55 protein-coding genes (1 of these 55 running past the window's edge) are annotated in these 57,671 nt (G+C 70.2%); 18 read left to right on the top strand and 37 right to left on the bottom strand.

Features of this window, described 5'->3' with window-relative positions:
- The 9 genes from nudC to E1181_RS06170 form a co-directional block, all read right to left on the bottom strand.
- Positions 1-161, bottom strand: the start of a protein-coding gene (gene nudC, locus E1181_RS06210) for an NAD(+) diphosphatase (RefSeq protein WP_132672939.1). The gene continues 766 nt to the left of window position 1, outside the view; only the first 161 of its 927 coding nucleotides appear in the window; it begins with the start codon at positions 159-161; the stop codon falls past the left edge of the window.
- A gap of 25 nt (positions 162-186) precedes the next feature.
- Positions 187-1,554 (bottom strand): M16 family metallopeptidase, encoded by a 1,368-nt coding sequence (locus E1181_RS06205; protein WP_132672938.1) that lies wholly within the window; start codon positions 1,552-1,554, stop codon positions 187-189.
- Positions 1,551-2,870 (bottom strand): M16 family metallopeptidase, encoded by a 1,320-nt coding sequence (locus tag E1181_RS06200; RefSeq protein WP_132672937.1) that lies wholly within the window; start codon positions 2,868-2,870, stop codon positions 1,551-1,553. The genes E1181_RS06205 and E1181_RS06200 overlap by 4 nt, the downstream gene beginning before the upstream one ends.
- 160 nt (positions 2,871-3,030) lie before the next feature.
- Complete coding sequence (locus E1181_RS06195) at positions 3,031-3,855, bottom strand: ESX secretion-associated protein EspG (RefSeq protein WP_132672936.1); 825 nt, start codon at positions 3,853-3,855, stop codon at positions 3,031-3,033.
- Between the two features lie 102 nt (positions 3,856-3,957).
- Entirely contained in the window at positions 3,958-5,328 is a 1,371-nt protein-coding gene (locus E1181_RS06190; protein WP_132672935.1) for a PPE domain-containing protein, read from the bottom strand.
- Positions 5,329-5,341: 13 nt separating this feature from the next.
- The gene (locus E1181_RS06185; RefSeq protein WP_132672934.1) at positions 5,342-5,872 is read right to left on the bottom strand and encodes a DUF3558 domain-containing protein; all 531 of its coding nucleotides are present in this window, start codon (positions 5,870-5,872) and stop codon (positions 5,342-5,344) included.
- The gene (locus E1181_RS06180; protein ID WP_132672933.1) at positions 5,869-6,279 is read right to left on the bottom strand and encodes a hypothetical protein; all 411 of its coding nucleotides are present in this window, start codon (positions 6,277-6,279) and stop codon (positions 5,869-5,871) included. The genes E1181_RS06185 and E1181_RS06180 overlap by 4 nt, the downstream gene beginning before the upstream one ends.
- A gap of 140 nt (positions 6,280-6,419) precedes the next feature.
- A complete protein-coding gene (locus E1181_RS06175; RefSeq protein WP_132672932.1) occupies positions 6,420-6,614 on the bottom strand; it encodes a DUF397 domain-containing protein in 195 nt (64 codons plus the stop codon).
- A complete protein-coding gene (locus E1181_RS06170; protein ID WP_165944532.1) occupies positions 6,607-7,533 on the bottom strand; it encodes a helix-turn-helix domain-containing protein in 927 nt (308 codons plus the stop codon). The genes E1181_RS06175 and E1181_RS06170 overlap by 8 nt, the downstream gene beginning before the upstream one ends.
- 794 nt (positions 7,534-8,327) lie before the next feature.
- Between E1181_RS06170 and E1181_RS06160 the strand changes: the two genes are divergently transcribed.
- Positions 8,328-9,320: a neutral zinc metallopeptidase gene (locus E1181_RS06160; RefSeq protein WP_235876487.1), complete on the top strand. Its 993-nt coding sequence runs from the start codon at positions 8,328-8,330 to the stop codon at positions 9,318-9,320.
- Here E1181_RS06160 and E1181_RS06155 read toward each other — a convergent pair.
- Positions 9,317-9,745, bottom strand: a complete 429-nt coding sequence (locus E1181_RS06155; protein ID WP_132672929.1) for a hypothetical protein — start codon at positions 9,743-9,745, stop codon at positions 9,317-9,319. The genes E1181_RS06160 and E1181_RS06155 overlap by 4 nt on opposite strands.
- A 58-nt stretch (positions 9,746-9,803) precedes the next feature.
- Positions 9,804-10,889 (bottom strand): potassium channel family protein, encoded by a 1,086-nt coding sequence (locus E1181_RS06150; protein ID WP_132672928.1) that lies wholly within the window; start codon positions 10,887-10,889, stop codon positions 9,804-9,806.
- Between the two features lie 144 nt (positions 10,890-11,033).
- On the opposite strand from E1181_RS06150, the gene E1181_RS06145 reads away from it, so the two are divergent.
- Entirely contained in the window at positions 11,034-11,561 is a 528-nt protein-coding gene (locus tag E1181_RS06145) for a hypothetical protein (RefSeq protein ID WP_132672927.1), read from the top strand.
- Between the two features lie 172 nt (positions 11,562-11,733).
- Here the strand turns inward: E1181_RS06145 and E1181_RS06140 are convergent, their stop codons facing one another.
- From E1181_RS06140 to E1181_RS06130, 3 genes are read right to left on the bottom strand one after another with little or no spacing between them, the layout of a single operon-like run.
- Entirely contained in the window at positions 11,734-12,342 is a 609-nt protein-coding gene (locus E1181_RS06140) for a hypothetical protein (protein ID WP_235876480.1), read from the bottom strand.
- 33 nt (positions 12,343-12,375) lie between these two features.
- Positions 12,376-15,651 (bottom strand): ATP-dependent helicase, encoded by a 3,276-nt coding sequence (locus E1181_RS06135; RefSeq protein ID WP_132672925.1) that lies wholly within the window; start codon positions 15,649-15,651, stop codon positions 12,376-12,378.
- Entirely contained in the window at positions 15,648-18,836 is a 3,189-nt protein-coding gene (locus E1181_RS06130) for an ATP-dependent helicase (protein WP_235876479.1), read from the bottom strand. The genes E1181_RS06135 and E1181_RS06130 overlap by 4 nt, the downstream gene beginning before the upstream one ends.
- Positions 18,837-19,067: 231 nt before the next feature.
- Here E1181_RS06130 and E1181_RS06125 point away from each other — a divergent pair, with 231 nt between their 5' ends.
- A complete protein-coding gene (locus E1181_RS06125; RefSeq protein WP_132672924.1) occupies positions 19,068-20,042 on the top strand; it encodes a chitinase in 975 nt (324 codons plus the stop codon).
- Positions 20,043-20,209: 167 nt separating this feature from the next.
- Positions 20,210-20,497, top strand: coding sequence for an MGMT family protein (locus tag E1181_RS06120; protein WP_132672923.1), 288 nt, complete (start codon positions 20,210-20,212; stop codon positions 20,495-20,497).
- Positions 20,498-20,632: 135 nt separating this feature from the next.
- Here E1181_RS06120 and E1181_RS06115 read toward each other — a convergent pair whose 3' ends face one another.
- From E1181_RS06115 to E1181_RS06095, 5 genes are all read right to left on the bottom strand, one after another.
- Positions 20,633-21,436 carry a uroporphyrinogen-III synthase gene (locus E1181_RS06115; protein WP_132672922.1) on the bottom strand — a complete coding sequence of 268 codons (804 nt, stop codon included), beginning with the start codon at positions 21,434-21,436 and terminating at the stop codon, positions 20,633-20,635.
- Positions 21,437-21,482: 46 nt separating this feature from the next.
- Complete coding sequence (locus tag E1181_RS06110) at positions 21,483-22,280, bottom strand: TIGR02569 family protein (RefSeq protein ID WP_132672921.1); 798 nt, start codon at positions 22,278-22,280, stop codon at positions 21,483-21,485.
- Between the two features lie 110 nt (positions 22,281-22,390).
- The gene (moeZ, locus tag E1181_RS06105) at positions 22,391-23,563 is read right to left on the bottom strand and encodes an adenylyltransferase/sulfurtransferase MoeZ (protein WP_132672920.1); all 1,173 of its coding nucleotides are present in this window, start codon (positions 23,561-23,563) and stop codon (positions 22,391-22,393) included.
- 179 nt (positions 23,564-23,742) lie between these two features.
- On the bottom strand, positions 23,743-24,786 hold the full coding sequence (locus E1181_RS06100; RefSeq protein ID WP_235876477.1) for a DUF3152 domain-containing protein: 1,044 nt from the start codon (positions 24,784-24,786) through the stop codon (positions 23,743-23,745).
- Between the two features lie 99 nt (positions 24,787-24,885).
- Positions 24,886-25,914: an alpha/beta fold hydrolase gene (locus tag E1181_RS06095; RefSeq protein WP_165944531.1), complete on the bottom strand. Its 1,029-nt coding sequence runs from the start codon at positions 25,912-25,914 to the stop codon at positions 24,886-24,888.
- Positions 25,915-26,031: 117 nt separating this feature from the next.
- Here E1181_RS06095 and E1181_RS06090 point away from each other — a divergent pair, with 117 nt between their 5' ends.
- Positions 26,032-26,652: a TetR/AcrR family transcriptional regulator gene (locus tag E1181_RS06090; RefSeq protein WP_132672919.1), complete on the top strand. Its 621-nt coding sequence runs from the start codon at positions 26,032-26,034 to the stop codon at positions 26,650-26,652.
- A 162-nt stretch (positions 26,653-26,814) separates the two neighbouring features.
- On the opposite strand, the gene E1181_RS06085 is transcribed toward E1181_RS06090, so the two are convergent.
- A complete protein-coding gene (locus E1181_RS06085; RefSeq protein WP_132672918.1) occupies positions 26,815-27,696 on the bottom strand; it encodes an alpha/beta fold hydrolase in 882 nt (293 codons plus the stop codon).
- 53 nt (positions 27,697-27,749) lie between these two features.
- Between E1181_RS06085 and E1181_RS06080 the strand changes: the two genes are divergently transcribed.
- A complete protein-coding gene (locus E1181_RS06080; RefSeq protein WP_132672917.1) occupies positions 27,750-28,493 on the top strand; it encodes a TetR/AcrR family transcriptional regulator in 744 nt (247 codons plus the stop codon).
- Between the two features lie 59 nt (positions 28,494-28,552).
- Here E1181_RS06080 and E1181_RS06075 read toward each other — a convergent pair whose 3' ends face one another.
- Both E1181_RS06075 and E1181_RS06070 read right to left on the bottom strand, forming a co-directional pair.
- Complete coding sequence (locus E1181_RS06075) at positions 28,553-28,780, bottom strand: DUF3107 domain-containing protein (RefSeq protein WP_132672916.1); 228 nt, start codon at positions 28,778-28,780, stop codon at positions 28,553-28,555.
- A gap of 111 nt (positions 28,781-28,891) precedes the next feature.
- Positions 28,892-29,578 carry a ferritin-like fold-containing protein gene (locus E1181_RS06070; RefSeq protein WP_132672915.1) on the bottom strand — a complete coding sequence of 229 codons (687 nt, stop codon included), beginning with the start codon at positions 29,576-29,578 and terminating at the stop codon, positions 28,892-28,894.
- Positions 29,579-30,076: 498 nt separating this feature from the next.
- On the opposite strand from E1181_RS06070, the gene E1181_RS06065 reads away from it, so the two are divergent.
- Positions 30,077-31,648, top strand: coding sequence for a DEAD/DEAH box helicase (locus E1181_RS06065; protein ID WP_207922034.1), 1,572 nt, complete (start codon positions 30,077-30,079; stop codon positions 31,646-31,648).
- Between the two features lie 122 nt (positions 31,649-31,770).
- A complete protein-coding gene (locus tag E1181_RS06060) occupies positions 31,771-32,973 on the top strand; it encodes an Rv3212 family protein (protein ID WP_132672914.1) in 1,203 nt (400 codons plus the stop codon).
- A gap of 60 nt (positions 32,974-33,033) precedes the next feature.
- Here E1181_RS06060 and E1181_RS06055 read toward each other — a convergent pair whose 3' ends face one another.
- From E1181_RS06055 to E1181_RS31305, 5 genes are all read right to left on the bottom strand, one after another.
- Complete coding sequence (locus E1181_RS06055; RefSeq protein ID WP_235876473.1) at positions 33,034-33,468, bottom strand: hypothetical protein; 435 nt, start codon at positions 33,466-33,468, stop codon at positions 33,034-33,036.
- Positions 33,469-33,491: 23 nt separating this feature from the next.
- Positions 33,492-34,343, bottom strand: coding sequence for a RecB family exonuclease (locus E1181_RS06050; RefSeq protein WP_132672913.1), 852 nt, complete (start codon positions 34,341-34,343; stop codon positions 33,492-33,494).
- Between the two features lie 35 nt (positions 34,344-34,378).
- A complete protein-coding gene (locus E1181_RS06045) occupies positions 34,379-35,251 on the bottom strand; it encodes a PHP domain-containing protein (protein WP_132672912.1) in 873 nt (290 codons plus the stop codon).
- Between the two features lie 285 nt (positions 35,252-35,536).
- Entirely contained in the window at positions 35,537-36,109 is a 573-nt protein-coding gene (locus E1181_RS06040) for a PH domain-containing protein (protein ID WP_132672911.1), read from the bottom strand.
- Positions 36,110-36,136: 27 nt separating this feature from the next.
- Positions 36,137-36,301: a cytochrome c family protein gene (locus tag E1181_RS31305; protein WP_165939939.1), complete on the bottom strand. Its 165-nt coding sequence runs from the start codon at positions 36,299-36,301 to the stop codon at positions 36,137-36,139.
- Between the two features lie 146 nt (positions 36,302-36,447).
- Here E1181_RS31305 and E1181_RS06035 point away from each other — a divergent pair, with 146 nt between their 5' ends.
- The 3 genes from E1181_RS06035 to E1181_RS31300 all read left to right on the top strand — a co-directional run bounded on the left by E1181_RS06035 (position 36,448) and on the right by E1181_RS31300 (position 38,688).
- Positions 36,448-36,876 carry an NUDIX domain-containing protein gene (locus E1181_RS06035; RefSeq protein ID WP_235876472.1) on the top strand — a complete coding sequence of 143 codons (429 nt, stop codon included), beginning with the start codon at positions 36,448-36,450 and terminating at the stop codon, positions 36,874-36,876.
- 511 nt (positions 36,877-37,387) lie between these two features.
- Positions 37,388-38,467 (top strand): magnesium/cobalt transporter CorA, encoded by a 1,080-nt coding sequence (gene corA / locus E1181_RS06030; RefSeq protein ID WP_132672910.1) that lies wholly within the window; start codon positions 37,388-37,390, stop codon positions 38,465-38,467.
- Positions 38,468-38,517: 50 nt separating this feature from the next.
- Complete coding sequence (locus E1181_RS31300) at positions 38,518-38,688, top strand: hypothetical protein (protein WP_165943976.1); 171 nt, start codon at positions 38,518-38,520, stop codon at positions 38,686-38,688.
- Between the two features lie 248 nt (positions 38,689-38,936).
- Here E1181_RS31300 and E1181_RS06025 read toward each other — a convergent pair whose 3' ends face one another.
- From E1181_RS06025 to E1181_RS05995, 7 genes are all read right to left on the bottom strand, one after another.
- Positions 38,937-40,109, bottom strand: coding sequence for an ABC transporter ATP-binding protein (locus E1181_RS06025; protein WP_132672909.1), 1,173 nt, complete (start codon positions 40,107-40,109; stop codon positions 38,937-38,939).
- A 4-nt stretch (positions 40,110-40,113) separates the two neighbouring features.
- Positions 40,114-40,959 (bottom strand): carbohydrate ABC transporter permease, encoded by an 846-nt coding sequence (locus tag E1181_RS06020; RefSeq protein ID WP_132627329.1) that lies wholly within the window; start codon positions 40,957-40,959, stop codon positions 40,114-40,116.
- On the bottom strand, positions 40,959-41,861 hold the full coding sequence (locus tag E1181_RS06015) for a carbohydrate ABC transporter permease (RefSeq protein WP_132672908.1): 903 nt from the start codon (positions 41,859-41,861) through the stop codon (positions 40,959-40,961). The genes E1181_RS06020 and E1181_RS06015 overlap by 1 nt, the downstream gene beginning before the upstream one ends.
- The gene (locus tag E1181_RS06010; protein WP_132672907.1) at positions 41,861-43,120 is read right to left on the bottom strand and encodes an ABC transporter substrate-binding protein; all 1,260 of its coding nucleotides are present in this window, start codon (positions 43,118-43,120) and stop codon (positions 41,861-41,863) included. The genes E1181_RS06015 and E1181_RS06010 overlap by 1 nt, the downstream gene beginning before the upstream one ends.
- Positions 43,121-43,647: 527 nt before the next feature.
- A complete protein-coding gene (locus E1181_RS06005) occupies positions 43,648-44,163 on the bottom strand; it encodes a general stress protein (protein WP_132672906.1) in 516 nt (171 codons plus the stop codon).
- A 176-nt stretch (positions 44,164-44,339) separates the two neighbouring features.
- Positions 44,340-47,675 carry a patatin-like protein gene (locus tag E1181_RS06000; protein WP_235876467.1) on the bottom strand — a complete coding sequence of 1,112 codons (3,336 nt, stop codon included), beginning with the start codon at positions 47,673-47,675 and terminating at the stop codon, positions 44,340-44,342.
- Between the two features lie 114 nt (positions 47,676-47,789).
- Complete coding sequence (locus E1181_RS05995; RefSeq protein WP_132672905.1) at positions 47,790-48,749, bottom strand: HpcH/HpaI aldolase/citrate lyase family protein; 960 nt, start codon at positions 48,747-48,749, stop codon at positions 47,790-47,792.
- 58 nt (positions 48,750-48,807) lie between these two features.
- Between E1181_RS05995 and E1181_RS05990 the strand changes: the two genes are divergently transcribed.
- Positions 48,808-50,091, top strand: coding sequence for a magnesium transporter MgtE N-terminal domain-containing protein (locus tag E1181_RS05990; protein ID WP_132672904.1), 1,284 nt, complete (start codon positions 48,808-48,810; stop codon positions 50,089-50,091).
- Positions 50,091-50,612, top strand: coding sequence for a DUF1003 domain-containing protein (locus E1181_RS05985; protein WP_132672903.1), 522 nt, complete (start codon positions 50,091-50,093; stop codon positions 50,610-50,612). The genes E1181_RS05990 and E1181_RS05985 overlap by 1 nt, the downstream gene beginning before the upstream one ends.
- On the opposite strand, the gene E1181_RS05980 is transcribed toward E1181_RS05985, so the two are convergent.
- Both E1181_RS05980 and E1181_RS05975 read right to left on the bottom strand, forming a co-directional pair.
- Complete coding sequence (locus E1181_RS05980; RefSeq protein WP_235876465.1) at positions 50,607-51,020, bottom strand: NUDIX hydrolase; 414 nt, start codon at positions 51,018-51,020, stop codon at positions 50,607-50,609. The genes E1181_RS05985 and E1181_RS05980 overlap by 6 nt on opposite strands.
- On the bottom strand, positions 51,007-51,495 hold the full coding sequence (locus E1181_RS05975; RefSeq protein ID WP_165944530.1) for a MarR family winged helix-turn-helix transcriptional regulator: 489 nt from the start codon (positions 51,493-51,495) through the stop codon (positions 51,007-51,009). The genes E1181_RS05980 and E1181_RS05975 overlap by 14 nt, the downstream gene beginning before the upstream one ends.
- A 211-nt stretch (positions 51,496-51,706) precedes the next feature.
- On the opposite strand from E1181_RS05975, the gene E1181_RS05970 reads away from it, so the two are divergent.
- A complete protein-coding gene (locus tag E1181_RS05970) occupies positions 51,707-52,846 on the top strand; it encodes an Mrp/NBP35 family ATP-binding protein (protein WP_132672902.1) in 1,140 nt (379 codons plus the stop codon).
- Between the two features lie 212 nt (positions 52,847-53,058).
- Here E1181_RS05970 and E1181_RS05965 read toward each other — a convergent pair whose 3' ends face one another.
- Positions 53,059-53,673, bottom strand: coding sequence for an O-methyltransferase (locus E1181_RS05965; protein WP_235876462.1), 615 nt, complete (start codon positions 53,671-53,673; stop codon positions 53,059-53,061).
- A gap of 312 nt (positions 53,674-53,985) precedes the next feature.
- Here E1181_RS05965 and sigE point away from each other — a divergent pair, with 312 nt between their 5' ends.
- From sigE to tatB, 4 genes are all read left to right on the top strand, one after another.
- Positions 53,986-54,609, top strand: a complete 624-nt coding sequence (sigE, locus tag E1181_RS05960; RefSeq protein ID WP_235875309.1) for an RNA polymerase sigma factor SigE — start codon at positions 53,986-53,988, stop codon at positions 54,607-54,609.
- The gene (locus E1181_RS05955) at positions 54,606-55,352 is read left to right on the top strand and encodes a zf-HC2 domain-containing protein (RefSeq protein WP_165944529.1); all 747 of its coding nucleotides are present in this window, start codon (positions 54,606-54,608) and stop codon (positions 55,350-55,352) included. Before sigE ends, E1181_RS05955 begins: the two co-directional genes overlap by 4 nt.
- A gap of 145 nt (positions 55,353-55,497) precedes the next feature.
- Positions 55,498-57,153 (top strand): trypsin-like peptidase domain-containing protein, encoded by a 1,656-nt coding sequence (locus E1181_RS05950; RefSeq protein WP_235876456.1) that lies wholly within the window; start codon positions 55,498-55,500, stop codon positions 57,151-57,153.
- A 156-nt stretch (positions 57,154-57,309) separates the two neighbouring features.
- Positions 57,310-57,671, top strand: a 362-nt coding sequence (tatB, locus tag E1181_RS05945) for a Sec-independent protein translocase protein TatB (protein ID WP_132672901.1), incomplete at its 3' end; no start/stop codon positions are given.

Below are 57,671 nucleotides of genomic sequence, written 5' to 3'. Positions count from 1 at the left end.
CGCCCCTTGGCGTCGACGAGCACGACCTTGCCCGTGTGCCACAGCTTCGCGCCGCCGTCGAGGGATTCCCGCAGCTCCTCCCTGCGGTCCACAGTGGACCGCGAGAGGAGCGGCGGGGAGTCGAGCTGGAAGCCCGCACCGGCGAACACTTCGCAGGTCATTCTTGCGCTCCATCCGGTAACCGGGTCATGGCAGCTCCACGCCGCCCAGCAGCCGCAGCTCGTCCGCCAGCTTGTCGGCGTCGCCGACGACGATGCCGGTGAACGACGACGGCGAGAACAGCTTCGCGGCCTCGGCGACCTGCTCGACGGTGACGTCGCGCAGCCGCTCGGCGTGCGCGGTCAGCCAGTTCTGGTCCAGGCCCGCCGCGGCCAGCGCGGACAGCGTCGAGGCCAGGCCGGACTGCGAGGCGGTCGAGGTCAGCAGCCCGCCGATCGCGTACTGCCGCGCGGACTCGACCTCGGACTCCGACGGCGGCACCAGCGCCATCCGGGCCAGCTCGTAGCGGGTCTCCAGCAGCGCGGCCGCGGTGACCTCGCTGGCGGTGTCGGCGTCGACGAGCAGCGTGCCGTTGCCCTTGGTGAACTCGAAGGACGAGTGCGCACCGTAGGTGTAGCCCTTGTCCTCGCGGATGTTCTCCACCAGTCGCGAGGAGAAGTAGCCGCCGAAGACCAGGTTCGCGATCTGCAGCGCCGGGTAGCGCTCGTCGGTGCGGGCCAGCGCTTGCGCGGAGAACCGCAGCTGCGACTGGACGGCGCCAGGCCGGTGCACCAGCCGCACGTCGCCGCCGGTGACCAGCGGCAGGGCGGGCATCTCGCGGGCGGAGTCCTCGGACTTCCAGCCGGCCAGGGCCCGCTCGACCTCGCCGATCACGGCGTCGGGGTCGATGTCGCCGACCAGCACCAGCACCGATCCGCGCGGCAGCACGGCGGCGCTGTGCAGCGCGCGGACCTGCTCGGGGGTCACCTCGGCGACGTCCTCGGCCTGCGGGACCTCGCGGACGTAGGGGTGGTCGCCGTAGCGGTGGCGCTGGAGCTCTTCGCGGGCGATCACCCGCGGCTGCGAGCGGGCCACGCCGATCCGCTCGACCAGCCGCGCGCGCTCGGCGTTGACCTCGTCGTCGGCGTAGGTGGCGCCGGTCAGCGCGTCGGCGAGCACGTCGAGCAGCGCGTCCAGGCCGCTGGCCAGCGCGTCCCCGGCGATGCTCAGCCGCTCGGGGTCGACCACCGCGTGCAGGTCACCACCGACGGCCGCCAGGTCGGTGTCCATCTTGACGCGGTCGCGGCGCGCGGTGCCGGTCAGCAGGGTTTCGGCCAGCACCTCGGCCTGCGCCGGGTGCTCCTTGGCCTCGCCGGCGAACGGGATGCGCAGGCGCATCTCCACCATCGGCACCTGGCCGTGGCGGACTGCGATGACGCGGAGCCCGTTGGGCAGCACGGTGTCGACACCGGCAGGCGGGGCGCCGACGCGGGGCTCGCCCAGCGGCGGCAGCGGGCGCGGGCCCGCCTCGGTGCGGCCGATCTCCTCGGCGCTGCGGTGCGTTGCGCGGGTCATGCCGCACCTCCGTTCTCGTCACCAGCGGGTTCGATCTCCAGCACGGCGCGCGCGTCGGAGCGCAGCGCCTTGGCGGCCGCCGCGACGTCCTGGGCGCGGACCTGGCCGATCTTGTCGGGCAGTTCCGAGATCAGTTCGGCGCGGCCGTGCAGAAGCTCGGTGCTGCCGAGGTCGAGCGTCCGCGAGATGACCCGGTCGTGCTCCCGGTAGAGGCTGGCCGCCCAGCGGGCCGTGACGCGGTGCAGTTCCTCTTCGCTGGGGCCGTCGGAGGCGATCTTGTCGAGCTCCTCGTCGATCGCTCCGATCACGCGCTCCACCCCGACGTCGGGGGTGTGGATGGCGGTGAAGGTGAAGGTGTCCGGATCGCGCGCGTCCAGCGGGGCGCCCATCAGGCCGGTGCCGGCGCTGACGTCGACGACCAGCGCTTCGGAGTGCACCAGGCGCTGCTGGAGCCGGGAGGCGTCGCCGTCGGACAGGATCGCCGAGAGCACGACGTTGGCCAGGTAGGCGTCGAGCTCGCCGACCGGGTCGGGCAGCCGGTAGCCGAGCGCGACGGCGGGCAGCGGCGCGTGCGGGTCGGTGTGCTTGCCGCGGACCTCGCTGGTCGGGAACGGCTCGCCGAACGAGGGCCGCTGCGGGACCGGGCGGGCGGGGACGTCGCCGAAGTGCTTCTCGATCAGCTTGATCGTGCGGTCGACGTCGAGGTCACCGGCGACGGTGAGCACGGCGTTGCCGGGCGAGTAGAAGGTGTCGAAGAAGGCCGCGCAGTCGTCGACGGTGGCCCGTTCGAGATCGGTGAAGTCGCCGTAGCCGTTGTGTGCGTTGGCGAAGGTCGAGTAGAGCACCGGCGGCAGCAGGATCCAGGGGAAACCGCCGTAGGGGCGGTTGAGGACGTTGAGCCGGATCTCCTCCTTGACCACGTCCACCTGGTTGGCCAGGTTCTCCTCGGTGATCTTCGGAGCGCGCATCCGGTCGGCTTCCAGGAACAGCGCGCGCTCCAGGGCCGCCGAGGGCAGCACCTGGTAGTAGTCGGTGTAGTCCTGGTGCGTCGAACCGTTGAACGTGCCGCCGGAGCCCTGCACGTGGCGGAAGTGGGCGAGTTTCTCGAGGCTCTCACTGCCCTGGAACATCAAGTGCTCGAACAGGTGCGCGAATCCTGTGCGCCCTTCGGGTTCGGAGCGGAAGCCCACGTCGTAGTGCACGCTGACACCGACCACAGGGGCCTGACCTGATGCTTGGCCCGCCGCCGAGTCCGGTGCCAACACCACGCGCAGCCCGTTGGGCAAGGTGACGCGATGCAGCTGGGGTTCGACCATGCCATGCAGCCTACGTGCGGGCTGTCAACCTGTGTGTGCCCCCTTCGACAACTTTCGGCGTGTCGCAACACTCCGGCCACCCCGCGAAACGGCAACCGGAGCAGCCCCGAATAGGCCATTGACCTGCTTCAATGCGACATACCGACCAGCCGGAACGGGCTCATCCCTGGCGGACCTGGTTGATCAACGAGTTGATCTCGTTCCCGATCAGACCGGCGTCCGCGGGCAGCAGCGCGTAGAGCGGTTCGCCGGTGCTCGCGCGTTCCACCCGGTTGAGGTATCGGCCGTCGGGTTCGGCGTTGTCGAACCACGACACCACCGGGGTCCGGCGGCGCCGACCGTGCTGGTCGCGCATGTTGGCGGCGATCTGGCCGATGCGCACGTGCTGCGCCTTGCCGATCTTCTCGTAGAGCTCGACCTGCTGGTCACCGCTGCTGCCGCGCTTGCGCGTGGCGGTCTCCATCATGCTCGACGGGTCGTAGTCCTCGACCTGATCTCCCTGCATCGAGCTGTGCGGGACGCGGATCGGGCCGTAGCTGCCGGGCTTGGCGGGCGGCAGGGTGCCGAGCACGACTCCGGGCAGCGGCGCGTTCTGGTGCACCTCGACGGTCAGCAGTCCGCCGCGCTGGGGATCTTCGCTGGGTGCCTGGACGCCGAGCACGATTCGGTTGCCCTCGGTGAACACCGCGACCGCGCGCCAGCAGTGGTCGCTCCCCGGCTCGGGGAACCACATCGAGTCGACCCAGAGGTAGGGCGTGGCGAGGGTTTTCAGCGCGTCGACCAGCGGCGGCACGACCTCGTCGTCGGCGACGACCCCGTTCGCCTCCATGATCGGCAGTTCCGCTTTGCCGATGGCCGAGAACTGATCGGCCGTGCGGCCGAAGGACCGGGTGCTGATCGGCAGCGTGAGACCGTCGATCCGCAGGTATTTGAGCACGATGTCCAGGTGCACCGGCGGCAGCTGCCACCGACCCAACACACTCACTTGAGCTTTCTCCCACTCGTGGAAGCAAAAAAGGAAGGCTCGAAGTGGTGACGCGATTTCGACGGAAATCGCGTCACCACTTCGATCAGCTGAAAAGCCCGCTCACTCGCCGAGAACCGGCGGTGCCGTCTTGGGCATGTCGTTCATCCACACGTCGTCCTGCTCTTCGAGCCAGGAAGGACGCTCGTGCTCGTCGTCCTCGGAACCCTGACCGCGCTGACCGGCTCCGGCACCCATGCCGCCCATGCCACCGCGACCAGCGGCACCACGACCACCGGCACCCGCGGCTCCAGCGCCCGCACCTGCACCCGCACCGAGACCACCGGCACCGGCCCGGCCACCGGCGCCCATGCCGGCTCCGGCACCACGAGCCCCAGCACCCGCACCACCGACGCCACCGGCGCGACCGCCCGCACCCGCGCCTGCTCCAGCACCCGCGCCGAGACCGGCCGCGAGCCCGAAACCTGCTCCGCCGCCGGGAGTTCCGCCACCAGGCGTGCCACCACCGGGCAGACCTCCGCCGGGGAGCCCGCCACCCGGCGGATTCGCCCAGGCAGCACCGGTTCCGGCAGGACTGCTCCCACCCGGGTAAGCACCGCCGGAGTAGCCACCACCGGGGATCCCACCGCCGGGCACGCCGCTACCGGAGTAGCCGCCGCCCGAGCCGGAGCCAGCTCCAGACCCGCCGGGGACGTTGCCACCGTTGCCCATGCCGCCACCCCAGTCGGTGCCGCCGGGCGGCGGAACCGGCGGCGGGTTCGTGGTCGAGCCGTCAGGAGCTGTGTACTGCGGCATCTTCGCGTCGACCTGGGTCAGCGTCGGGCTGTAGACACGGCCCATCGTCTCCTGAGCAGCCTTCTCAGCCTCTTGCTGCTCCTCCATCTGAGAAAGAGCGTTGACACCGCCCCCACCGAGACCGAACGGAACCGCGGACGCCGCGGCCTCACCCCAGCTGAACCCCTCCGGCTCCGGGACGAGCTTCCTCGACTGACCAGCAGCATCCCCAGCCGTGTTGAGGTTGTTGCCCGTCATCTCGACGGCATCGGCGCTGGCTTTCATCCACTCGGATGCAGGTTTGCCGACTTCAGCCGCAGCGTCAGCCGCCTCGCCCTGCCAACCATCGCGAACGATGTTGGACAGGTCCGGACCGAACCGCTCGCCACGCTCGCGAAGACCTTCAGCAAGCTTCGTCCAGGCTTGCGCCACCTCGGCGACAGCGGCCTGATCGATCGACTCCTGGTTGGTCTTGTAGATGTCCGCGTGGCTGCGCCCGCCCCAGTTGATGCACTGGGTGATGGCAGGCGAATCAAAAGAACCGACGTTCAAGCCCGAGTTCTGCCTCGCGAGCTCCGCCTGCTGCTGCTGAGCAATCCGCTTGGCCTCGGCACTTTGCTCGATGCGGTTCTCGTCAGCCTCGGTCTCCCAACCGAAAACGTGCCCGCCGGCATTGTCCAGTGCGCTGAAAAGCCCCATCACTCCCCCTGTGTCACTGAGGCAATCTCGAAGCAGTCTGGTTAACGACCTTCTCAAGCTCGCCGCACGGATCCGGAACGGAATCACGCATGAATCCGGAAAGCTGGTACATCACGAAACCGCCGCCAGCGGACACCGCGTAGTTGCACACGCCCTGGTCAGTCGCTCCACCGACGATGATCTCCGCGGCTTCACGACCTGCGATGTTCGTCGGCTCGAACTTGTCGAAGCCACCGCCCTGCCCAAGACTTTGCACGGTGTCCTTGGCGTTCTTCTGCAGACCGATCGACAGCTTCTCACCTTCCCATTCGCAACCCGGCTGGAAGCTGACCTGCGTGAAGTCTTGCGAGGTGGTCCCCACGCCGAACGAAGTCAGTTCCTCAGGCGTGAAGAACGTGCACGGATCGAAGCTCTGAAGAGCCGCGCCCGGAGCGGGTGGCTGCGTCGTGGGCTCACCACCGGTGCTCGTTCCGCCGCAAGCGCTCAGGCCGAAAAGAGCCAAGCCGGCTGCGGTCGCGAACAAGGACCTGGAAAACGTGCTCACTTCATCCCTCGCCTAAGGTCGTCAGCGTTCTGTTCGTCGACGGCACGGTAGTCCTTGGCAGCAGCGCGAAATGCTTCCGCCTGCTTCGTCAACTCGTCCTGCATGTCACGGATCAACTTGAGAATGCCCGAGTCGGGGTCGGTTGCCTTGTCCTGAAAGCGCTTGGCGAGCTGCTGACCATCCTCGTAGTCACCAAGGCCCTTGACGGTCCTCAACGCCGCCGCGTTCCTCAGGAGCTTGGCGAGCTCGCGAACTTCTTCTTCGCAGTGCTTAGCCGCCTTCTCTGCCGCCTCCGGGTTCAGTGCGAGCTTGCCCGCACCGACCTGCGAGTTGATCCACTGCGTCTGGCCGCTGACGGCCTTCAGCCCCTCTTTCGCTGCGGCGAACCCGCCCTCGGCGCTAGTCATCTCAGATCCTCCGGACCCTGTGATCCCCCATGAACCGTGGTTACTTTAGCTTGACGCGCCCGCGCGCGTAACGGTTCCGGGGAATCTGGACAAACTTGACCGGTGGAACGCTCCGCACCAGGTCACAGCGCCAAGATCATCTACTCGGCAGAGCGGAAACGGCCGTTCTTCAGGCCTTTCAAGAAGGCTTCCCACTGGGGCTCACCCACCCGGAGATGACCACCCTCCGGGTCTTTGGAGTCACGGAGCGCGATCAAGTCAGTGGCTTGCGCGACCTCCACGCAGTTCGTCGAGGACCCGCTCCGGCTGCTCTTCCGCCAGACCAGCTCAGTCATCGTTCAGCCCCTCTGCCAGCGCGTCGATCAGTTCGACCGACTCTTCCTCCCCGAGCGCTACGTCCCACAGCGCGTCGCGGGACTCAACATACTGTTGCGTGGCGTTGCCGTCAGTAACGAAGATCCCGCCTTTCCTGTTCTCCAGGTAGACGTAGGTCTCCAGCGCTGCGAACTCGCAGATGGCGAACGTCCCGTCCAATCCCGGATGAGCGCCCGCCGAAACCGGTAGCACCCGCACACGAACGTTCGGCCATTCGGACTCCGCCACGATCTTCCGAAGCTGGGTCCGCATCACCTTCGGTCCACCGATCAGACGCCGAAGCACGAACTCATCGATCAAGAACCGCAGCTCAGGGCCGTTCGGCCGAGACAGCACTGCCTGGCGTCCGATTCTGGTGGCGACCCGACGCTCGATCTCGCTCTGCGGCCGATCAACGGTCGAAATCATCTGGCGCGCGTATTCGGCCGTCTGCAACAGACCTGGCACCAGCGCGATTTCGCAGGCAGTCACCCGCCGCGCCTCGGTCTCCAGCAGCATGATGTTCGCGAGCTGGTCGGTGTACTTGTCGCCTGACGGCAGGTTGATCGTCGTGCCGTCGTTGGACTCGGCCTTGGCGACCAGCAGGTCTCGCATCTCCCCCGTCGCGCCGTAGAGCTCGCACAGCGCTGCGACCTCGTCCGGTGTCGGGAAGCGGGCGCCGGTTTCGGTTCTGCTCACCCACGCCGGGCTGGTGCTCAATCGCGTGGCCACCGTTCGGGTGGACATCTTCGTGCGCTCGCGAAGGGTTCGAAGCTCCGCGCCCAGGTTGACGCGAAACAGGCGGGACCTCGCCGACACCCTGACCTCCGGGTACTTCGTGACCGACTCCCCTGTTTCGAATTCCGCTTCACTGCTTCGGTTCTCGGGGAAACGTTTCACGGGTGGATGAACTGCTGAAGCGAACTTAACTTCCCATCCCATTCCGGTTCCACGGCTTTGGAAGCAAAGGACTCAAAGGGATGGTTTTCGACGTGTTCCGACGAGAGCGAACGGACGTGTTCTGGATCGTCGGCTCAGGATTCAAGATTCGCCACGCGATGACGACGCTCCCGGGCTCGGTATATACCGGCGCTTGGGTTCCCGCACTCTGCGAAACGTGGATTCTCATTCCCACGGCCACCCCGTGGCCCCGAGAACCCCTGAGCAAGACCATCACCGAACGCTGCCCCGAATGCACAACCATCGCGAACCGCCAAGACCACCACGAACACACGTGGGACTACTGAGAAAGGTCAGCAAACCGATGAACTACAACCACTACTTCCCAACCCACCCAGCGCCCCACCAGAGCTCATCGCACAGCGCTCTTCTGCGGTTCGGACCAGAACTGCCTGCTGGTGACCGTCGCCGACGTCGTGGTGCGGCCTCAGCGTTGGTTTGGGTGTTCTTGGGGTGGTGGGGTGTTCGTGGGGTTAGGGTTTGAGGCCGTTGTGGGTCTGGGTGGAAGTCGGTGGGATGAAGGCTTTGTGGTCGGGCGGGGTGGCTGACGGCTCTCGGCGGTGGTCGATGGGGTTCCGGACATGACGCCTCCCGTGCCTCCGCAGTGGCAGCCCCCTCAGTGGCAGCAGCCTTCCCGACCTGGGCAGGCTCCCGGTCCTGGGCAGGGTCCGCAGCCTGGGCAAGCGCCGCCGGTCTGGCAAGCACCACCGCCCGGCTACGGGCACGCACCGCGGGTGCCGTTCGAGGAGCAGACGACCGGGCCGATTCCTCGGGTTCCCCAGTTCGCTCAGCAGGCGCCGCAGCGGAACAACACCGGGCTCGTCGTCGGGCTCGTGCTGGCGGCTGTGGCGTTGTTCGGGATCGGGACCGTGGGGGCCGTGGCCGCTTCCGTGTCCGCCAACAAGGTCGACGAACCCGTGGACGCGCCCGTCGCGGCGACCACGACGACCACCAGCGAAACCACCGCGGAGACGAGCACTTCCGAGGAGACCTCGACCTCCGAGGACTTCGGGACCGAGCAGCCCGTGCCGAAGCTCGGGGACAACCCGATCAACATCGAGGGCAACGGGGCCGTCACCACGCCGTGCCCGCTCCCGGCGTTCTCCACCGACGTGGCCTCGCAGGACGCCTTCTACCAGGCCGCGCTGCCCTGCCTGATGCACGCGTGGGAACCGGCCCTGGAAGAGGCGAACCTGCCCACCGACGCGCCGAGGGTCGTCACCACCGGCAACGACGTCGACACGCCTTGCGGGTTGCGGACCTGGGACCAGACGGCGCTGTACTGCCCGCAGGACAACACCATCTACATGACCGCGCGCTACTACTCCGAGATCGAGGGCAGGAGCGAGGCCGGGGTGTTCCTCGGGCAGTTCGCGCACGAGTTCGGCCATGCGCTGCAGCGGCTTTCCGGCATCAACGCCGCCTACGGCAGCGCGTCGGCCAACGCCGGAGCCGACACCGAGGCCGGTCTCGAACTCACCCGGCGCTCCGAGCTGCAAGCCACCTGCTTCGAGGGGATGAGCCTCGCCGCGCTGCAGAACGGCGGCGTCAGCAACGACCTCATCTTCCCCGCGCTGCGCGACTCCGCCGCGCGCGGCGACGAGAACAGCGACGTCGACGACCACGGCAGCATCCAGACCAACTCCACCTGGGTCGATCAGGGGTTCAGCAAGAACGAGATCACCCAGTGCAACACGTGGCTCTCACCGCCGAGCGACGTGGATTAGCGCCTGCCCAGGAGGATTCCGTAGCCTCCGCCCGCGACCGCGGCCAGGGTGATCAGCACGATGTGGGTGCGCCAGGCGAGCGCCTCCAGTTCGGTCTGCTGGGTTTTCACCGGTGTGACCCGCAGGTCCCCCGATGCGCGGGCGGGGACCATCACGTCCAGGCGCTGACCGCGGGTGTGCCCGCAGCCGTCGAAGGTGGCGCGGCGGGTCTGGCCGTCGATCTGCACCTCGACCACGTCACCGGCCGCGCGCGCCCCGCACGGGCGCGGCTCGACGACGACCGCCTGCGCCCGGCGTTCGGCGACCTGCGGCTGCCCGGATGCCGCGACCAGCGGCCAGACCGTCACGCCGGCCACCACAACGCCGAGAACGCCCAGGACGAGCAGGATCGACGCCACCGAGGCCGAACCTCGCGTGCTTCCCACAACACCGATAGTCCCAGAAACCCAGAACCGGAAGTGCCCGAGACCTGTTGTGAGAAGGTCACGTTTGCGGCGGCGTCACTTTCCGCACGTAGAGCAGCCGGTCGCCGGCCTCGATCGCGTCCGCTTCCGGGGCGTCCACCCGGTAGAGCTCGCCGTCGCGGACGACGCCCAGCACTATGTCGGTCAGGTGCCGCGGCGAACCGCCGACCTCCTGGCGCTCCACCTCGCGCTCGGCGATCGCCAGACCCACCTCGGGGCTGAGCAGGTCCTCGAACATCTCCACCACCGACGGCGTCGACGTCGCCATGCCCAGCAGGCGACCCGCCGTCTCGCTGGAGACCACCACCGAATCCGCGCCCGACTGGCGCAGCAGGTGCACGTTCTCCGCTTCCCGGACGGCCGCGACGATCTGCGCCTTCGGGGCCAGCTCGCGGGCGGTCAGGGTCACCAGCACCGCCGTGTCGTCCCGGGCGGGGGCGATCACGATCGCGCGGGCGCGCGGCAGGCCCGCCACGCGCAGCACGTCGGAGCGGGTACCGGAACCGTTGACCGTCACCAGGCCCTGCGCGGACGCCGACTCCAGCGACGCGCGGTCGGTGTCGACCACCACGATGCGGCCCGGGTCGGCGCCCTCGCCGAGCAGTGCGGTGACCGCGGAACGGCCCTTGGTTCCGTATCCGATGACGACCACGTGGTCGCGCACCTTGGACCTCCAGCGTTGGATCTTGAAAGCTTGCCGCGAGCGCTCGGTGAGCACTTCCAGTGTCGTGCCGACCAGGACGATCAGGAACAGCACGCGGAGCGGAGTGATGACGAGCACGTTCACCAGCCGCGCCCGGTCGCTGACCGGGGTGATGTCGCCGTAACCGGTCGTCGACAGCGACACCGTGGCGTAGTAGACGACGTCGAGCACGCTGAGCTCGCCGCCCGCCGAATCCCGGTAGCCGTCCCGGCCGATGTAGACGATGGCGACCGTGGCGGCCAGCGCCACCATGGCGCCCAGGATGCGGCGGATGATCGAGCGCACAGGACTCGTCACGGTGCCCGGCATGCGGATGACACCCACGAGTGCGTGATCGGGCCTGGTGCTCAGCTCTTCCTCGGCGTTGTGCCTGCCGAACAGCTGGCTGGGACCTCGATTCATGAGTCGCGCTCCCCGACGTTGTGACCACTCACGGCGTTGAACAGTAACCGCTCCGCACAACTGGAGGATGACCGCCCGGAATTGTGTCGAATCAATGGGGAAACACCATCCCGAAATCGGGGTTCGGGCGTTTACCATGCGACCGTGCAGCAGCTTCAGCACGCGGCCCGCGCTCTCGGTTGGGACGGGAGATTAGTACCGGATGTGGATGTTCTCGACACCCGGTTCACCGCGGTCGCCCGCATCCGGCCGGACGTCCACGAATGGCGCCTGAACAACGGCTGGGAACCCGAGCTCAACCCGGCGTGGTTCAAGGCGTGGTCGGAACCCGAGCACCACGACCAGCTGCCGGTGGCCGCGGTCGACCTGATCGGAATTCTCGTTCCGGTGTCCAAGCCGTCCCGGGCGCTGCGCGCCTGCGGGATGCTGCTGTCGCTCGCGCCGTGCGCGGTGGTCCTGCCCGGTCAGCAGCGGTACGACGCGCTGTCCATGCTGGAGCTGGACTACTACGGCGCCGGTGTCGTCACGACCGGTCCCGACGATTCCGGCAAGCTCGTCATCCCGCCGGAGAACCGCGCCGCGGAATTCGGCTCGTCGATGTTCGGGCGCTGGCTGCTGGAAGTCCTCTACTCGCGACTCCTGGACCACCCGCAACTCACCGAGAACGCCTGAAACGAGGGGACGTTCCACCCGGCTCGCTCAGCGGTTCTCTGGGCGCCACTCCTTGAGCGCGCCAATGCGCGGCGTCCTCCCAGAGAACCGCTGAGAAATCCCCCGAAGGTGACAACACAGCGGTGCGGGCTGAGTCCCACACCTGAAACAGCGCGGTCGCGGCCTGAAAGCGTCAGGCGACGGCGTATTCGTGCCAGTTGAGGCCGTCGGGGTTCCAGCGCATTCCGCGGTTCTGCTGGAGAACTCGCATCGCCTGGACCGTGTGCGGCCAGCGGCGGATGACGTTGGCCAGCGCCACCGGGGTCATCAGGTCGACCGTGCGGCGGTGATCGCCGGGGCCGAGCATCGCGATGCCGCCCGGGGTGCTGATGATGTCGGTGAGCGGACGCTGGCCGGACAGCGCGACCTGCTCGACGCTGATGATCGTGTGCGGCTGGAGTTCCGATGGCCAGCTCTGGCGATCGATGTCGCCGGCCACCGGCTGCTCGCAGTTGCCGCATTCGCACTCGAACTCCGCGGCCCAGCCGTGCTGCCGCCAGGACCAGACGACGGCCGTCCCGGCGTCGAGTTCGGACAGCGCCGCCACGTGCGGCCAGGCGCCGACGACGGCCTGCAGCTTGGTCTGCTTGGACTCCCGACCCGTGGCGCTCGGGCCCTCGAAGGACCAGGTGCCCTCATCGTCGCGGTGGACCCGCACCAGAGGGGCGCGCATGGCGAGAACTTCGGCGTCCACGCGCACTGCGGATTCAGGCGGAGTGGTGAGCTTCCAGTCGGTGTTCATCGCGGGCATAGTCGACCGCCGCGCACTCCGAACTCAAGCTCCACCACCCGAACGTGTACTCATTTCCGGGTTCTTCGGGACCGCGGTGATGAGCTCGCGAAGACCTTCGGCGTCCCGGAGATCCGCAGGTCGCAGCGTGTAGTCGTGGCGGACGTAGTGGAAGGCGGCCCGGACCTTCTCCAGCGGGGTCTTCGACAGCTCCGCCCACGCCAGCCGGTACGCGGCCAGCTGCACCGACAGCGACGGGATCTGGTCGCCGTTGGGGACTCCACCGGTCTTCCAGTCCACGACCGTCCAGCCGCCGTCGGGATCGGCGAAGACCGCGTCCATCCGGCCGCGCAGGACGATGCCCTCCACCTGGGTCTCGAACGGCACCTCCACGCGGTGCGGGGTCCTGTCGGCCCAGGAGCCCTCGAGGAACGCCTTCTGCAGCTCGGCGAGGTCCTCGTGCATCGGAGCGGAATCGTCGGCGGCACCGGGCAGTTCGTCGACGTCCAGCAGCGCCGAGGAGGTGAACCGGTGCTCCAGCCAGGCGTGGAACGCGGTTCCCCGGCGGGTCATCGGGTTCGGCGGGTACGGCAGCGGCCGCCGCAACCTGCGGGCCAGCGCATCGGTGTCACCGGCGAGCTCGACGAGCTGGCTGACCGACAGGTGATCGGGCAGCCGGACCTCCTCGCGGCGCTGCGCGGCGGCGGCCCGCTCCGCCAGCAGGACGTCGACGTCGCGCGCCCAGCCGTCGGGGTCCTCGTCCACCTCGATCGAATCCACGGCGGACAGGGCCGCGCGGACCAGCTCCGCGCCTTCGGAGACGGCTTCGCGACGCTGTCCCAGCGGATCCACCGGCCACTCGGCGGAGCGGACCTCGTGGGCCAGAGGGTTCTCGGCGTCCTCGTCGGGAGTCGGGCACCACTCGTCGATGACGCCGACGCGGTCGCCGTGCACGACCTCCGCGGTCTCGGTGAGGAAGTCCGACGGGCCCTTGGGCCGGTCGCCGCTCTCGCCCCACCAGTGCCCGGACAGCAGCAGCGTGCGCTCCGAGCGGGTCACCGCGACGTAGAACAGGCGGCGTTCCTCGGCGAGCCGACGGGCTTCGAACTCCTCGTCGTGGATGCCCAGCGCCTCGCTGAGCTCCTTGCGGTCCAGGCCGTTCAGCCGGTCCACGTCGAGCTTGGGCAGGTCGGGTGCGTCGCCGCGCAGCTCGGCGGGCAGCGAGGTCACCGACCGCAGCCACGACGAGGACTTGCGCTTGCCGGGGAAGACGTCGTTGACCAGGTGCGGAACGGCCACGACCTGCCACTCCAGGCCCTTGGCGGCGTGCACGGTGAGGATCTGCACGCGGTCGTCGGCGACCTCGACCTCACCGGGTTCCAGACCGTCCTCGGCGCGCTCGGCGGCGGCGAAGTAGTCCAGCAGCGACGGCAGCGTCGCCGACGGGCTGGCCGTGGCGAACGAGGTGACCACGTCGGCGAAGGCGTCGAGGTGGATGCGCCCCACACCGCCCGGCCGCGCCAGGCTCTCGATGTCCAGCAGCAGCGTGCGCTCGGCGTCGGCGACCAGCTCCGGCAGCGGCTGGTCCAGGCGGCGTCGCAGAGCGGCCAGCTCGCCGCCGAGCCTGCGGATGCGGTCGTAGCCCTGCTCGGAGTAGCGCTCCGGCCGACCGGGGTCGTCGAGGGCGTCGGCCAGGCCCGCCTGCTCGGCGTTCTCGCCCGGCAGCGCGGCGTGGACGACAGCCGTGGCGTCGTCGGACTCGGGTTCGCCGAAGAACTGCGTGCCGAGCTCCCGCGCCCGCTCCCACAGCGCCGCCAGGTCGGCGGCTCCGATCCGCCAGCGCGAACCGGTCAGCAGCCGGGCCGCGGCCGTGCCCGCGAGCGGGTCGACGAGCAGCCGCAGCGCGCTGACCAGGTCGCGCACCTCCGGCTCGTCCAGCAGCCCGCCGAGACCGACGACCTCCACCGGGAGTCCGCGTTCCCGCAGGGCGACCGCGATGTCGGCCATGTCGGCGCGGCGGCGGACCAGCACGGCGGCGGTCGGCGGTCGGCCGGTCTCGTCGATCGAGGCCTGCCACTGGGCGTGGATCCGGTCGGCCACCCACTCGCGCTCGGCGCGGACGTGCTCGGCCAGCAGCACCCGGATGTCGCCGTCCTCAGCGCCTTCGCGAGCGCGGAGCTCGTCGACCTCCAGGCCGATCCTGCGCAGCGGTTCGGACACCGCGTTGGCGATCCGCAGCACCTCTTCGGGATTGCGGAAGCTGGTCAGCAGCCCGTAGCGGTGCGCGGGAGCCAGGTGGTCGGCCTCGGTGCGCGGGAAGTCGGTGGTGAACCGGGGCAGGTTCGCCGCGCTCGCGCCGCGCCAGCCGTAGATCGCCTGCGCCGGGTCGCCCACCGACGTCACCGGCAGGGACGCGGAATCGCCGCCGAACAGCGAGCGCAGCAGGACGCGCTGGGCGTGCCCGGTGTCCTGGTACTCGTCGAGCAGCACCGCGCCGTAGCGGGCGCGTTCGCCCTCGACGACCTCCGGGTGCCCGGCGGCGAGGTTGGCCGCCAGCGACATCTGGTCGGCGAAGTCCATCGCGCCTTCGCGGCGCTTGCGCTGCGCGTACTCCTCGACCAGCGGCAGCATCGCGGTCCGGAGCCGTTGCGCGGCGACGACTTTCACCAGGTCCTGCGGAAGGTTGGCGCGCTGGCCCTTGGCGCGCGGGGCGTTCTCCACCGCCTCGCAGAGCTTCTCGGCGTGCACCCGCAACTCGTCCGGGCTCACGAGGTGTTCGGCGAGCTCACCGGCCAGGGCCAGCAGGTAGCTGGTGACCGTGGTCGGCACCTTGTCGGTGTCGAGGTCTTCGGTCCAGCTCGCCACCACGCGGTGCGCGAGCTGCCACGAGGCGGTCGCGGTGAGCAGCCGCGCGCCCGGCTCCACCGGCACGCGCAGCCCGTGCTCGCCGACGATGCGCCCGGCGTAGGCGTGGTAGGTCAGCACGGTCGGTTCTTCGGTGAGCACCGCCGACCGCAGCTGCCCGCTCGGATCGACCTCGTCGAGCAGGCCGGACCCGGCGAGCCTGCGCAGCCGGGCGCGGACCCGGTCGGCGAGCTGGCGGGCGGCCTTGCGGGTGAACGTCAGGCCCAGCACGCGCTCGGGCGTGACCAGCTGGTTGGCGACCAGCCACACGACGCGCGCGGCCATCGTCTCGGTCTTGCCCGCCCCGGCACCGGCCACCACCAGCGCCGGTTCGGGTGGTGCGGCGATGACCTCGGCCTGTTCGGGCGTGGGCTGGTGCAGGCCGAGGGCCTGGGCGATCCGCTGTGGACTGATCACTGCGAAACCTGCCTACCTGCGGGGTGAACCGGGCAGCTGGTGCGCGCCGGGCAGCGCGGGCAGTCGGTGTTCTCGCTGGCCACGTAGGCCGGTCCGAGGCTGGACTCAGCAGCGCTGTGCACGACGTCGAGCCACACCTTGATCTTCTCCTGGTCGAGCGGTTCTTGCGCGCGTTCGGTCGCCGAGCCCTTGCGGTCGGACTTGGCGACGTAGAGCAGCCGGGCTCCCCCGGGCTCCTGCTCGTCGCCGAAGGCACCGAGCGCGGCGGCCAGCTGGTAGACCGCCAGCTGCGGGTGCTCCTCGGCATCACCCTTGCTGACCGGCGCTTTCGCCGTCTTGACGTCCACGACGACCGGTCGTCCCGAGGAGTCGGATTCGAGCCGGTCGACCCGGCCGCGCAGCCGCAGCCAGGGTCCGCCCTCGCGGCCCTGCACGGTGACGTCGAGGTCGCGCTCCACGCCGATCTGGGTGAGCTCGGCGCGGGACTGCACCAGCCAGACGACGAAGGCGTTGAGCATCCCCTCAACTCGCTTGCGCTCCTTGCGGGAGAACCACGGCGCCCCGGCGTCGATGGTCTGCCAGGCCTCGTCGAGCGCCTGGTGCAGCTGGTCGGTGTCGGCGCCGTCGGCGGCGGCCTGCACCAGCGCGTGCACGAGAGTTCCTGTGACGGCGGCGAGTTCGGCCGTGTCCTGGCCGCCGTTGCGCTCGACCAGCCAGCGCAGCGGGCACTTCGCGAGGATGTCCACTGTGGAGGGCGAGACCTTGACCGGGTCGTCGCCGGTGACCAGCGGCGCGTCGGTGGACGGCGCGGGCAGGCCGTACCAGGAGTCGGGGTCCGCGCCGGGCACGCCGTCGGCGGCGAGCCGGGCGAGCTGCCCGGCCGCGCGGCGCCTGCGCTCCTCGGGCTCCTCGGAGTCGCAGACCACCCGGCGCAGCTCGCCGACCAGGTCGGCCAGCGTGAGCCCCCGCTCCGGGCGGGCGATCGGGCGTTCCGCGGAATCCGGATCGCTCTCCACGCCGTCGAGCTCGTCGAGGAACCGGGAAGGCTGCTCGTCCTCGCCGCGCACCGCGCTGACCAGCAGGCTGCGCCGGGCACGGCTCGCGGCGACCAGCAGCAGCCGGCGCTCCTCGGCCAGCAGCGGCGCCGTCGCCGACACCCGTTCCGCCGTCACCCCCGACAGCACGTCGACCAGGTGCTCCACGCCCAGCAGCGATCCGCGGAGCCGCAGGTCGGGCCAGCTGCCCTCCTGAACACCGGGAACCGCCACCACGTCCCACTCCTGACCGGTCGCGGCGTGGGCGGTGAGGATCTGGACCGCGTTGTCGCGCGGCGCGGTCGGCGCCAGCGAGGACCCGGCGATCTGCTGGTCGGTGAGGTAGTCGGCGAACCCGGCCGCGTCGTTGCCCGGTGACCGGTCGACGAACTGGGCCGCGGCGTCGAACAGCGCCACGATCGCATCCAGGTCGCGGTCGGCCTGCGCGCCGGTGACGCCGTGGCGCTCGGACTGGGCGACCCAGCGCTTCTCCAGCCCGCAGGCCTTCCACACCCGCCACAGGGTTTCCTCGACGCTCTGGCCCTTGTCCGCCGACTCCTGCGCGGTGCGCAGCAGGGCCGCGACGCGGCGGGCGGATTCGGCGGCCGAGTCCTCCAGCGCGGCCAGCCGGTCGCCGTCGCGCAGCACCTCGACCAGCAGCTCACCGCTGGGACGGCTGCCGCCCGACGCCGACTCCAGGCGCAGCAGACCGCGCCGCAACCGGCGCAGCGCCAGCGGGTCCGCACCGCCGAGCTGCGAGGACAGCAGCACCGCCGCCGCGTCGGCGTCGAGCTCGTGCGGGCGGATCGCGCACCGCAGCAGCGTCAGCAGCGGGCGGACGGCGGCGCGCTGCGGCAGCGGCACGTCGTCCACCGGCAGCGCGATCGGCACCCCGGCGGCCAGCAGCGCGCGCCGCAGCACCGGCAGCGACCGGCCCGTCGAGCGCACCACAACACCCATCCGCGACCAGGGGATCTCGTCGAGCAGGTGGGCGCGGCGGAGCTGGTCGGCGACCCACGCCGCCTCCTGCGCCTCGGTCGCCAGCAACCGCACCTGCACCGCGCCGCTGGCCGTCTCGTCCTGCTCGGACTCCGGTTCGGGCTCGACCAGGCGGCGCTGCGGCCCGTGGCCGGGCAGCCGGGAAGCCAAGCGCTGCACGGCTTCTCGCACCGATTTCGACATGCGGTGATCGACCGTGAGCACGGTGGTGTCGGTGCCGCCGGGATCGGCGTCGAGCAGGCAGCGCGGGTCGGCGCCGCGGAAGGTGTAGACGGACTGGTCCGGGTCACCGGCGAGGATGAACTCGGTGGCGGTGTCGCCGAGCGTGCGGATCAGCCGGTACTGCTGCGGGTCCAGGTGCTGCGCGTCGTCGACCAGCACGTACCGGACCCGGTCCTGCTCGGCCATGAGCAGCCCGGAGTCGGTGGCGAATGCCAGGCGCGCGGAACCGACGAGCTCGGCGGCGTCCAGGGCAGGGGCCTGCGATCCTCCGGCACCGCGCAGCAGCGTGACCTGCTCGTACTGGCGGCCGAACCGGCCCGCGGCGACCCATTCCGGGCGTCCGTGCTCGCGCCCGAGGGCGATCAGCCGGTCCGGGTCGACGCCGCGTTCGGCCGCGCGCAGCAGCAGGTCCCGCAGCTCCTCGGCGAAGCCGGGGACGGTCAGGGCGGGTTGCAGCGGCTCCGGCCAGTCGGGGGCACCCTGCTCGACGTCGCCTTCCAGCAGTTCGCGGACCAGGGCGTCCTGGTCGGGGCCGTTGAGCAGCTGCGGCGGCGGGAGCTGGTCGCGCACCGCCTGCAGCCGCAGGACGGCGAAGGCGTAGGAGTGCACGGTGCGCACCAGCGGTTCCGGGGCGGTGCGCACGTCCTCGCCGGACCCGGTGAGCAACCGGGTGATCTCGGTGCGCATCCACGACGCCGCGCGGCGGCTGGAGGTGAGCACGAGGACGTTCTCCGGTGACACGCCCCGGTTTCGGATCCGGTCGGCCGCGATCTCGGCGATCAGCGTCGACTTCCCCGTTCCCGGACCGCCGAGCACGCGGAGGAATCCGAAGGAGTGCTCCAGCGCGCGGCGGCCCGCTTCGTCCCAGGTCGTGGCGCGGCGCGCGGTCTCGGCGCGGCGCACGAGCACGGGCGAATTCGCGGGAGGCACGCACCGAATGGAACCACGTCGAGGGGACAAGATCGGTTCCGGGCACGCCGGAATGTGCCCGAGTTCTCCGGGATTTCCAACTGTGAATGCTGGGATCGCGCTCCGACGTTTGGTGGTACAAACCAATTTTGCGGTCTGGCAGATTTCCTCCCATCGCGGGCCTCCCCCGCCCGTGACCTGCGAATTCGCGCAGCCCCGATCGCGCGACGCAACCCCGAAGAAGGAGGAAGCGTGAGCAAGATCCGCACGAGCCTGCTCGCCGGCGCCGCCGTTCTCGGCACGTTGGCCATCGGCGCGGCCCCGGCCCTCAGCGCCGAAGAGCCCAGCGCCGCCACGAGCCCGGTCGCCGCCTCGCCCTACCTGTACAACGGCTGGGGCAGCCCGCCCGCGCCCGCCGACGTCATGAACGCGACCGGCATCAAGGACTTCACCCTCGCCTTCATCAATTCAGACGGCGGCTGCAACCCCGCTTGGGACGGTCAGCGCCCGCTCGACGGCCAGGACAAGGCCACCATCGACGCGATCCGCGGCGCAGGCGGCGACGTGATCCCGTCCATCGGCGGCTACTCCGGCACCAAGCTCGGCGAGGTGTGCGCCGACGCCCAGCAGCTGGCCGCGGCCTACCAGAAGCTGATCGACGCCTACGGGCTCAAGGCCATCGACATCGACATCGAGGCCACCGAGTTCGAGGGCCAGGCGTCCCGCGACAAGGTCGTCGAGGCGCTGAAGATCGTCAAGGAGGCCAACCCCGGCCTGCTGACCGTGGTCACCTTCCCGACCACCACCGGCCCGAACGAGAACGGCAAGGCGATGTTCGCCAAGGCCGCCGAGATCGGCGCGAACATCGACGTGTGGACGCAGATGCCGTTCGACTTCAACGGCTCCGACATGGCCGCGGACACCATCTCCGCGACCGAGGGCCTCAAGGAAGCGCTGAAGGCCAGCTTCGGCTACAACGACGCGGACGCCTACGCGCACTCCGGCATCTCGTCGATGAACGGCAAGACCGACGTCGAGGGCGAGCTCGTCGACCAGGCCGCGTTCCAGAAGATGGCCGACTACGCCAAGGAGAAGGGCCTCGGCCGCTTCACCTTCTGGTCGGTCAACCGCGACCGCCCGTGCAACGGCGGCGCCGTGGACTCCTGCAGCGGCATCGACCAGCAGGACTGGGACTTCACCAAGATCGTCGCCAGCTTCCAGGGCTGACGCTCGGTCCCCCTCAACGACGGCCCGCCCTCTCCCACCCGGGGGCGGGCCGTTTCCGGTCCTGGCCCGAATCGACCCGGCAAGAGCGACATCGATCATGGACGGTTCGGACCAGAACCGTCCGCGAGGCGACCGGGACCGTCCAGCCGTGCGGTAGCTTTCGGTGCGTGGATGAGGAGACGTTCGAGCGGGTCCGGGCCGTGGTCGCGTCGATCCCCCCTGGCCGGGTGCTCTCCTACGGCGACGTCGCCGAGCTCGCCGGACTCCGGTCAGCGCGGCTCGTGGGGCGGATCATGTCCGAGGACACCGCCGACCTGCCCTGGCACCGCGTGCTCCGTTCCAACGGCACCGTCGCCGACCACCTCCGCCACCGCCAGCTCGAACTCCTCCGGGCCGAAGGCGTCCTCGCCCAAGACGGCAAGATCGCCATGCGCCACTACCGCTGGACGCGCTGACCCACCTCACCCGAAGGGCGACATCCTCGCGTGTCTGCCGAGGTCAGGGCCGCTTCGCGGGGCTAGCACACGAATTTCGCGCGAAATTCGAGGCGAAACTTCCGCAGTCGAATTTCGCGCGAAATTCGACCGGGGTCAGGCGTCCCGGTTGGGCAGCTCGTCGGTGACGAGGCGGACCAGGGCCGCGGTGCGGGCCCGGTCCGGGATCGCGTGGGGCAGATCGGCTTTGGCGATGGGCGCTGCGGTGACCGGGCCGACGCAGGCGATGAGGACGTTGTCGCGCAGCGCCTTCCGGAGCGCCTCGCCCCGGTCGGTGCGGTCGGCGCGGGCCAGGAAGTTGGTCGCGGCGGGAGCGCTGGTGAACGGCAGGGCGTCCACCTCGCCCGCGATGACCGCGTCGATGAGGCGGTCCAGCGGCTCCAGGTCGACCGGGTCCGTCCAGCGGTAGACCGTGACCGGGACGACCTCGGCTCCGGCTTCGGTGAGCGCGCGGCGGAATTCGAGCATCGGGTCGCCGTGGACCTGCAGCACGACCCGCTTGCCCGCCACGCCCTGCTCCAGCAGGTAGTCGAGGACCTCGGCGGATTCCTCGGTCGGCGAGGTCCACTCCTCGCGCAGCCCGGCCCCGCGCACCGCGCCCTTTGCCTTCGCGCCCCGCGCCACCACCCGGGCATCGCCGAGGTGCGCCGGCAGCGCCTCGCCCGAGGCCTCGAACCAGCCCCGGAAACCCATGCCGGTGATCGCCACGACGAAGTCCACTGGGCCCGAGAGCACCCGTTCGGTGGCGTCGGCGAGCTGGCCGTCCTCCGGCAGCGGAACCGTGTGCATCGCGGCGCCGAACAGCACGCGAGCACCCCGGCGGGCCAGCAAGTTGCCGATCTCCTCGGCCTTGCGCTCCGCCGTGATCCCGACCGTGAAACCGCTCAGAACGTCCTGCACGCGCCCATCGTCACACAACCACCCGCGCGAACCGAGGCGAAGCCCGTCACAGGACTTCCAGCACGACCTTCGACGCGCGCTCCAAGCCCGTCAGCGTCTTCGCGGAGGAGCGCGGGTGCAGCGCGTGCACCGCGAGCCGGAACAGCAAGGCGCGCAGCAACGCCTGCGGCCAGTCGGTCAGGTGCGACCAGCGCTCCACGATCGCCGGATCGGCTCCGCCCCAGGCCAGCGAGTCCACGACCACCACGGCCGCGGCCCACTCGGCAGGCCGCCAGTACGCGTTGAAGTCGATCACCCCGGGCGAGGCGTCGCCGGCGAAGAGCACGTTGCCGAACAGGTCGCCGTGCACGACCTGCGCCTGCAGCTGCACCGGGCGCCGCGAACCGGCCAGCACGTCGTAGAGCCTGCCGCCCTTCTCCTGCGGCAGCGCGTAGTCCTCTTCACCCCACGCCATCCGGTCGGACAGGGCGTAGATGTCCTGGCGCAGCTGCAGGAACCGCGGCCGGGACAGGAACCTGCTGGCCGCGTGCAGCCGCAGCGACATGGCCACGACCTCGTCGTGCCGCGGCTCGGGACGGCCCATGACGTCGCGGCTGGCGGACCAGCCCGACACCACCCAGCGGCCGTCGGTCGAGCGGACCGGACGCGAGATCCGGACGTCGTCGGGTTCCAGCACGTCGAGGGTCTGCGCGACCCACGCGGCTTCGGCGGTGTTGGCGGCCGGCTTGAGCACGATCTCGCCGCAACGCCACGCGACCGCGCCCTCCAGCGCCTCGGGCTCTTCGACACGCGCGCCGAACGCCGCGCACACGTGCGGCGGTGGCGGCTCCGGCGTAGCACTCACGCGCCAGACGCTACCTCGAAGATCGAGGAATGGGCAGCAGGCGCTCCGGAAAACGCAAGAGCGGTGCGCCAGTCTTCAGGAACCGGCACACCGCTCTGGCGCGACTTCGATCAGTAGGTCGGCAGGCTCTTGTCGACCTGGTTGGCCCAGCCCAGCACACCGCCGCCGACGTGCACGGCGTCGGCGAAGCCGGCCTTGTGCAGCGCCGCCAGCGCCTCGGCGGAACGGCCACCGGACTTGCAGTGCAGGACGATCTTGCGGTCCTGCGGCAGCTCGGACAGCGCCTCACCGGACAGGATGCGGTCCTTGGGGATCAGCTTCGAGCCGTCGATCTTGACGATCTCGTACTCGTGCGGCTCCCGGACGTCGATCAGCTCGAACTTCTCGCCCCGATCGAACATCTCCTTGAGCTCCTGCGGCGTGATGGTGCTGTTCGCCGCGGCCTGCTGCGCGTCGTCGGAGACCACGCCGCAGAACGCCTCGTAGTCGATCAGCTCGTTGATCGGGTCGGCGTTCGGGTCCTTGCGGATCTTGACGGTGCGGTAGCTCATCTCCAGCGCGTCGTAGATCATCAGCCGGCCCAGCAGCGTCTCACCGATTCCGGTGATCAGCTTGATGGCCTCGTTGACCATGATCGAACCGATGGAGGCGCACAGCACGCCCAGCACGCCGCCCTCGGCGCACGACGGCACCATGCCGGGCGGCGGCGGCTCGGGGTAGAGGTCGCGGTACTGCGGCCCGTGCTCGGCCCAGAACACGCTGGCCTGGCCCTCGAAGCGGAAGATCGAACCCCACACGTACGGCTTGCCCAGCAGCACGGCGGCATCGTTGACCAAGTACCGGGTGGCGAAGTTGTCCGTGCCGTCCAGGATCAGGTCGTAGTCGCGGAAGATGTCGAGGGCGTTGTCCGAGGTCAGGTGCGTCTGGTGCAGGTTGACCTGGACGTAGGGGTTGACCTCGGCGATGGAGTCCTTCGCCGACTCGGCCTTCGGGCGGCCCAGGTCGGACTGCCCGTGGATGACCTGGCGGTGCAGGTTCGACTCGTCGACCTCGTCGAACTCGACGATGCCGAGCGTGCCGACCCCGGCCGCGGCCAGGTACAGAAGCGCCGGGCTACCGAGCCCGCCGGCGCCGACCACCAGGACCTTGGCGTTCTTCAGCCGCTTCTGCCCGTCCATCCCGACGTCCGGGATGATCAGGTGGCGGCTGTAGCGCGCGACCTCTTCCTTGGTCAGCTCCGACGCCGGCTCGACCAGCGGCGGTAGCGACGTTGCGCCGGACATTCCCAGCTCCTCCTCTGGTGGCGGCACCGCTCGCTGCGAGAGCGGCCGGTGCCTCAAAAGCGTCCACGTGTTGCCCAACGGGTAACACGGAATCTGCAACGCAAGCCTGAACGATCCGATTCCCCAACCCAAACTACTCCCAGCATCCGGGACGGCGAGATGCTCGTGGGAAGGCGTGCTCAGAAGCCGGGCGCGACCGGGAACGGCCAGGCGTTCGGGCGGCAGACGAAACCGTTCGCGTCGATCTTCGTGCCCTGGTCGGCGACCTTGTTGAGGTCGTGAAGCTCGTTGTTGGAGACGCTGAAGGTCTGCTGCATCATCACCGGCGCCAGCGCTCCCTGACCGGGGCAACCGACGTGCTTGTTGGCGAAGACGTGGCCGACCTCATGGTTGATCGCGTAGCGGCGGTAGTTGCCGATGTCACCTTCGAACGACACGGCGCCGCGCACCCAGCGGGCCGCGTTGAGGTAGACCATGTCGCCCTTGCGGCACGAGCTGTCGTAGGGCACGCCGGCGGTGTAGTCGCAGGCTTCGCGGGCCGTCTGCTGGCTGACCAGGATCACCCGGAAGTCCGGGCGCGGACCGCTGGAGTCGACCCGCTGCAGCGAGATGCCGCCCGCCTGCGGGTTCGTCCAGCTGCGCGGGTCCGACAGGGTCGTCTGCACCAGGTTGCCGAACTCGGCGTTGGGGTCGGGCAGCTCCACGCCGACCTCCAGCTCCACGCTGTAGCGGTAGAGCTGCCCGGAGCCGACGACCGGCGACGTGCCGGGCAGCACCTGGAAGGTGCGGGCACCGGTCTCCGGGATCGGGCCGCCGGGAGGCAGGTCTGCGGAGAACATGTTGACCGGGAAGGTCTGGCTCGGCGGAGCCTCGCGGACGATCGGCTCGCCCGGCCCCTGCTCGGCGATCGGCGGCGGCCCGGTCAGCGCGGCGTCGACGTCGCCCGGGCGCGCGGTCTGCAGCACCGCCAGCGCGGTGATGACCACCAGCAGCGGCAGCGCGTAGACCCGCCAGCCGTAGCGGCCCAGGACGCTCTTGCGGTGCCTCGCCCGGTAGTGGCCCTTCGAGGGCTCAGGCGTCCAGGAGGCGGCCAGCGGCTCGCCCCTGGGGGCGTCGCCCCGCCGCCGCGTGCGGTCCGCCAGACCACGCGACTCACGCGCGGAACGGTCCGCCGGATGGCGGTCTTCCACGGAGTCGCTGGAGGGCTGCGGCGGGCGGTTCACCCCAATAGCGTGCCACAGCCCGACCAGCCAACTCCGTCACACCGACCACTGGGGGTGAGCACCGCCGAAAAGATCACCCTTGTTGCGTAAGAGCGCGTTTCACCAGGTGTCGGAGAGCGCGAGCCCCAGGACCGCGCGCGCCACCATCGCAGGGCGCTCCAACTGGGCGACGTGACCGGTGCGCGGCAGCACGAGCAGCCGTCCACGCGGGAGCAGCGTCGCCGTGCGTGGTGCCTTGCGGACTGAAACCACCCGATCGTTGTCACCCCAGATCACCAGGGCGGGCGCGTCGACACGGGGCAGCAACCGCCACAGCGAGCGCGCGGGTGGCGAGACCCAGGAGCGCATCAGCTCCACGGTCGTGCGAGCCAGCGCGGCGGTGGCCCAGGGCAGGCTCGCGCGCTCGGCGAACTCCTCCGCCGCCTCGTCCAGGCGGTGCGGCGGGATGCGGTCCGGCTCGGCGAAGCACACCCGGACCAGCTGCTCGGCGCGCTCCCGCGGAGTGACCTCCGCGAGCCTGCGGCGAGTGGGCGGGCCGACGACCGGCAGCAGCGCCAGGGCCAGCCGCGGATCGGAGATCCGGCTCGGGCTCGGGCGCAGGTCCGGCATCGCCGGGGAGATCACCGTCAGCGTGCTGACCAGGTCCGGCCGGCGCACGGCGACCTCGATGGCCACGGCCGCGCCGAAGGAGTTGCCGGTCAGGTGCACCGCTCCGGCGCCCAGCTCGGTCAGCAGCCGGATGATCAGGTCGGCGTTCTCCTGCCGCGTGTAGCCGAAGCCCGCCGGGGGCTGCGAGCGGCCGAATCCGGGCAGGTCCACCGCTACGCTGCGCAGGTGACCGGACATCTGGGCAGCCAGGTCGGTCCAGTTCGTCGACGACCCGGCGAGTCCGTGCAGGTGAACGGCGGTCTCCGCGCCGGGCGGCCCCTCCGTCTCGCGGACGTGCAACCAGGCGGGACCGGAGTCCTCGGCCGCGGGCAGGTCGATCCTGCGACCCTCGGGCGGACGCAGGTGGGGATCCAGCGCCGGGAGGCCGTCGACCAGCGGCACCCGCGTCAGGGCGTCGCGATCCAGCCGGTTCCGCCTCGCAGGCCGGTGCAGGTTCACGTCGGTCGCACGCGTCGTCATCAGTACAGGATGCAGTCCGAACCGGACGGATTGCGGTAAGCGGCTTTACTGGCGAGTAGAGTCGGGGAAGTTTGGGGGCTGCATGGCCACCGATCGCGGCGGAAGGAAGAGGCGAGGATGACCGGGACCGCGCAGCCGAACAAGGGAATCCGGTTGCCGCGCGACGCGCGCCGGGCGCAGCTGCTCGAAGCTGCGCAGTACGTGTTCGTGCACAACGGTTACCACGCTGCGGCGATGGACGACATCGCCGAGCGCGCGGGAGTCAGCAAACCGGTCCTCTACCAGCACTTCCCCGGCAAGCTGGAGCTGTACCTGGCGCTGCTGGAGACCCACGGCAACGAGCTCGTCCGCCGGGTCCGCACGGCGATAGAATCGACCACCGACAACAAGCTGCGCGTGCGCGCGGCCATCGGCGCGTTCTACGAGTTCGTCGCCAGCGAGGACCAGGCGTTCCGGCTCGTGTTCGAATCCGACCTGCGCGGTGAGCCCGCCGTGGAGAAGGCCGTCGAGAACTCGCTCTCCGGCTGCATCGACGCGATCACCGAGGCCGTCACCGCCGACGCCGGGCTGGACGCCGCCCGGGCCCGCCTCCTGGCGGTGGGACTCGTGGGCCTCGCCCAGGTCACCGCCCGGGACTGGCTCGACGAGCAGCAGAAGATCCCCCGCGACGAGGCCGTCAACCTGATGTCGACGCTCGCCTGGAAGGGCCTGGCGGGCTTCCCCCTCCAGACGCCCTGACCCGACGAGGATCCGCACGTCACGCAACACCCCAGCCTGACGCATCCGCGCAGGTCAGAGCCGCTCTCGAGGCGGGGATTCGAATTTCGCGCGAAATTCGAGCTCGAACTTCTCCACTCGAATTTCGCGCGAAATTCGAATCCTTCCCCCGGTCGGGTGACGTCAGAGCAGGGTGGCCAGGCGGGCGGTGAGTTCTTCCGTGCGCTCCAGCGGGAGCATGTGGCCCGCTCCCGGGTAGAGGTAGAACTCGGCGTTCGGCAGCTTCTCGGCGATCTTCTCCGCGTGGTCGGTCGGAGTGAGGCGGTCCGAGCCGCCCGCGAAGATCAGGGTCGGGATGCCGTCGAACCTCGACAGGGCCTCGGCGCGCTCGTGAGCGGCGAGCGACTCGCGATAGCCGGCCATGTTCACCGGGTGGCACCCGGCCAGCCAGGACGCCGTGGCCGCCACGTCGTCGGACTGCGGCCGCTTGCCGAACAGCAGCCACCGGACACCCGGGCGCAGCCAGCCCAAGGCGCCGCTGACCCGCTGCCCCTTGGCACCCGCCAGGTAGCGGCGCAGCGCCCGCTCACCGGCGTTGAAGACGTCCGCACCGGGCTTGGGCAAGCCGAAGCTGGGCGCGGCGAGGTTGCCCGAGGAGGTCGCCACGAGCGCCACCCCGCGCACGCGGTCGAACACCTGCGGGTGCTGCTCGGCGAGCGCCATGATCGTCATGCCGCCCATGGAGTGCCCGGCCAGCACGAGCTCGCCCTCGGGCACGCGGTCGGCGATGAGCTCGGCGAGGTCGTCCGCGCAGCGGCGGATGGTGGCATCACCGGGTTCGGCCGGGCGGCTGCCGCCGTGGCCGCGCAGGTCGTAGCGCAGCGTGCGCACGTTGCGCCCGGCCGCAGCGGGCAGTCCGGCGGCGACGCGGTCCCAGGTGTGCTTGCTCAGCGTCCAGCCGTGCACGAACACCGCGGTGATCGGGGCGTCCGCAGGACCCTCGTCGATCAGCCGCAGCCGGGCGCCGTCGCTGGTGGTGAACTCGGCGGGAGTAACCGTCTGCAATTCCGCTCCATCAAGATTGCGTGTTACCGGTGGTAACAGTAACCTCAGGTAGCGTGAGTCACAGTGCCCGGCATGTCAAGGCTGTCCGAAACGAGGAGCACAAGGGCGACGCCCGCAAGGAGCGGTGGCGCGAGCACCGGCTGGCCCGGCGCGCCGAACTCGTCCAAGCGGCGGTGCGCGCGATCGGCGAGCACGGCGCGGAAGTCGGCATGGACGACATCGCCGCCGAGGCCGGCGTCAGCAAACCCGTGCTCTACCGGCACTTCAGCGACAAGAGCGACCTCTACGTCGCCGTCGGCGAGTGGGGCACCGACCTGCTGATGCAGCGCCTCCGCCCGTTGTTCAAGGTCAACGGCTCCGCCAACGAGCTCATCCGGCGGCTGCTCGACGCCTACCTGGGCCTCATCGAGGAGTACCCGGACCTCTACCGGTTCGTCGTGCAACGCAACTTCACCGACCGGCCCGTCGCCAGCGACCCGGTGTCCAACGAGAAGACCGTCATCGCCAACTCGCTGGCCAGGCTGCTCGGCCGCTACATGCGCGCGCTGGGCCTGGACTCCGGCGGCGTCGAGGTGTGGAGCCACGGCCTGGTCGGCCTCGTGCAGGCCAGCGGCGACTGGTGGCTGGACCGGCAGACGATGAGCCGCGAGGACCTCACCACCTACCTGGCGCAGGTCATCTGGTCCGGCATCGACGGCGTGCTGCGCTCGGCCGGGCTGGTCCTCGACCCGGACGAGAACCTCGACCTGCTCGACGAGACCTACCTGGAGGTCGTCCCCGACGAAGAGCTGGGCTGAAACGCGACGAGGGGCGCCCCGGAAACCCGGGATGCCCCTCGATCAGCTCGAATCGGGTGTCAGCCGACCCCGAAGCCCACGCGCGGCACGTCCGCCGGTCCGATCTCGATGTAGGCGATCTTGGTCGACGGGATGATGATGCGCCGCCCCTTGCTGTCGTCCAGCGCCAGCACGCTCGCCTCGTTCTTCAGCGCGTCGGAGACCAGCGATTCGATCTCCTGCGGGGACTGCCCGCTGTCGACCGTCAGCTCGCGCGGACTGTCCACGACGCCGATCTTGACCTCCACGCCGAACCTCCGTAGGGCACTAGAAACGATGTGACCGGCCAAGGCTATCCCAGGCAACCCGCTAGGCATCGGATCTGCCCATTCGCTAAGAGCGAATCCTCGAACAGCCCGTCAGCCCAGGCCGAGCCGGCCCATGCGCTTGGTGTGGTTGCTCTGCAGGCGTCGGAACATCGCGCCGATGCCGGTGAGGTCCCCGGAGCCCTTGATGATCAGCTCGGCCAGCGCGTCGCGCTCGGCGACCACGAACTGGGCCTGGGTGATCGCCTCGCCCAGCAGGCGGCGTCCCCACAGCGTCAGCTTGTCGCGCAGCGAGCGGTCGTCGGCGCAGGCCGCCTGGACCTCGCGCTCGGCGAACGCGGAGTGTCCGGTGTCGGCCAGCACCGTCAGCACCAGCTCGCGCGTGTCGGCCTCCAGCCACTCCGCGACCTCGCGGTAGAAGTCCGCGGCCAGGCCGTCGCCGACGTAGGCCTTGACCAGCGACTCCAGCCAGGAGTGCGGTGCCGTGGAGGAGTTGAACGCCTCGAAGGGCTGGGCGAAGGGCTGCATGGCCTCGTCGACCGCGACCCCGCGGGCGGCCAGCGCCTGCTCCAGCATCCGGTAGTGGCCGATCTCAGCCGCCGCCATGCTCGACAGCGCCGCTCGGCCGGTCAGCGTCGGCGCGGTGCGCGCGTCCTCGGCGAGGCGGTCGAACGCCGAGAGCTCGCCGTAGGCCAGCGCCGCGAGCAGGTCCACGACGCCTTCCTGGTAACGTTCGTCACTTTCACCCGGCATGGTGGCCCGCTGGTCAGCCTCGTTCATGGCTGCGAGCGTAACCGTCGGCACGCCCGAGTTATACGCGCCACGTCAGTTTGGGCTGAAGAACAGGTATCCTCGGCCTCGGAGGAGCAATCGGCGTCCAGACGACGCGGTCGAACACCGTGGGGTCGGCTCCCCGAAACGTCACGGTCCGGGCGACGGGCGCCCGAGCGAGACGGCCCCGGACATGTCGGCGCGACGCGGCTCGAGCGAACGGCTCGACGGCCTTGGCGCGCATGCGATGCCGATGAGACAACGAACCAGCCAGCGGGGTATTCGCCGCTGTAGCGAAACGAAGGCGCGCACCATTACGTCGGTGACCACGAGCACTCCGAGCAGCCGCGAAACGGCGGCCGCCGTGTGCCGGGAGGACGTCGCCACGGGATCGGCCCGAACCGGGAGGAACGCGCGCAGGTACCGAGAGAGGCGATCATTCTGACGTTCACGAACACCCAGGCCCCTGGTGGCCTCGAAGATCAGACCGGGGGCGGCGCCCCCGACATCTCCAGCATTCCCGCAGACGAGGCCACCGAAGAGCACCTCCCCCCGACGTTCGCCGAGCTCGACGTCCACCCGGACATCGTCAAGGCGCTCAACGACGGCGGCATCGAGCGGACCTTCGCGATCCAGGAGCTGACGCTCCCGCTGGCGATGCGCGGCGAAGACCTCATCGGTCAGGCCCGCACCGGAACCGGCAAGACCCTGGGCTTCGGCGTCCCGCTGCTGCACCGCGTGGGCGGTGCCGGCGACGGCACCCCGCAGGCCCTGATCGTGGTCCCGACCCGCGAGCTGTGCCTGCAGGTCACCCGCGACCTCACCGACGCGAGCAAGCACCTGGGCGTGCGGACCCTCGCCGTCTACGGCGGCCGCCCGTACGAGGAGCAGATCTCCGCGCTGCGCAACGGCGTCGACGTGGTCATCGGCACCCCGGGCCGCCTGCTGGACCTGGCCGAGCAGCGCCACCTGGTGCTGGGCAAGGTCTCCACGCTCGTGCTCGACGAGGCCGACGAGATGCTCGACCTGGGCTTCCTGCCCGACATCGAGCGGATCCTGCGGATGGTTCCCGAGCAGCGGCAGACCATGCTGTTCTCGGCGACCATGCCCGGACCCATCCTGACCCTGGCCCGCACCTTCATGACCCGCCCGACGCACATCCGCGCCGAGCAGGCCGACGAGGGCGCGGTGCACGAGCGCACCCGGCAGTTCATCTACCGCGCGCACTCGATGGACAAGTCCGAGCTGATCGCCAAGGCCCTGCAAGCCGAGGACCGCGGTCTCGCGATGGTCTTCAGCCGCACCAAGCGGCAGGCCCAGAAGCTGGCCGACGAGCTCACCGAGCGCGGCTTCGCCGCCGGTGCCGTGCACGGCGACCTGGGCCAGGGCGCCCGGGAGAAGGCGCTGCGCGCGTTCCGCTCCGGCAAGGTCGACATCCTCGTCGCCACCGACGTCGCGGCTCGCGGCATCGACGTGGCCGGCGTGACGCACGTGATCAACCTGCAGTGCCCGGACGACGAGAAGACCTACGTGCACCGCATCGGCCGCACCGGCCGCGCGGGTCGCGAGGGCGTGGCGATCACGCTGGTCGACTGGGACGAGGAACCGCGCTGGAAGATGATCAGCGACACCCTCGGCCTGGGCAAGCCGGAGCCGGTGGAGACCTACTCCACCTCGGCGCACCTGTTCACCGACCTGAGCATCCCGACCGACGTCACCGGGCGGCTGCCGCTGGCCAAGCGCACGCGCGCCGGGCTGGACGCCGAGCCGGAGGGCGAGTCGGGCGAGGCCAAGCGGCCGCGCCGCAACCGGCGCCGCACCCGCGGCGGCAAGTCCGAGGGCGGTGGCGAGCCGACCAGCGGTGCCCGGCAGGACTCCGACGCCGAGACCCGCCCGACCCGGCGCCGCAACCGCCGTCGCACCCGCAGCGGTGACGACGTCAACGCCGAGGTCGGCGCGCAGCAGTCGGAGGCCCCGGCCGCCGCCGAGTCCGGTTCGGCCGACGCGGGCGACCGTCCGCGCCGCCGTCGTCGTCGTCGTGGCGGCGAGGGCTCCCCGGAGTCCACCGACAACGCCTGACCTGCGAACACCCGGAAATCTCGACCTCCTCAGGGGGTCGAGATTTCTTCGTGTCAGGGCCCTTTCCCGAGCGCGGGTAAGCTCCGGGCCGGGAGCCCGTCGAAGACTTTGGGGGAGTTGGTTTGGTCCGGCCGGAGCGGCGCACTCGGGGTGACCTGGTCGCGGTCGCGGTGATCGTGGTGGCCGTGCTCATCGGCTCGGGCGTGCTGTGGTTCAACAGCGACGCCCGGGCGACGATCTCGGAGACCGCGGCCGAACCCCTGCCGAAACCACCCGTGCCGACGTCGGTTCCGGCGGCCCTGCACGAGATCTGGCGGGCGCCGAGCGCGGCGACCCTGGTGCCGGTGATCGCATCGCCGGCCGTGGTCACTGGCAACGGCAACGAGGTCCTCGGCCACGACCCGCTGACCGGCCGGGTCGCCTGGCGCTACGCGCGCGACATCCCGCTGTGCACGATCGGCACCGAGTGGGACCGGGCCGTCGCCGTCTTCGCCAAGTCGCGGAACTGCAGCGAGGTGACCTCGCTGCGGGGACCGACCGGTGAGCGCGGCCCGCAGCGCAACACCGACGCCGAGTTCGGCACCCGGCTGCTCGGCGACGGCACCTACCTGACCGCCACCGGCCGCCGCTCCTTCGAGAGCTGGCGCTCCGACCTGGTGCGCACCCAGCAGTTCGGCATCCCGCCGCAGCTGAAGAACCCGGACAACAACATCAAGCGCCCGGACTGCACCTACTCCTCGATCGCGGTCGGGCACGAGCGCGCGGCCGCCATCGAGAACTGCCCCGGCGAGACGGGCCGGGTCACGACGATCAAGACGCACCCCGAGGACGACGAGAAGCCCGAGGAGGTCTTCAGCGTCTCCCTCGGCAGCCGCGACGCCTCGGTGGTGGCGGTGACCGACGAGCGCGTCGCCGTGGTCATGCGCGACGACCCGCAGCTGGTGCTGTTCGACAACACCGGCCGCGTGGTCGCCACCCACCCGGTCCGCACCGGTCCCCTCGCCAGCGACGACAACGTGCGGGTGGAGAGCACCGCCATCGGCCGCCGCATCTACTGGCACACCGGGGCGGACACGATCGCGCTGGACCCGAAGACCCTCGACCCGCTGTGGACCGTCCCGGACACGCTGGGAGCGGGGACCTCGCTGGCGAACCGGCTGGTGATGCCGGTGCAGGGCGGCATGGCCGTCCTCGACCCGGTGACCGGTGCCCGCGAGCGCGTCATCCCCGTCGACCGCGGCGACCACACCGGCCCGGTCCGGCTCAACTCGGTCGGACCGGTCGTGCTGGAACAGCGCGGCGACACCCTGGTCGCCCTGCGCTGACCGCGAAAAAGGGCCTCCCGCGCGGGAGGCCCTTCGGAGCGGGTGGCGGCCCTCAGACCGTCACCACCACCAGAACCAGAGCGATCCCAGCACCACGACCAGCACGCCGACCACGGCAAGACCGCCGTTGCGGTCGCGGTTGCGGTCGGCGTAGGTCTGCAGCGCGAGGGCGACGAGACCCGCGACGACCTGCGAGATCACCGCTGAGACACCCGGCCCCTGCTGCCCGTGCGAGGTGGCCCAGAACTGGACGCCGATCAGGACCAGCGCCAGCATCAACGAGCCCATCGCCAGCGCACCGGTGAAGCTGCGCAGGGTGGTTCCCGCGGTGCTCACCTGGCGGGACCGGGCGAGTTCGTGGCGGTGCGGGCGGGTGCGCGGGGCCTCGGGGGCCGCGCGGCGCGGACGGGGCGGCGGCATCCGGCGCGCACCGTCGCCCGGCGGCATGTGCCGCGTGCGGGGCGGTGTTCGTCGTTGCGGGGCTGGTGCGTGCATCGGCCCGTCCTCCGGTCGAAAGCTCATCCGTCCCCCAGCAGCGACCAGGGTCGCAGATCCGGTGCGGCCTGCTGTCCCTCGGTGCAGTGTGCCCGGAAATCGCACCAGGAGCAGTGCGGTCCGGTCCTGACCGGAAACGCCGTCTCCGCAACGGTGCTGGCGCCCGGGGACGCGGATTCCAGTGCGTCGGTTGCCTCCTGGAGCTCACCCGCCAGCCTTTCGGCGCGTTCCCGGAGTCCGTCGAGGGACTCGGCGGTGTGATCCCAGGCCGAGACCGTACCCGTCGGCAGGTGGTGCAGCTCAACCCGGTTGCACGGCCGATGCAGCGTTTTGCGCACCGCGAGCGCGTACAGGCCCAGTGCCAGCGAGTTCTTCGCGTCGTCGACCCGCAGCCCGTGCCTGCCGGTCTTGTAGTCGACGACGACGAGCTCGCCGCCCCGCTCGTCGACGCGGTCCACCCGGCCCTCGGCGATGATCTCGCCGACCGGCGCCGACACCCAGCGCTCGATGGCCACCGGCGTGAAGTCGGCGGGCAGCTCCGCCACGTAGTCGTGGACCCAGCGCTGCGCGCGTCGCCGGTGCTCGGCGGCCTGGTCGGCGTCGGCGAACCCGTCGGACTTCCAGTGCCGGTGCACCAGCACCTCCGCGCGTTGCGGGGTGCGCTTCTCCGGACGCAGCTCGAAGTAGGTCTTCAGCGCGTTGTGCACGACCGCTCCGAGCGTGGCGTTGGCCCACGCCCCTCCGCGCTTCGGCGCGGGTCTGTCGAGGTAGGTCATGCGGTACCGGCGTGGGCATCCCGCCCACGTCGACAGGCGGGCTGGGGTGACCCGCACGAGTTTCCCGGGAATGCCTTCCAGGCCGAGCTGCTGCTGCACGCCGACAACACTACGCAGAACGGCCGACCGGCAGATCAGCTGATGACCTTGCTCCCGGTGCAGCGGGCGATGATTCGCTCCAACGAGTCAGGGGCCGTGGTCTCCTGGCCGATCCGGATCGTCTTGTTGGTGCCGTGGTAGTCGCTGCTGCCGGTGGGGATCAGGTCCAGCTCGGCGGACAGCTCGCGCAGCTTCGCCCTGGTGGGCTCGTCGTGATCGGGGTGGTCGATCTCGACCCCGGCGAGCCCGTGATCGGCCAGTTCGGCGACGACCTCGGCGTTGACCACCGGTCCCCGCTTGTGGGCGAACGGGTGCGCCAGCACGGTCGCGCCGCCGGCCTCGGAGATCATGTCGATGGCCCGGTGCACGGGTGTGTCGGTGCGCGGCAGGTAGTAGCTGCCGCTGCTGCTGAGGTACTTCGCGAAGGCTTCGTCGACGCTGGCGACCGTTCCGGCCGCGACCAGCGCGCGCGCCAGGTGCGGGCGTCCGCCCGGCGAGTCCGGCGGCAGTCCGGCCATGATCGCCTCGGGGTCGATCGGGAAGCCGTCGGAGGCCATCTGGTGGGCCATCTGGTGCAGCCGCTCGCGGCGCTCGGCGCGCAGCCGCGACTGCTCGCGCACCAGCGCGGGGGACGAGGGGTTGAACAGGTAGGCCAGCAGGTGGACCGTGACCCTGCCACCACGACCGTCGGGGCTGGAGCAGGACAGCTCCGCTCCCGGGACCAACCGGAACGTTCCGGGACGACCGAGTTCGCGCACGGCGCGTTCGGCTTCCGCCCAACCGGCGGTGGTGTCGTGGTCGGTGATCGCGACCGCGTTTAGCCCGGCAGCGACCGCGGTCGCCACCAACTCGGCCGGCGTGTCGGTTCCGTCTGACTCGGTGGAATGCGCGTGCAGGTCGATGAGCACACCTCAGTGTGACCCATGACCGGCCGCGAGGATGCCTCGCGCCGGTGATCCCGGCCACGCCACGCGAACGCATGGGAGTTGGTCGGGACCGCCCGCAAGCGGCGCAGCCGCGAGACGACAGGAGCACCTGAGCAACTGGCACCGCCGCGGGTTCTGACACGTCGTCCGGGTGAGGACGGCACGACGCCGTGTATTGGCATACATCAGTCGTGGCGCCCGGAGGCCGGACGACGTGTCAGGTTCCGCTGCCCGCACCGCCAAGCAAGGCGATCACGGAGACAGTGGTTAGAGCTTGGCCGCTTTCCGCTTGCCCACCGCTGCGCGGCGGGCTTTGAGCATGGAGAAGCGGTCCTGCTGCTGGCCCTTCTTGTCACCGAACACCAGGCCCGAGATCGCGTCCTCGACCTCGGTCGGGTTGGGGACGTACTCGATCCGGTTGAGCGCCTGGATCTGGCCCGCTGACTCGACGATCAGCGTGCCGTACCCGAACATCCGGCCCATCAGCGAGCGGTGGAAGGTCAGGTCGGTGACCTTGGTGACCGGCATCATCGCCACGTTGGTGGTGAAGATCCCGGTGGTCATCAAGAACCTCTTGTCGGTCACCACGATGCGCTCCACGTACCAGTCGAGAACCTGGTAGGTGAAGCGGATCAGCACGACAAGACCGGCGTACCAGAGGATGTTCTGGAACAGCCAGGAGCTGCCGGCGGGCAGCAGGTACGACACCAGCACGAGTCCGACGAGCAACCCCGCCGCCTCGAACAGGTCCCACACCAAGCTGGCCCAGTGACGCCGAACCCGGATCACCCGGCGTTCGGAGTCCAGCAGGTACTCGTCGGGATCCCTAGGAGCGAACAACGCACCCGCCTCCCCGCGATTCTCGCCTTATCCCTGGAAGAGGTTCTGCATGAAGGTGATGACAGCTTCTGCAGCCCCACGAAGACTGGCCAGGATGCCGTTCACGACATTGCTGGCTTGGTCCGGCGCGGAAAACAAGAAGAACAGGAGGAAAGCAACCACTGCCCAGGTGAGGATTTTCTTCATGTTCACTGTGACGCACCCCGTCCGAAAAAGCCCTTGAGTAGCACAGGCGCCTGCTGATCCGTTGTACCGCACTCCGCCCCATTACGGCAGCTTTGTACCGCACTTGGGTCAGTCGTTTCCGGGCAGGCCCGGACCAACTACCCTCCGTGTTGATGATCGTATCTGAGAATCCCGTGATCCGCTGCGTCGGAGCTCTCATTTTCGACCCCCGAGGCAGGTTGTGCCTGGTCAAACGGGCCAATGACCCTGGTAGGGGCAAGTGGTCGATACCCGGGGGCCGGGTGGAGCACGGCGAAACCGATCATTCGGCGGTACGGCGCGAGGTTTTCGAGGAAACCGGACTCGTCGTCACGGTCGGTGATCTCATCGGCCGGGTCGAGCGACCCGCTCCGCGCGGTACCTTCGAGATCCTCGACTACTCCTGCCGGACCAATGAATGGGTGCTTTCCGCTGGTGACGACGCCGCGGACGCAATCTGGGCAGACGGTGCGACTTTCGCCACACTCGATCGAAATGGAGCGCTCACGGCCGGTTTGGCCGAGGCGCTGCGGTCCTGGGATTGTTTACCCCGCAACGAGTGAGCGGGAATGCCGCCGGGTTACGCGCCTCCGACGGAGTGCGTGACGATCGGTGGATCGACCCCCGAGTGGAGCCCTTTCCGAGTGCCCGAATTAGTCGACTGGTCCGCTTTCGCGTTCGTACCACCGCTGCGACCTGTGACGTGAGTTCGACGCAGTTGTCATCAGCCCACCCGGACGGAGTATGGTTCCCGGTTGGCTGATGCAGTGCCCACCCCTTGTGGTGGATGACCTTCGGGAGGTGAGGGATCGTGAGCAGTAGTACCGACAGCGCGCTTCCGTGCAGTACCAACCGCATCCCCGCCGAGAAGGCCCGTCGCTGATCTGAGCGAGTTGGTTCTCCGGCCCGTCAGGGGCCCGGCCGGGATGCGAGACCCCCGCAAGCGAGAGTGATCTCCGCCCGAGGGAACACCGCCGCGGTGCAGCGTCCGGACGATCGTCCGGATGACCGCTGACCGGAACACCGGTCTCGCGCCACGCACGTTCCTGGGCCCCGGAACCCCTGGAGGCCGTCGTGCCGAACCTGCCTTCGCTCGGCCTGCGCAACCGCAACGGTCGCGCGGCCCAGCCCATCGCGCGCAAGCCCGCGCCGGTGTCCGCCTACGTGGTGGACTGCGCCGTCTACGTCGACGGCCACCGGCTGGACGGGACCTGGAACCACGCCGACGCCATCGAAGAGGTCCGCCGGCGCGGCACCGGGTTCGTCTGGATCGGGCTGCACGAGCCGACCGAGGAGCAGATCAACGGCATCGCCGAGACCTTCGGGCTGCACGAGCTCGCGGTCGAGGACGCGGTGCACGCGCACCAGCGGCCCAAGCTGGAGCGCTACGACAACACGCTGTTCATGGTGCTCAAGACGGTCCGCTACGCCGACACCGCGCACCGCACCGCGACCAGCGAGATCGTTGACACCGGTGAGCTGATGGTCTTCCTCGGCCGGGACTTCGTGATCACCGTCCGGCACGGCAAGCACGCCGAGCTGGGCGACCTCCGCTGCCGTCTGGAGGACGACCCGGAGCAGCTGGCGCTGGGCCCGTCAGCGGTGCTGCACGGGGTGGCCGACACGGTGGTGGACAACTACCTGGACGTCACCGAGGCGATCCAGGACGACATCGACGAGATCGAGGCCGAGGTCTTCGAGCCCCGCACCAAGATCGACGCCGAGCAGATCTACCTGATGAAGCGCGAGGTCATGGAGCTGCGGCGGGCGGTGCAGCCGCTGTCGAAGCCGATGCAGCGGCTGGCCGAGGGCTACACGCCGATGATCGCCGAGGACGTGCGCTCCTACTTCCGCAACGTCGAGGACCACCTGGCGCGCGTGTCGGAAATGGTCGGCGCCTTCGACGAGCTGCTGACCACGCTGGTGGACGCCACGCTCGCCAAGATCACGCTCCAGCAGAACACCGACATGCGCAAGATCTCGGCCTGGGTCGCGATCATCTCCACGCCGACGATGATCGCCGGGATCTACGGCATGAACTTCGACTTCATGCCCGAAACCGGTTGGAAGTTCGGCTATCCGATGGTGATGGTCGTGATGCTCATCGCCTGCATGGTCTTGTTCAAGATCTTCCGGAAGAACAAGTGGCTGTAACGATTCCGGCGCTCGAACCGATGTCGTACGTGGAAGTGAGGAGGTCCGACATGCAAGCGCACACCACCGCGCCCACCCAGCTGCGACTCCTCACCGCGAGACGAAGTCCCGTGTCTCGCCGGGAGATCGCCGAGAAGTTGTTCCGGCACTCCGCTTGGGTGCAGCGAAAACCCGGCGCGATGTGGGACGTGGTCCCCGCGCCGAGCGCCTGCGCGCGCTGACGGCCCCTGCCCGGGTAGACCGCGGGCCACATCGTGAAAACGGATCTGCAGCAACCAGAATCTCGTTCTCACGTAGGGAGGCACCGCTATGACTCGCCTGCTCTCCAGCAAGCTCACCTTTCTCGTCGCGCTGATCGCGGGCTGGATCGCCATGGAGTTCGTGCTCATCGCGAACCAGCTCTGATCACCGCGCGGAGGGGACGGTTGCTCCAGGCCCAGCGGCCGGAGAACCGTCCCCCGCTCATGCGCTACCTGATCGTCGCGCCCGTCTTCGGGTTGAACAGGTGGATCTTGTCCGTGTCGAACCAGACCGAGAGCTGCTCGTTCTCCCGGGCCCGCGACTCCACCGACAGGCGGGTGACGACCTGGCCGTCGTCGGTGGGCACCTCGGAGCTGCCGCTGTCGGCGGCGAGCTCGTCGAGCTCCGCGCTGCTGGCCTTGGCGCCCTGCAGCGTGAAGTAGACGTACTTGTCCGAGCCCATCTCCTCGACCACGTCCACCTCGCCGGTGAACGTCGCTCCCCTGGTCTTGACCGCGTCGTCGACCAGCGAGGCGTCCTCGAAGTGCTCCGGGCGGATGCCCAGCACGAGGTCCCGAGGCGCGTCGGCGGCCTCCGCGGCCTTGCGCAGCCTCTCCGGCAGCGGCACGTCGCCGAGGGCGCTGCGCAGCTCGCCCTCCGCGAGCTCCACCGGCACGAAGTTCATGGCCGGTGAGCCGATGAAGCCGGCCACGAACAGGTTCGCCGGGTTCTCGTAGAGGTGCTGCGGCGGTCCCACCTGCTGCACCACGCCGCCGCGCAGCACCACGACCCGGTCGCCGAGGGTCATCGCCTCGGTCTGGTCGTGGGTGACGTAGACGGTGGTGGTGCCCAGCTGCTTCTGCAGCTTCGACACCGAGGTGCGCATCTGCACCCGCAGCTTGGCGTCCAAGTTGGACAGAGGCTCGTCCATGAGGAAGGCCTTGGGACTGCGCACGATCGCCCGGCCCATCGCGACCCGCTGCCGCTGGCCACCCGAGAGGTTCGCCGGCCTGCGGTCCAGGTGGTTTCTCAGGTCGAGGATCTTCGCGGCCTCGGTGACCTTGTCCTTCACCGTCGCGTTGTCCACTTTGGCCAGTCGCAGCGGGAAGGCCATGTTCTCGAACACGGTCATGTGCGGGTAGAGCGCGTAGGACTGGAACACCATCGCGATGTCGCGGTCCTTGGGCGCGCGCTCGTTCATCCGCTGCCCACCGATGCGCAGCTCGCCGCCGCTGATGTCCTCCAGCCCGGCGATCATGTTGAGCGTGGTCGACTTCCCGCAGCCCGACGGACCGACCAGGATCACGAACTCGCCGTCGGCGATCTCCAGGTTGACCTCGTTGACCGCCAGCGCCCCGTCCGGGTAGCGCTTGGTCACCTTGTCCAGCACGATGTCGGCCACTTGCTTACCCCTTCACTGCGCCGGAGGTCAGTCCGGACACGATGCGTCGCTGGAAGAACAGCACGAACAGGATGATCGGAATGGTGATCACCACGGCGGCGGCGGAGATCGTCCCGGTCGGGTCCTCGAACTGCGAGTCGCCGGTGAAGAACTGCAGCGCCACCGGGACCGTCCGCGAGTTCGCCGTCGACGTCAGCGAGATGGCGAACAGGAAGTCGTTCCAGCAGAAGATGAACACCAGGATCGCGGTGGTGAACACGCCCGGTGCGGCCAGCGGTGCGATCACCCGGCGGAACGCCTGCGCGGGTGTGGCGCCGTCCATCTTGGCCGCCTTCTCCAGCTCCCACGGGATCTCCCGGAAGAACGCCGACAGCGTGTAGATCGCCAGCGGCAGCGAGAAGGTGATGTAGGGCAGGATCAGTCCCGGCCAGGTGTCGAACAGGCCCACCGTCCGCTCGATGTCGAACAGCGGCGAGACCAGCGAGACCTGCGGGAACATCGCGATCAGCAGGGACGCCCCGACCAGCGCTCGCTTGCCGGGGAAGTCGAGCCGGGCGATGGCGTAGGCGGCCATGGTGCCCAGCACGACGGCGATCGCCGTGGCGATCAGCGCGATGCCGATGGAGTTCAGCAGCGCGCGGGTGAACTCGGTGGTGGAGAAGATCGCCGCGTAGTTCTCCAGCGTCCACTCGCGCGGGATCAGGTTCCCGTCCGAGAGGGTGTCGGAGGTCTTGAACGACAGCGACAGGATCCACAGCACCGGCAGCAGCGCGTAGGCCACCACGATGACGTTGAGCGCGGCCCACTTGGCTTTGCGCGCGGGTGTCGGTGTCCCGCCGAGGCCGGCCATCAGCCCCTCCCCTTCTCTTCGCTGCCCGGGGCCGCGGTGCCGAAGAGCTTCACGAAGATCCACGCGATGAGCGCGACCGCGATGAAGATCAGCACCGACATCGTCGATCCGATGCCCAGGTTGAGTCCCTTGATGAGGTTGTTGTAGGCGAGCACCGACACCGAGGAGGTGTCCTGCGCTCCCCCGGTGAGCACCACGATGTGGTCGAAGACGCGGAAGGCGTCGAGGGTCCGGAACAGCAGCGCGACGAGGATCGCCGGCTTCATCACCGGCAGCATGACCTTGACGAACCGCTGCCAGGCGCCCGCTCCGTCCATCGCCGCGGCTTTGAGGAGGTCGTCGGGCACCAGCGCGAGCCCGGACATCAGCAGCAGCGCCATGAACGGCGTGGTCTTCCAGATCTCCGCGACGATGACGATGGCCAGCGCGCTGCCGTACTCGGTCAGCGGAGCCCCGCTGGGGGCGATGGCGTTGGCCAGGTAGCCGGTGTCCGGAGTCCAGGCGTAGCGCCAGCTGAACGCGGCGACGACCGTGACGATGCCGTACGGGATGAGGCTGACCGTGCGCACCAGTCCCTTGCCGACCAGCGCCCGGTGCATGATCAGCGCCAGCGACATGCCCAGCACGAACTCGACCAGCACCGACACGGCGGTGACGAGGATGGTCACCCAGAACGCGCTCCACCAGTAGGTGTTGGTGAGCACGGTGATGTAGTTGTCGAACCAGATGAACTCGCGCTGGTCCGGGTACTTCAGGTCGAAGCGCTGGAAGGACAGCCAGAACGCGTAGAGGATCGGCCAGCCGGTGACGGCGATCATCACCAGCGCGGCCGGGGCCGCCAGCAGCATCCCCAGCCGGCGTTCGGCCCGCTTGCCGTCGCTGAGCGCGTCTGTGGTCGCCATCAGGGCATCACCCCCTTGGATTCCAGGGCGTTCTGCACCTCGCGGCGCATCCGCTCGGCGGTGGCCTGCGGATCGATCTCGGCGATCGGGCTGAGCATGTTGGACAGCACCGTCGAGACGTTCTGCGCGGCCGGGGTCACCGGTCGCATCCCCGGGTCCTTGAGGGCTTGCAGGATCGTCTCGTGCATCGGGTACTCGGCCTGCAGCTCAGGATCGGAGTAGAGCGACTCGCTGGTGGGCGGCACGCCGTCGTTGATGGCAGAGAACTTCTGGCTCTCCTTGTCGCGCAAGCACTTCGCGGCCTCGAAGGACAGCTCCGGCTTGGTGGAGTAGCTGCTGACGGCGTAGTTGGCGCCGCCGATGGTCGACTTGCTGGGCACGTTCGGGTCCAGGCCGGGCAGGCGCGCCCAGCCGACCTTCGCGGCCAGCTCGGGCTTCTCCTCCTGCATCGAGGCGTAGACGAACGGCCAGTTGAGCTCGAAGGCCGACTGGCCGGTCTCGAACTCCTGCCGCGCGTCGTCCTCCTCGGCGTTGTTCATGCCGGGGCTGGTGACCCCCGCGTTGCCGAGGTCGCGCAGGGCTTCCAGCCCGCGCACCGCGCCCTGGTCGACGACGGCGGTCTTGCCGTCCTCGCCGATCACGTGCCCGCCCGCCGACTCCAGCAGCGTGTTGTAGTGCACGTACAGGCCCTCGAACTGCGCACCGGTGAGGGTGATCCAGTGCGGCTTGCCCTCCTGCTTGAGGCGCTGGGCGGTCGAGATCATCTCGCCCCAGCTCCGGGGCGCTTCGGCGACGAGGTCCTTGCGGTACCAGAGCAGCTGCACGTTGGTGTTCTTCGGCGCCGCGTAGAGCTTGCCCTGCCAGGTCGCGGTCTCCAGCGGTCCGGGCAGCGTGTCCTGCTCGACCTCGGCCTTGTCGGCACCGGTCCACTCGCGGACCCAGTTGGCCTCGGCGAACTCGCCGGTCCAGGTGACGTCGAGGTAGAGCAGGTCCATGCCGGTGTCCCCGGCGGCGAGGCGGCGCACCATCTGCTCGCGCTGGCCGTCGGCGTCTCGGGGAAGCTTGTGGTAGACGATGTTGTACTTGCCCGCGGCTTTGGCGTTGCAGCGGTCGACGTTGTGCTGCAGGTTCTCCTCGGGTGCGCTGTAAAGGTTGATCGTGTTGGCACTTGCGGCTTGGCCGCATGCGGTCAACGCCGACGCGCACACCAGGGACGCGCCCAGCAATGCCGCCGTACGAGTGCGGCGAACTTTCACCATCAGTCCTTCCGGTGCCCTGGTCGCGTGCGCGACCGAGCTCCCGGATTTCGTCAACGCTCCGTCGCACCACGACCACCGGCGGTCAGCCGGTGGCTGGAAAGCTAAGGCCCGATGATCACGGAGGGCAAGGACTCCCGAGCCTTGTTGCCAACCCGTGAAGAACCGGTGAACGACCGACGCAACCGCTCCCCCATTAGCCCCGGATCACTTAGCCGTTTCGGCGGCCGGAGCAGGGGTTTCGTTGAAGGCGCGACAACCCGGAGGACCAAGAACAGGGGTCAAGAGGGGTTCCGATGAACCACAAGCGGCGAAGCCGCGGATGTCCCCGAGCCACCGTCAGGCAAGCACCGAAGGTGCTTTCTCACTCCCCCAAGCAAGCAACTCGCACCGCCGCGGGTTCTGAGACGTCGTCTGGCGAGGACGCCGCGACGCCGTGTATTGGCATACATCAGGAGTGGCGCCCGGAGTCCAGACGGCGTCTCAGGTTCCGCCACCCGCACCGCCAAGCAAAGCAACCACGAAACCACCTACGAAGGAGGGCGCATGGCGAGCTTGGCTAGCAGGTCACGCCCCTGCTCGGCGTGCTTCGGCTGGGCTAGGACGTCGTAGCGCCCCGCGACAAGCTGGCTGGCCGAGGAGAAGTCCCGGCGGCCGCGCGTGGAGGCGTAGCCGACGGCGGCGAAGACCAGGCCGAACACGATGCCCGCGCCGAGACCGGCCAACACCGGGGCGATCCAGCTGCCCTGCGGGGTGAACATGCCCATGATCAGGCCGACGAACAGGCCGAACCAGGCGCCCGAGGCGGCCCCACCGCCGAGCACGCGTCCCCACGTCAGCCTGCCGGTCACCCGCTCGACCAGCATCAGGTCGACGCCGACGATGGTGACCTCCTGGACGGGGAAGTCGCTGTCGGCCAGGTGGTCGACGGCCCGCTGCGCTTCTTCGTACTTGCCGTAGGAACCGATCGGCCAGCCGGTGGGTGGCGTGGGCAGGTTGGGTGTGCCCGGCGCCGGCCGGCTCGCGCCGGTAAAGGGGTTGGACACCGCTGACACCTCCGTTGAACTGCGAATCGCGGGACAAACCGCCCCTACGACCAGGCTACCTCGCAGTATCCCCCCGAGATCATGAACGTCTCCGCACTGATGCGCACCCGATACCCACCCCGCTCGGGTGAGCGGTGGTCAGCCCTGCCGGGTCGGGAGCGGGGCGCTGACCTGCGTCACGTGCGCGGTACGAGGTCGGCGCTGGGCTCTCGGCGGGAGCCCGCGGGTGTGGCCGGGCCTGCGGAGGCCGGTCTCGGGCGCGGGTTGAGGACGTCGACGGTGCTCGCGTAGAGGACGTGGACGTAGGCCAGGGCCAGCGCGGTGAGGATCAGCCAGGTGCCGACGTCCGCTCGGTCCTCGGCGACGAGCCAGAGCACGCCCAGCGAGAGCAGCGGAGTCAGGAGCGTCGCGCCGATCCTGGCGGGCACGCGGTAGGCGACCGCGGCGAACCAGGTCAGGGCGGTCGCGGCCAGCACGACCCCGAGCGGGCCGAGGCGCAGGCCGGTGCTGTGCGCGCCGAGTGCCGCGGCGAGCAGGAGAGCGCAGACCGCGAGCGCCGGTGCCCAGCGGGCGAGTCCGCTGCCGAAGGGTCTGGTGAAGCACCGGCCTGCCCAGATCGCGAGCACCAGCACCAGCAGCGCGGCCAGCGGAGCCCAGTCGCCGACGTTGGCACCGGAGAAGTCGATCAACGCCGACCCGCTGGTCTGCACCGCGCACATCGCCCTCGGCGGGCAGTCACCTGGGAGCAGCGTCGCAGGACCCTCACCGGAGCCGAACATCGCGCCACCCGCGGTGATCGTCAGGGCGAAGGCCGTGAGGAATCCGAGCAGCGCGGCTCGCCTCGGCGCGGCGACCGCGAACGCGGCGAGCATCAGCAGCGGCTTGACCAGCGCCATCGCGGCACGACCCAGGAACCGCAGGGCACCACGCCCGGACGGCTGCGCCGCGCGGTAGCCGAGCAGGCCGAAGCGGGTGGCCAGCGACAGCAGGCGCGTTTCGCCGAGGTCGCGGACCCGCTGGCGGCCGACGTCGAAGGTCTCCACCGAGCGGGACAGCTCGTCCGGTCGCGGCACGGGCGGTTCGGCACCGCCGTCCGGGGCCGCACCCGTCGGCACCGACTCGACGTGCGGGACCTCCACCGCCGCGATCGTCCACTGCAGACGCTCGGTGAGCAGCCTGCGGGTCTCGGTGAGCGGGTGCTGGTCGTCGGGCGCGGCGAACATCGCGTCGAGCTCGGCGCGGACCTCGCCCGCGTGGCGCGACCACACCTCCGCGAGGAACCCTCGCCACCGATCGGCCCGGGATTGGTCGAGCGCACCGAGTTCGGCCTCGGTCGGACTGCTGACGACGGCCCGCAGCGCCTCGCTCAGCCGCTCGGGATCGCCGTGCCGCACCAGGCGCTGCGGGTCGGCGAGCATGCCGACGAGCGTGGCGGCGGCGTCCATCCGGCCCCACATCCAGTCGTTGGCGCGCCACTTCGCCGACAGGAACGCGCCGAAGCTGCCTAGGTCGAGGCCGCGGATCTTGTCCTCGATGCGCAGCGCCCCGTCGCGGCGCAGCGCGGTGAACGGCAGCGGGGTGTGCTCGTCGCTGACCACGCGGAGCAGGTCGATGCGCGTGGTCGGAGCGCGGCCGACGTCCAGCGGCGCGGTCAGCACGACGAGCTGCCGCAGCACCTCGGGACGGCGTCCGGTGGTCTCCAGCAGCGCGTAGCCGACCTGCTCGGCCGCAACGGGCCCCGGCCTGGCCGGGGCCGCTTCGGCCAGGCGGTCGGCGATGCCGTGCAGCACCTCCCAGGCCCTCGCCACCGCGTCCACCCCGTCGGCGTCCGGGGCTGCGTCCGCGCCCGAGGACTCGACCATGGACTGGAGTTCCGCGGCGAACTCGGCCAGCGCCTGCTGGAACCCGTTGCCGTCGGAGACCGCGCGCAGCACCGCGCCCAGCAGCGGCTCGATCGGCGAGGGCAGCCGGTGCTGCAGGCGTTCGCGGCGGCGCTGCACCCTGCGGATCCAGTCGTCGAGCTCGGCGGTCTCCACGATCGGTTCCAGCCGCGCGCCGTTGATCCAGTAGCGGTCGGCGTGACCGGCCAGCACCCCGGCGAAGGCCCGCAGCCGGTACAGCTGCGCCTTGCACGCACCGACCTGCGCGGAGCGTTCGACGTCCCAGGCCCAGCCCAGGCACTCCTGCACAGCGGTGCGCAGCCCGCGCGCGTCGTCGAAGATCTCGGGCCCGGTCTGCCGGGCCAGCGCCGCGAGCCGGTCGGGAAGCAGGTCGCGGGCGCGCACCGACCACTCCGCTAGCGGCTCACCGATCACCGGCGGCAGCAGCGTGCCGTCCTCCGAACCCGAGGGGTCGGTCAGCAGCGCGTGCACCGCCCGCGCGTCGAGTTCCGCCCGCACCACCGCGTGATCGGCCGCCACGAACGCGACGTGCTCGGCCAGCCGCTCGGGACGTTCGCGCACGGGGGCGAACAAGGCCTTGCGGCGCAACGCGTTCCCGTCCACCGCGCGGTTGTGCTCGGCGAGCTCGTCGAGGTCCGACAGCAGCGATTCCTGGGTGAACCGGCCGCGCAGCGCCGCGGCCGTCACCGGCACCGCACGTCCGGAACCGCGCCGCTGCCCGTGCGAGACGACCGGATCGGGGTTGAGGTAGAGCAGGAAGCGCCGGGTGGGCCGGTCGGCCGGGGCCTGGGCGATCGCCTCGATCGCGGCGGTGACCGGGATGTTGTCCAGCACCCCGCCGTCGATCACCCGGAACGGCGTTGTGCCCGTGCTGGTTTCGGAGAACAGGCCCAGCATGTTCGGTTCGCCGGCCGGTGGTTCACCCGGCCCGGAGCGCACCTTCGCGGGTTCGAAGGCGAACGGGAACGACGACGTGGCGCGCGCGGCGTGCGCGAGGCGCAGCGCGGTGTCGTCGAGGTCGCCGAAGTCCGAGAGCGGGTCCCCCGCACGGCCTTCGTGGTGGAAGGTCAGCCGCGCGGCCCGCCGCTCCAGCGGCATCGGGCCGACGCGGGCGTCGTAGTGCGGCTCCACCAGCGGATCCAGCAGGGTCGCGGTGAGCAGCATGTCGGCGCGGCGGCCAGGCTGCTGCTCGGCGGGCGGGGCGTTGTCGCGGATGACGCGGGCGAGTTCGGCGCGGAAGTAGTCGTCGCCTTCCAGCAGCGAGGCGGGTCCGCCCTGCCAGAACTTCGGCACCGGCCGGGCCATCGCCTCCAGGTCGGCCAGCTGGATCCACGTCCGCCGCATCCGCTCGAACGGCATCCCGTAGACCAGCGTCGCCGACATCAGCGCGGCGTTGAGGCCACCGGCCGAGGCCCCGGCGAGCACGTCGACGATCACCGACCGGTACCCGGCCAGCCGCGCGAGAGCGGCCCACGGGTGCTCGGATTCCCCGGTGCCGTCCAACGATTCGCGCAGCGCGTTGATCTCGGCGACGGCTCCGCCGATCCACACCGCCATGCTCGCGCCCCCGCGCATGGCGAGCGCCAGGCGCAGCTCGTCCCCAGAATCCACGATCACGAACGTACCGCGACCGGGTCGGAGATTTGGCCGCAATTCGGGTGGAATCGCGGCCAAGGGAGACGGAATACCGCCGTAATCCGCGGACGGAATACGGCCGTAATCAGGTCATTCCTCCGGCGGAGTCCAGCGGTCGGTGCGCGACATCCCGGCCGCGCGGCCCTTGCCCGAGATGACCAGCGCCATCTTGCGGGAGGCCTCGTCGATCATCTCGTCGCCGAGCATCGCCGCACCGCGCTTGCCGCCCGCGGCGGAGGTGTGCCACTCGTAGGCGTCGAGGATGTTCTCGGCGTGGTCGTAGTCCTCCTGGCGCGGCGAGAAGAGCTCGTTGACCGCGTCGACCTGGGCCGGGTGCAGCACCCACTTGCCGTCGAAACCGAGCGCGGCGGACCGACCGCCGACCGCGCGCAACCCGTCGACGTCCTTGATCTGCAGGTACGGCCCGTCGATGGCCTGCACGTCGGCTGCGCGCGCCGCGGTGAGGATGCGGAACAGCGCGTAGTGGTAGGCGTCGCCGACGTCGTACCCGGGCGGCTGGTGCCCGACGACCAGCGAGCGCATGTTGATCGAGGCCATGAAGTCGGCGGGCCCGTAGATCAGCGCGGCCACCCGGGGCGACGCGGTGGCGATGGCGTCGATCTCGACCAGCCCGCGCGCGTCCTCGATCTGCGGCTCGATGCCGATGCGCCCTGGTGCCAGGCCCAGCGCGCGCTCGATCTGCGACAGCGTCAGATCCAGCCAGCGCACGTGATCGGGTGTGGAGACCTTCGGAAGGATGATCGAGTCCAGCTCGGCACCGGCGCCTTCGACGACGGTCACCACGTCGCGGTAGGTCCACTCGGTGTCCAGCGCGTTGACCCGCACCGACCGGATCTTGCCGTCCCAGCCGCCCTCGTTGAGCGCCCCGACGATCCGGTCCCGCGCCTCGGCCTTGGCCAGCGGGGCGACCGCGTCCTCCAGGTCGAGGAAGAACTGGTCGACCGCCAGCCCGCGAGCCTTGTCGATCATCTTCGCGCTCGACCCCGGCACCGCCAGGCAGCTGCGCCGCGCACCTTCCACCATGCTCATGCCAGGTGTCTATCACGCCGTCCGGCGAGGTGGGCGTGTTGTCCCTAGCCTGATCGACATGGTGGCCGTTACCAGGGTCTTCGCCGCCCGGATGGCAGGACTGTCCGTGTTCGGTCCGGACGGCGAACCCATCGGGCGGGTCCGCGACGTGGTCGCCGCGCTCAGCGTCCGGCGGCAACCCCCGCGCGTCCTCGGCCTGGTCGTGGAACTGCCCACCCGGCGGCGGATCTTCGTGCCGATGCTGCGGGTCACCCGCATCGAGGCCGCCGCGGTCACCCTCACCACCGGCTCGGTGAACCTGCGGGCCTTCACCAAGCGCCCCAACGAGATGCTGGTGCTCGGCGAGCTGCTCGACGCCCAGGTGCGCATCGAGTCGGCCTCGGCGGTGCTGGTCGACTCCGCGCTGGAGCAGACCCGCACCCGCGACTGGCAGCTGACCAAGCTCGCGGTCCGCGAGCGCACCGGCAGGCTGGGCCGGCGCGGGCCGACGAAGGTGCTGGACTGGGACCAGGTGGAGGGCCTGGAGTTCGCCGAGGTCACCGGCAGCCCGCAGGGCGTGCAGCAGCTGCTGTCGATGTTCGACACGATGCGCGCGGTCGACGTCGCGAGCACCCTGCACGAGCTGCCGAGCAAGCGGCGCTACGAGGTCGCCGAAGCGCTCGACGACGAGCGGCTGGCCGACATCGTCGAAGAGCTCCCCGAGGAGGACCAGAAGGACCTGCTCGCCTACCTCGACGACGACCGCGCCGCCGACGTCCTCGAAGCAATGAACCCCGACGACGCCGCCGACCTGCTCGCCGAACTGCCCGAGATCGACAAGGTCCGGCTGCTGGAGATGATGGCCCCGGAGGAGTCCGAGCCGGTCAAGCGCCTGCTGAAGTTCTCCGCCGACACGGCGGGCGGGCTGATGACGCCGGAACCGCTCGTGGTCACCCCGGACGCCACGATCGCCGAGGCGCTGGCGATGGCCCGCAACCCGGAACTGCCGATCGCGGTGGCCAGCATGGTCTTCGTCTGCCGCGCGCCCAGCGCCACCCCGACCGGCCGCTACCTGGGGTGCGTGCACCTGCAGCGGTTGCTGCGCGAACCGCCGTCCACGCTGGTCGCCGGCGCGCTGGACACCGACCTCGCGAGCCTGCCGCCGCTGGCGCCGCTGTCGGAGCTCACCCGCTACTTCGCCGCCTACAACCTGGTGTGCGGGCCGGTGCTCGACGACGAGGAGCACCTCATCGGGGCGGTCACCGTCGACGACCTGCTCGACCACCTGCTCCCCGGAGGATGGCGGCACAGCGGCCTGCCCGACCGGGAACCGGAGGAGCCGACGTCCCAGGAGGCCCGCTGATGCCCGAGCTGCTCACCCACCGCAGGCTGGACCAGCCCCGCGCCGAACGCCGGCTGAACGTCTCGTTCGACCCGGAGATGTTCGGGCGGTTCTCCGAGCGCATCGCCCGGTTCCTGGGGACCGGCAAGTTCCTGTTCTGGATGACGGTGCTGGTGATCAGCTGGATCGCCGTGAACCTGCTCGCGGTCGGATTCGCCTGGGATCCCTACCCGTTCATCCTGCTGAACCTGTGCTTCTCCACGCAGGCGTCGTACGCGGCACCGCTGATCCTGCTCGCCCAGAACCGGCAGGACGACCGCGACCGGGTCTCGCTGGAGGAGGACCGGGCGCGCGCGGCGCAGACCAAGGCCGACACCGACTACCTCGCGCGCGAACTCGCGGCGCTGCGGCTGGCCATCGGGGAGGTCGCCACCCGCGACTACATCCGCGGCGAGCTCGACCGCCTCCGCGAGGAGATTCCCGGCCTGGAGAGCCCGCAGGAGAAGCGCAGGGCCCGCACCGGCCGGGGGCACACGTCATAGCCCGGAGTCGAGGTCGGCGAAGAGCTCGACGATCGCCGGAGCCGTGACGCGATGCTCGGCGTACTCGGCGCGGGTGAACCAGCCGAGCTCGGCGATCTCCGCCGAGGCGACCGGTTCGCCGTCGACAGCGCCCGTGTAGCAGGCGAGATCGACCTGGACGCCGTCGCCGCGCCCGACCGCGTCGGTGCGGTAGCGGGCGAGGAACTCGGGTTCGCGCAGGACGACCCCGAGCTCCTCGGCGACCTCGCGGTGCAGCGCGTGCTGCTCGGTCTCGCCCGGTTCGATCGTGCCGCCGGGCAGGTAGAAGGCCTCCTGGTCCTGGGAGCGCACCAGCAACAACCGCTGGTCCACGTACCGCACCAGGCCGACCGCCTTGATCGGGGAGTTCACCCGCTCATGCTTGCGCACGCTGACCAGGGGGCGAGGGCACACCCCCGTCCGCCAGCCGTTCGCAGGCGCGCACCAGGGTCTCCAGCTCGCCGTCGGCGGCGTTGAGGAAGTAGCGCGCGACACCGTGGCGGTGGGTCGACGCGGCCATCCGCAGCCGTCCCTCACCCCGTTCGGTGATCACCGCCTGCACGCCGCGCCCGTCGGAGTCGACCCGCACGCGGCGCACCAGTCCGAGCCTTTCGAGCCGGTCCACCAGTCGGGTCACCCCCGAGCGGGAGAGCAGCACGACATCGGCGAGTTCGGTCATCCGGAGTCGTTGCTCCGGCGCTTCGGTCAGCGCTTCCAGCACGTCGTAGGCGGCCAGTGTCAGCCTTTGCTCGGCGATCAGATCGCCTTCCAGGCAGCGCGTGACCCGGGCGTGTGCGCGCAGAAAACTGCGGTACGCCAACAATTCGTTTCGAGTCGGTAATCGGTCCAGAGCCGTCTCGGCCACGTGACGGATATTACTGTCCGCATCCCCTTGACTCCTCAGCGCCCCCGGCTAAGCACACCGGGTCACGGCCCTACCGGCGGCGATGGCGTTTCCCCTCGTGGGCTACTCGTCCGTAACATGGGAACTGCCGGATAGGGGTGTGAGACCCTTTTCTGGTTCGGCGGGATTCGTCCCGTCCCCACCACGTTCACCAACGCTTGTCGAGGTAACCGTGACCAGTACGCAGTCCGCACCGACCGAGGAAGCCGTCCGCCAGGCCCTCACGAAGGTCGAGGACCCGGAGATCCGCAAGCCGATCACCGACCTGGGCATGGTCAAGGGCGTGTCCATCGGCGACGGCGGCGCGGTGGAGGTCGGGGTCTACCTGACGGTTCAGGGATGCCCGATGCGCGAGACGATCACGCAGCGGGTCACCGACGCCGTCTCCGCCGTCGACGGCGTGTCCTCGGTGCAGGTCGAGCTCGACGTGATGAGCGACGAGCAGCGCACCGAGCTGCGCCGCAGCCTGCGCGGCGACGCCGAGGAGCCGCGCATCCCCTTCGCCGAGCCGGGCTCGATGACCCGCGTGTACTGCGTGGCCTCCGGCAAGGGCGGCGTCGGCAAGTCCAGCGTCACGGTCAACCTGGCCGCCTCGATGGCCGCCCGCGGCCTGTCCGTCGGCGTCGTCGACGCCGACATCTACGGCCACTCGGTGCCGCGCATGCTGGGAGCCGGCGGCAAGCCCACCCAGGTCGAGAAGATGATCATGCCGCCGCAGTCGCACGGCGTGAAGGTCATCTCGATCGGCATGTTCACCCCGGGCAACACCCCGGTGGTCTGGCGCGGGCCGATGCTGCACCGCGCGCTGCAGCAGTTCCTCTCCGACGTCTTCTGGGGCGACCTGGACGTGCTGCTGCTCGACCTGCCGCCGGGCACCGGCGACGTCGCGCTGTCCACCGCCCAGCTGATCCCCAACGCCGAGATCCTGGTGGTCACCACCCCGCAGCAGGCCGCCGCCGAGGTCGCCGAGCGCGCCGGCGCGATCGCCATGCAGACCCGCCAGCGGCTGGCGGGCGTCGTGGAGAACATGTCCTGGATGGAGATGCCCGACGGCCAGCGCATGGAGGTCTTCGGCTCCGGCGGCGGCCAGATCGTGGCCGACTCGCTGAGCCGCGCGCTGGGCACCGAGGTGCCGCTGCTGGGCCAGATCCCGCTGGACCCGAGGCTGCGCGAGTGCGGCGACGCGGGCGAACCGCTGGTGCTGCAGGAGCCGGACTCCCCGGCGGGCGCGGCCCTCAGCGACATCGCCAAGCGCCTCGGCACCCGCGCCCGCGGCCTGGCGGGCAAGCTCCTGTCGGTGTCCCCGGCCTAGGCCTTCTCTCCTCCGATGACAGCGGCGGGAGCGGCCGTCTCAGGTGTGGGACTCAGCTCGCACCGCCGCGGGTTCTCACACGTCGTCTGGCGAGTACGCCGCGACGCCGTGTATTGGCATACAAGAGGAGTGGCGCACGGAGTCCAGACGGCGTGTGAGGTTCCGCTACCCGCGCCGCCAAGCAAACCAGCCCCTGGAACAACTCCTCAAAGTCAGCGCTTCGCGACGGCGAGGAGACCTGGTCCGGTCGGCAGTGTCACCGGGACCAGGTCCTCGTCGTCCTGCACGGCCTTGACCAGCGCGCGGATGGCCGCGGCCAGCGCGCTGCGCTGGTCGTGCTCGCCGAGTTGGACCCCGGCGAACACGATGACCCCGCCGGGCCGCAGCAGTCGCGCGCCCAGCTCCAGGTAGTCGGGGTAGTCGGTGCTGGCGACGCCGACCGACACCAGGTCGTAGCCGCCTTCGGTGAAGCGCGGCAGCATCTCCACCGCGCGCCCGTTGATCAGCCGCGTGCGCGCGGGCGCGATGCCCTCCTCGCGCAGCGCGGCCCGGGCCGTGCGGTGGTTGACCGGGTCGGCGTCGATCGAGGTCAGCACGCCGTCCGGCACCATCCCGCGGAGCAGCCAGCGGGCGCTCTCACCGGATCCCGTGCCGATCTCGACGACGGCCTTGGCCCGGAGCGCGGCAGCGAGGAACTGCAGCACGTGCAGCGACGACGCACCGACCGGCTGGCCCTGCGGACCATCACCGATCGGGCGGGCACGTGCCTGCTCACCCACCTCATAGCCGCTCATCGAGTAGCGGGCCACCGACCTCTCGGGTATCACAACGCGAAAGGTTATCGGCGTTCCGCCCGCAAATGATGTTTCCGGACGACATCGTTAGACGGCCGTTTCCATGCGCGACGTTCAGTCACGCTGAGTGATCAGCGGTGCAGGGCCGAGCGGGTGAGAGCAGCCTCACCCAGACTCTCAGGCCCTTCTCAGGCCGCTTTCATGCCGGTTTCACCAGGGAGGACGACAGTAGCCGTCATACACCGACACCCATCGGCGTCTCACCGGTGAACGGGGCGCGGGAACAACGCTCCCGCCCCAGTCGTTCTGGTAGATGCAAGCCCACAGGAGGTGGCTTTTCGCCCGATGGCAACACAGCCGATGAGCGTGGCCCCCGGCACCGACCGGTCCCACGAGAAGAGCGTTACGCCGAGCACCGTCTCGCCCGGCGCGGAGGAAGCCGCCTGGACCCCGCCCAGCTGGGACGAAGTGGTTCGGCAGCACGCGGACCGGGTCTACCGGCTCGCCTACCGCCTGTCCGGAAACCAGCACGACGCCGAGGACCTCACCCAGGAGACCTTCATCCGGGTGTTCCGCTCCCTGGCGTCCTACAAGCCGGGCACGTTCGAGGGCTGGCTGCACCGGATCACGACCAACCTGTTCCTGGACATGGCCCGCCGCAGGTCCCGCCTGCGCATGGAGGGCCTGCCGGAGGACACCGACCGGTTGCCCGGTGGCGGTCCGACGCCGGAGCAGGTCTTCCACGACACCCACCTCGATCCCGACCTGCAGGCGGCGCTGGACCAGCTGCCGCCGGAGTTCCGCGCGGCCATCGTGCTCTGCGACGTCGAAGGCCTCTCCTACGAGGAGATCGGTACCACCTTGGGCGTGAAGCTGGGTACCGTGCGCAGCAGGATCCACCGCGGACGCCAGATGCTGAAGTCCACGCTCGAAGCGCGTCGCGAACAAGCCGGGAGGATTGACGGATGACGGTTCTGCGGGGGTGGGGGCTGCCCGAGCAGCACCTCGCGCTGGACGCTCTCGTCGCTTTCGTCGACGGTGAGCTCAGCCCGAGCGCCCACGACCGCGCGGTGGCCCACCTGGCCGGATGCCCCGCGTGCACGGCGGACGCCGCCGCTCAGCGGCAGGCCCGCGCGGCGGTCCGCGCGGCCGACACCCCGTCGGTCTCGCCGGAGCTCCTGCAGGCGCTGCAGGCCATCCCGTCCAGCGCCGAACTCCCCGCACAGCCCGAGAACCTCGCTCTGACCGAGGACGGCCAGCTCGTCACCGTGTCCCGCCCGGAACGCCTGAAGCGCTTCGGCAGCGGACCGGTGCTGGGGTCGTCCACGCCGCTCGGCGGCTCGCAGCAGCCGCTGGGCACCAGCGTCACCTCCTACGACGACCCGCCGGAGGACTCCGCCGACCGGCGGGCCTCGCGGCGCACCAAGCAGGGCGCAGGCGTCGTGTTCTCCGGGCTGGTGCTCGGTGCTCTGGCGTTCATGAACCTTCCCATCACCGACGAGGACGGGCATCCGCTGCCGGGTGCTCCCGTGCCGCTTCCCGGTGGTGCCTTCACCAACGCCGTCATCCCGGCCGGGGGCAGCGCCGCGCTGCCGTCCGAAAGCGTCCCGGCGAGCTCAGCCGCGCCGAAACCGCAGGTCGCAGCCGTCCAGCCCGCGCCACCCGCGTCGGCCCCGCCGGCTGCCGCCTCCACCGCGCCGCCCGCCAAGTAGCGGGCTGGCGATTTCGCGCCCACTCCACGCGGACTTCACCGAGCTGCGGGCAAAATGGGGTCGTCGGCACCATGCCGGTGAGGCGGGCCGCGCGCCCGTGTGATCCACTCGAAGCGACGAGCCCGATCGGACAGCCCGGGGAGCGATGAGCGACCAGCCAGGAACGCCCGCGCAGGGTCCCGGCGCGCGCCGGGACGGCCCTGCACGAGGTCAGCAGGGGGCAGAGCCGGTGCACCCGTGGCAGGGCGGCGCCATGACGGGCCGCGGCGTGCCCGCGGACCGATTCTCTCCCGCTCCCGCCCGGTCCCACGACAGCAACGGGCACACGCCCGATCGGCTTCAGCCGCGCCCCCTGGACCGGCCCGAGGTCGACCCGTCGCAGCGCAACGCCTTCGCCCGCCCCCAGGGCGTGTCGGGCAGCTTCGATCCCGACGAGCACGGCCTGGCCGCGCGCGGGATCGAACAGGCCCCTCCCCCGCCGGACGCGCTGGTGCAGGCGTTCGGCCGCCCGCCCCAGAGCAGCGACCCGCTGCAACGCGCGCCGGGCGAGAAGCCCATGACCCCGGAGACCGAACCCGACCCGGCGCTGTGGAGCTCCGGAGACCGGGACCCGTGGCGCGACCCGGCGGCCGGCGCGATCCTCGGCCCGCCCGCGGTGTCCGAGGAGCAGCCCGACGACGACGGCGAACGCGAACGGGGACCGCTGCTCAGCGCCCGGGAAGTGATCTTCGGCCACCGCGTGCACCCGCGCGCGCTGGCGATCCTCGGCGTGGTCGCACTGCTCGTCGGCCTCGCGGGCGGTTTCCTCGGCCGGATCACCGCCGAGGAGGGGAACCCGCTGGTCAACCCGGACGTCACGCTCGCCGAGGTCGATCAGGGCTCGGGCGACCGGCCGCGCGGCGCGGTGTCCCAGGTGGCGCAGCGCGTGGTCCCCGCGGTGGTCTCCATCGAGGTCCGCATCGGCGGGCAGGGTGGTTCCGGTTCGGGCGTGGTCATCGACGGCAACGGCTACGTGGTCACCAACAACCACGTCGTCTCGATGGCCGCCGACACCCCGAACGCGCAGGTCTCGACGGTCTTCCACGACGGCACCCGGGCCCCGGCGCGGGTCGTGGGCCGGGACGTCAAGACCGACCTCGCGGTGCTCAAGGTCGAGGTCTCCAACCCGACCGTCGCCCAGCTCGGCGACTCGGACGAGCTGCGGGTCGGCGACGACGTCATCGCCATCGGCTCGCCGCTGGGCCTGGCGGGCACCGTCACCACCGGCATCGTCAGCTCGGTGCACCGGCCGGTCCGGCTGGCCGGCGAGGGCACCGACACCAACGCGGTCATCGACGCCATCCAGACCGACGCGGCCATCAACCCGGGCAACTCCGGTGGCGCGCTGGTCGACGGTTCGGGCGCGGTGGTCGGCATCAACAGCGCGATCCGCACGCTCGGTTCGGGCGGCGAGGGCGGCTCGATCGGACTCGGGTTCGCGATCCCGATCGACGACGTCCGGCGCATCGCGCAGGAGCTCATCCGCACCGGCACCGTCCGGCACGCCGACCTCGGCGTCAACGTGAAGTCCGTCAGCGACGGGCTGGCCGACGGCGCTCAGGTGCAGAACGTGCAGGACGGCAGTTCCGCCGCAGGTGGCGGGATGGCCGAAGGCGACGTGATCATCAAGGTCGGCGATCGCAAGGTCGGGAGCGCCGACGAACTCATCGTGGCAGTGGACCGGCACCAGGTCGGCGAACGCGTCCCCGTGACCGTGGTCCGGCAGGGCCGCGAGCTGGTGCTCGACGTGACGCTGAAATGACCGATCACAACGGCATGAACAGCGGGCCACCGGGAGGACACGGCGCGAAGTTGCGCCAGTTCCCCCCTTCGACCGGCGTCACCCGGTCGGTACGCTGGCGATGTCGGCAGCTCGGCGTCGGTTCGCGAGCCACGAGGATCCCAGAGGAGTCGAGAGGTGTTCGATAGTGTCGGCTGGCCCGAGATCCTGATCCTCGCGCTGGTCGGGTTGTTCGTGCTCGGCCCGGAGCGGCTGCCCGAGGGTGCGGCGTGGCTGGGCAAGGCGGTCCGCCAGGTCAAGGAGTACGCGACCGGTGCCCGCGAGCAGATCCGTTCGGAGATCGGCCCGGAGTTCGACGAGCTGAAGAAGCCGCTCGACGAGCTCCGCAGCGTCCGGAACTTCAACCCGCGCACGGCGGTGACCAAGCACCTCCTGGACGGCGAGAACCCGTTCGAGGAGTTCAAGAAGAACTCCTCCCCTCTCAACGGCTCCGCCCCCACCAGCACCAACGGCCAAACCCCGGCCGCCGCCCCCAAACC

The sequence above is a fragment of the Saccharopolyspora terrae genome (genome assembly GCF_004348435.1).
Lineage (GTDB): Bacteria > Actinomycetota > Actinomycetes > Mycobacteriales > Pseudonocardiaceae > Saccharopolyspora > Saccharopolyspora endophytica.
The sequence above is the reverse complement of the archived record's forward strand: the minus strand, read 5'-3'. Positions and strand labels throughout refer to the sequence as shown.

Coding starts and splice junctions, on each gene's coding strand:
- E1181_RS05995 (WP_132672905.1), bottom strand. CDS start 48,749: ATGAGCATGGTGGAAGGTGCGCGGCGCAGCTGCCTGGCGGTGCCGGGG.
- E1181_RS06150 (WP_132672928.1), bottom strand. CDS start 10,889: ATGAATCGAGGTCCCAGCCAGCTGTTCGGCAGGCACAACGCCGAGGAA.
- E1181_RS06140 (WP_235876480.1), bottom strand. CDS start 12,342: ATGAACACCGACTGGAAGCTCACCACTCCGCCTGAATCCGCAGTGCGC.
- E1181_RS06015 (WP_132672908.1), bottom strand. CDS start 41,861: ATGGCGACCACAGACGCGCTCAGCGACGGCAAGCGGGCCGAACGCCGG.
- E1181_RS06095 (WP_165944531.1), bottom strand. CDS start 25,914: ATGACGACGCGTGCGACCGACGTGAACCTGCACCGGCCTGCGAGGCGG.
- E1181_RS06205 (WP_132672938.1), bottom strand. CDS start 1,554: ATGACCCGCGCAACGCACCGCAGCGCCGAGGAGATCGGCCGCACCGAG.
- E1181_RS06190 (WP_132672935.1), bottom strand. CDS start 5,328: ATGGGGCTTTTCAGCGCACTGGACAATGCCGGCGGGCACGTTTTCGGT.
- sigE (WP_235875309.1), top strand. CDS start 53,986: ATGGCAACACAGCCGATGAGCGTGGCCCCCGGCACCGACCGGTCCCAC.
- E1181_RS05985 (WP_132672903.1), top strand. CDS start 50,091: ATGCCCGAGCTGCTCACCCACCGCAGGCTGGACCAGCCCCGCGCCGAA.
- E1181_RS06055 (WP_235876473.1), bottom strand. CDS start 33,468: ATGCACGCACCAGCCCCGCAACGACGAACACCGCCCCGCACGCGGCAC.
- moeZ (WP_132672920.1), bottom strand. CDS start 23,563: ATGTCCGGCGCAACGTCGCTACCGCCGCTGGTCGAGCCGGCGTCGGAG.
- E1181_RS06180 (WP_132672933.1), bottom strand. CDS start 6,279: ATGACTAGCGCCGAGGGCGGGTTCGCCGCAGCGAAAGAGGGGCTGAAG.
- E1181_RS06035 (WP_235876472.1), top strand. CDS start 36,448: ATGATCGTATCTGAGAATCCCGTGATCCGCTGCGTCGGAGCTCTCATT.
- E1181_RS05950 (WP_235876456.1), top strand. CDS start 55,498: ATGAGCGACCAGCCAGGAACGCCCGCGCAGGGTCCCGGCGCGCGCCGG.
- E1181_RS06175 (WP_132672932.1), bottom strand. CDS start 6,614: ATGACTGAGCTGGTCTGGCGGAAGAGCAGCCGGAGCGGGTCCTCGACG.
- E1181_RS05990 (WP_132672904.1), top strand. CDS start 48,808: ATGGTGGCCGTTACCAGGGTCTTCGCCGCCCGGATGGCAGGACTGTCC.
- E1181_RS06010 (WP_132672907.1), bottom strand. CDS start 43,120: ATGGTGAAAGTTCGCCGCACTCGTACGGCGGCATTGCTGGGCGCGTCC.
- E1181_RS31300 (WP_165943976.1), top strand. CDS start 38,518: ATGCAAGCGCACACCACCGCGCCCACCCAGCTGCGACTCCTCACCGCG.
- E1181_RS06090 (WP_132672919.1), top strand. CDS start 26,032: ATGACCGGGACCGCGCAGCCGAACAAGGGAATCCGGTTGCCGCGCGAC.
- E1181_RS06020 (WP_132627329.1), bottom strand. CDS start 40,959: ATGGCCGGCCTCGGCGGGACACCGACACCCGCGCGCAAAGCCAAGTGG.
- E1181_RS05955 (WP_165944529.1), top strand. CDS start 54,606: ATGACGGTTCTGCGGGGGTGGGGGCTGCCCGAGCAGCACCTCGCGCTG.
- E1181_RS06070 (WP_132672915.1), bottom strand. CDS start 29,578: ATGAACGAGGCTGACCAGCGGGCCACCATGCCGGGTGAAAGTGACGAA.
- E1181_RS06200 (WP_132672937.1), bottom strand. CDS start 2,870: ATGGTCGAACCCCAGCTGCATCGCGTCACCTTGCCCAACGGGCTGCGC.